43 protein-coding genes and 2 pseudogenes (1 of these 45 running past the window's edge) are annotated in these 57,671 nt (G+C 40.7%); 7 read left to right on the top strand and 38 right to left on the bottom strand.

Annotation, left to right across the window (positions count from 1 at the left end):
- The 3 genes from ABP870_RS03910 to ABP870_RS03900 form a co-directional block, all read right to left on the bottom strand.
- Positions 1-2,360, bottom strand: partial view of a MucBP domain-containing protein gene (locus tag ABP870_RS03910; protein ID WP_350014187.1) — the 5' end (the start) only. Its footprint begins 6,073 nt before the window's first position; only the first 2,360 of its 8,433 coding nucleotides appear in the window; it begins with the start codon at positions 2,358-2,360; its stop codon lies beyond the left edge, outside the window.
- A 467-nt stretch (positions 2,361-2,827) separates the two neighbouring features.
- Entirely contained in the window at positions 2,828-8,044 is a 5,217-nt protein-coding gene (locus tag ABP870_RS03905) for a MucBP domain-containing protein (protein ID WP_350014186.1), read from the bottom strand.
- 771 nt (positions 8,045-8,815) lie between these two features.
- Positions 8,816-10,105 carry a glycosyltransferase gene (locus ABP870_RS03900; protein ID WP_350014185.1) on the bottom strand — a complete coding sequence of 430 codons (1,290 nt, stop codon included), beginning with the start codon at positions 10,103-10,105 and terminating at the stop codon, positions 8,816-8,818.
- Between the two features lie 312 nt (positions 10,106-10,417).
- Here ABP870_RS03900 and ABP870_RS03895 point away from each other — a divergent pair, with 312 nt between their 5' ends.
- On the top strand, positions 10,418-11,614 hold the full coding sequence (locus ABP870_RS03895) for a peptidoglycan bridge formation glycyltransferase FemA/FemB family protein (RefSeq protein ID WP_350014184.1): 1,197 nt from the start codon (positions 10,418-10,420) through the stop codon (positions 11,612-11,614).
- 727 nt (positions 11,615-12,341) lie between these two features.
- Here the strand turns inward: ABP870_RS03895 and ABP870_RS10645 are convergent.
- From ABP870_RS10645 to tig, 8 genes and pseudogenes are all read right to left on the bottom strand, one after another.
- Positions 12,342-12,515: pseudogene (locus tag ABP870_RS10645) on the bottom strand (group II intron reverse transcriptase/maturase); the annotation flags it as partial.
- Positions 12,516-12,530: 15 nt separating this feature from the next.
- Positions 12,531-12,747: pseudogene (locus ABP870_RS03890) on the bottom strand (group II intron reverse transcriptase/maturase); the annotation flags it as partial.
- Between the two features lie 702 nt (positions 12,748-13,449).
- Entirely contained in the window at positions 13,450-14,496 is a 1,047-nt protein-coding gene (jag, locus tag ABP870_RS03885) for an RNA-binding cell elongation regulator Jag/EloR (RefSeq protein WP_350014183.1), read from the bottom strand.
- Between the two features lie 12 nt (positions 14,497-14,508).
- Positions 14,509-15,315, bottom strand: coding sequence for a YidC/Oxa1 family membrane protein insertase (locus tag ABP870_RS03880; protein ID WP_350014182.1), 807 nt, complete (start codon positions 15,313-15,315; stop codon positions 14,509-14,511).
- On the bottom strand, positions 15,299-15,658 hold the full coding sequence (rnpA, locus tag ABP870_RS03875; RefSeq protein WP_350014181.1) for a ribonuclease P protein component: 360 nt from the start codon (positions 15,656-15,658) through the stop codon (positions 15,299-15,301). Before rnpA ends, ABP870_RS03880 begins: the two co-directional genes overlap by 17 nt.
- Before the next feature lie 88 nt (positions 15,659-15,746).
- Positions 15,747-17,132, bottom strand: a complete 1,386-nt coding sequence (argH, locus tag ABP870_RS03870; protein WP_350014180.1) for an argininosuccinate lyase — start codon at positions 17,130-17,132, stop codon at positions 15,747-15,749.
- A 9-nt stretch (positions 17,133-17,141) separates the two neighbouring features.
- A complete protein-coding gene (locus ABP870_RS03865; RefSeq protein ID WP_350014179.1) occupies positions 17,142-18,332 on the bottom strand; it encodes an argininosuccinate synthase in 1,191 nt (396 codons plus the stop codon).
- Between the two features lie 858 nt (positions 18,333-19,190).
- The gene (tig, locus tag ABP870_RS03860) at positions 19,191-20,474 is read right to left on the bottom strand and encodes a trigger factor (protein WP_350014178.1); all 1,284 of its coding nucleotides are present in this window, start codon (positions 20,472-20,474) and stop codon (positions 19,191-19,193) included.
- A 174-nt stretch (positions 20,475-20,648) separates the two neighbouring features.
- On the opposite strand from tig, the gene ABP870_RS03855 reads away from it, so the two are divergent.
- Positions 20,649-21,485 carry a mechanosensitive ion channel family protein gene (locus ABP870_RS03855; protein ID WP_350014177.1) on the top strand — a complete coding sequence of 279 codons (837 nt, stop codon included), beginning with the start codon at positions 20,649-20,651 and terminating at the stop codon, positions 21,483-21,485.
- An 872-nt stretch (positions 21,486-22,357) separates the two neighbouring features.
- Here the strand turns inward: ABP870_RS03855 and ABP870_RS03850 are convergent.
- The 5 genes from ABP870_RS03850 to truA are packed head-to-tail and all read right to left on the bottom strand — an operon-like array spanning position 22,358 to position 25,147.
- On the bottom strand, positions 22,358-22,552 hold the full coding sequence (locus tag ABP870_RS03850) for a hypothetical protein (RefSeq protein ID WP_350014176.1): 195 nt from the start codon (positions 22,550-22,552) through the stop codon (positions 22,358-22,360).
- A 23-nt stretch (positions 22,553-22,575) separates the two neighbouring features.
- A complete protein-coding gene (locus ABP870_RS03845; RefSeq protein ID WP_350014175.1) occupies positions 22,576-23,139 on the bottom strand; it encodes a TIGR01440 family protein in 564 nt (187 codons plus the stop codon).
- Between the two features lie 50 nt (positions 23,140-23,189).
- Positions 23,190-23,654 carry an ECF transporter S component gene (locus ABP870_RS03840; RefSeq protein WP_350014174.1) on the bottom strand — a complete coding sequence of 155 codons (465 nt, stop codon included), beginning with the start codon at positions 23,652-23,654 and terminating at the stop codon, positions 23,190-23,192.
- The gene (locus tag ABP870_RS03835; RefSeq protein ID WP_350014173.1) at positions 23,641-24,408 is read right to left on the bottom strand and encodes a bifunctional hydroxymethylpyrimidine kinase/phosphomethylpyrimidine kinase; all 768 of its coding nucleotides are present in this window, start codon (positions 24,406-24,408) and stop codon (positions 23,641-23,643) included. The genes ABP870_RS03840 and ABP870_RS03835 overlap by 14 nt, the downstream gene beginning before the upstream one ends.
- Positions 24,374-25,147 carry a tRNA pseudouridine(38-40) synthase TruA gene (truA, locus tag ABP870_RS03830; protein WP_350014172.1) on the bottom strand — a complete coding sequence of 258 codons (774 nt, stop codon included), beginning with the start codon at positions 25,145-25,147 and terminating at the stop codon, positions 24,374-24,376. The genes ABP870_RS03835 and truA overlap by 35 nt, the downstream gene beginning before the upstream one ends.
- A gap of 125 nt (positions 25,148-25,272) precedes the next feature.
- Here truA and ABP870_RS03825 point away from each other — a divergent pair, with 125 nt between their 5' ends.
- On the top strand, positions 25,273-25,725 hold the full coding sequence (locus tag ABP870_RS03825) for a hypothetical protein (protein ID WP_350014171.1): 453 nt from the start codon (positions 25,273-25,275) through the stop codon (positions 25,723-25,725).
- 49 nt (positions 25,726-25,774) lie between these two features.
- Here the strand turns inward: ABP870_RS03825 and ABP870_RS03820 are convergent, their stop codons facing one another.
- The 14 genes from ABP870_RS03820 to ABP870_RS03755 all read right to left on the bottom strand — a co-directional run bounded on the left by ABP870_RS03820 (position 25,775) and on the right by ABP870_RS03755 (position 42,090).
- On the bottom strand, positions 25,775-26,545 hold the full coding sequence (locus ABP870_RS03820) for a nucleoside phosphorylase (protein WP_350014170.1): 771 nt from the start codon (positions 26,543-26,545) through the stop codon (positions 25,775-25,777).
- Between the two features lie 91 nt (positions 26,546-26,636).
- Complete coding sequence (gene dnaJ / locus ABP870_RS03815) at positions 26,637-27,779, bottom strand: molecular chaperone DnaJ (RefSeq protein WP_350014169.1); 1,143 nt, start codon at positions 27,777-27,779, stop codon at positions 26,637-26,639.
- Positions 27,780-28,601: 822 nt separating this feature from the next.
- Positions 28,602-30,425 (bottom strand): molecular chaperone DnaK, encoded by a 1,824-nt coding sequence (gene dnaK, locus ABP870_RS03810; protein ID WP_350014168.1) that lies wholly within the window; start codon positions 30,423-30,425, stop codon positions 28,602-28,604.
- Positions 30,426-30,779: 354 nt separating this feature from the next.
- Positions 30,780-31,325: a nucleotide exchange factor GrpE gene (gene grpE, locus ABP870_RS03805; RefSeq protein WP_350014167.1), complete on the bottom strand. Its 546-nt coding sequence runs from the start codon at positions 31,323-31,325 to the stop codon at positions 30,780-30,782.
- 26 nt (positions 31,326-31,351) lie between these two features.
- Positions 31,352-32,386 (bottom strand): heat-inducible transcriptional repressor HrcA, encoded by a 1,035-nt coding sequence (hrcA, locus tag ABP870_RS03800; RefSeq protein WP_350014166.1) that lies wholly within the window; start codon positions 32,384-32,386, stop codon positions 31,352-31,354.
- A 125-nt stretch (positions 32,387-32,511) separates the two neighbouring features.
- Entirely contained in the window at positions 32,512-33,108 is a 597-nt protein-coding gene (locus ABP870_RS03795) for a glucosaminidase domain-containing protein (RefSeq protein WP_350014165.1), read from the bottom strand.
- A gap of 1 nt (position 33,109) precedes the next feature.
- Positions 33,110-33,874, bottom strand: a complete 765-nt coding sequence (locus tag ABP870_RS03790; protein ID WP_350014164.1) for a M15 family metallopeptidase — start codon at positions 33,872-33,874, stop codon at positions 33,110-33,112.
- Positions 33,864-34,565 (bottom strand): histidine phosphatase family protein, encoded by a 702-nt coding sequence (locus ABP870_RS03785; RefSeq protein ID WP_350014163.1) that lies wholly within the window; start codon positions 34,563-34,565, stop codon positions 33,864-33,866. The genes ABP870_RS03790 and ABP870_RS03785 overlap by 11 nt, the downstream gene beginning before the upstream one ends.
- A gap of 413 nt (positions 34,566-34,978) precedes the next feature.
- Positions 34,979-35,743 (bottom strand): (S)-acetoin forming diacetyl reductase, encoded by a 765-nt coding sequence (locus ABP870_RS03780; RefSeq protein ID WP_350014162.1) that lies wholly within the window; start codon positions 35,741-35,743, stop codon positions 34,979-34,981.
- A 307-nt stretch (positions 35,744-36,050) separates the two neighbouring features.
- A complete protein-coding gene (locus ABP870_RS03775; protein ID WP_350014161.1) occupies positions 36,051-36,815 on the bottom strand; it encodes a response regulator transcription factor in 765 nt (254 codons plus the stop codon).
- Complete coding sequence (locus tag ABP870_RS03770; protein WP_350014160.1) at positions 36,812-38,140, bottom strand: sensor histidine kinase; 1,329 nt, start codon at positions 38,138-38,140, stop codon at positions 36,812-36,814. Before ABP870_RS03770 ends, ABP870_RS03775 begins: the two co-directional genes overlap by 4 nt.
- The gene (locus ABP870_RS03765) at positions 38,137-39,453 is read right to left on the bottom strand and encodes a hypothetical protein (protein ID WP_350014159.1); all 1,317 of its coding nucleotides are present in this window, start codon (positions 39,451-39,453) and stop codon (positions 38,137-38,139) included. Before ABP870_RS03765 ends, ABP870_RS03770 begins: the two co-directional genes overlap by 4 nt.
- Before the next feature lie 103 nt (positions 39,454-39,556).
- Positions 39,557-41,011: a glutamate--tRNA ligase gene (gene gltX, locus ABP870_RS03760; protein WP_350014158.1), complete on the bottom strand. Its 1,455-nt coding sequence runs from the start codon at positions 41,009-41,011 to the stop codon at positions 39,557-39,559.
- A gap of 326 nt (positions 41,012-41,337) precedes the next feature.
- Positions 41,338-42,090: a TIGR00266 family protein gene (locus ABP870_RS03755; protein WP_350014157.1), complete on the bottom strand. Its 753-nt coding sequence runs from the start codon at positions 42,088-42,090 to the stop codon at positions 41,338-41,340.
- A gap of 262 nt (positions 42,091-42,352) precedes the next feature.
- On the opposite strand from ABP870_RS03755, the gene ABP870_RS03750 reads away from it, so the two are divergent.
- From ABP870_RS03750 to ABP870_RS03740, 3 genes are read left to right on the top strand one after another with little or no spacing between them, the layout of a single operon-like run.
- The gene (locus ABP870_RS03750; RefSeq protein ID WP_350014156.1) at positions 42,353-42,820 is read left to right on the top strand and encodes a DUF2975 domain-containing protein; all 468 of its coding nucleotides are present in this window, start codon (positions 42,353-42,355) and stop codon (positions 42,818-42,820) included.
- A gap of 17 nt (positions 42,821-42,837) precedes the next feature.
- Entirely contained in the window at positions 42,838-43,053 is a 216-nt protein-coding gene (locus ABP870_RS03745) for a helix-turn-helix domain-containing protein (RefSeq protein WP_350014155.1), read from the top strand.
- 6 nt (positions 43,054-43,059) lie between these two features.
- Positions 43,060-44,403: a DUF4153 domain-containing protein gene (locus ABP870_RS03740; protein ID WP_350014154.1), complete on the top strand. Its 1,344-nt coding sequence runs from the start codon at positions 43,060-43,062 to the stop codon at positions 44,401-44,403.
- Between the two features lie 440 nt (positions 44,404-44,843).
- On the opposite strand, the gene ABP870_RS03735 is transcribed toward ABP870_RS03740, so the two are convergent.
- The 5 genes from ABP870_RS03735 to pnp form a co-directional block, all read right to left on the bottom strand.
- The gene (locus ABP870_RS03735; protein ID WP_350014153.1) at positions 44,844-45,251 is read right to left on the bottom strand and encodes a Mini-ribonuclease 3; all 408 of its coding nucleotides are present in this window, start codon (positions 45,249-45,251) and stop codon (positions 44,844-44,846) included.
- The gene (gene cysS, locus ABP870_RS03730) at positions 45,244-46,596 is read right to left on the bottom strand and encodes a cysteine--tRNA ligase (RefSeq protein WP_350014152.1); all 1,353 of its coding nucleotides are present in this window, start codon (positions 46,594-46,596) and stop codon (positions 45,244-45,246) included. Before cysS ends, ABP870_RS03735 begins: the two co-directional genes overlap by 8 nt.
- Positions 46,597-46,854: 258 nt before the next feature.
- A complete protein-coding gene (cysE, locus tag ABP870_RS03725) occupies positions 46,855-47,478 on the bottom strand; it encodes a serine O-acetyltransferase (RefSeq protein ID WP_062711366.1) in 624 nt (207 codons plus the stop codon).
- A gap of 68 nt (positions 47,479-47,546) precedes the next feature.
- Positions 47,547-48,293 carry an SseB family protein gene (locus ABP870_RS03720; protein WP_350014151.1) on the bottom strand — a complete coding sequence of 249 codons (747 nt, stop codon included), beginning with the start codon at positions 48,291-48,293 and terminating at the stop codon, positions 47,547-47,549.
- Positions 48,294-48,295: 2 nt separating this feature from the next.
- Entirely contained in the window at positions 48,296-50,443 is a 2,148-nt protein-coding gene (gene pnp, locus ABP870_RS03715; protein WP_350014150.1) for a polyribonucleotide nucleotidyltransferase, read from the bottom strand.
- A 733-nt stretch (positions 50,444-51,176) separates the two neighbouring features.
- Between pnp and ABP870_RS03710 the strand changes: the two genes are divergently transcribed.
- The gene (locus tag ABP870_RS03710; protein WP_350014149.1) at positions 51,177-52,259 is read left to right on the top strand and encodes a site-2 protease family protein; all 1,083 of its coding nucleotides are present in this window, start codon (positions 51,177-51,179) and stop codon (positions 52,257-52,259) included.
- A 236-nt stretch (positions 52,260-52,495) separates the two neighbouring features.
- On the opposite strand, the gene ABP870_RS03705 is transcribed toward ABP870_RS03710, so the two are convergent.
- The 3 genes from ABP870_RS03705 to ABP870_RS03695 all read right to left on the bottom strand — a co-directional run.
- Entirely contained in the window at positions 52,496-53,257 is a 762-nt protein-coding gene (locus ABP870_RS03705; RefSeq protein ID WP_350014148.1) for an ABC transporter permease, read from the bottom strand.
- Positions 53,235-53,891, bottom strand: coding sequence for an ABC transporter ATP-binding protein (locus ABP870_RS03700; RefSeq protein WP_350014147.1), 657 nt, complete (start codon positions 53,889-53,891; stop codon positions 53,235-53,237). The genes ABP870_RS03705 and ABP870_RS03700 overlap by 23 nt, the downstream gene beginning before the upstream one ends.
- A 492-nt stretch (positions 53,892-54,383) precedes the next feature.
- A partial coding sequence (locus ABP870_RS03695) for a GA-like domain-containing protein (RefSeq protein WP_350014146.1) occupies positions 54,384-57,671 on the bottom strand: 3,288 nt, incomplete at its 5' end.

Below are 57,671 nucleotides of genomic sequence, written 5' to 3'. Positions count from 1 at the left end.
CCTTTAATGAGTTCTAACTTACGGTCTACGTCTGTATTATAAGGCTCACCTGCATCTGCATTCTTTTCATCATCAACAGGGTCTTTGATTTCATTACCGTTTACATCAACGTATGTAACAATGACATTTCCTGTGATTTCTACAGGTTGGTATTCATACTTAACGGTTTGGTCTTCTTTTTTAACTGTTCCTGTTTCTGGGTCAGAACCTGCCTTTACACCAACGTAACGGTAGACTGTACCATCAGCTGCTCTAATTACTTCTGGACGGCCATTCGCTGCATTGTACTCGTGGTAAAGGGCTTGTTCTTTTTCAATGGTATCTGTACCAGTTGTTGTTTTAAGGGATGGAACGAACCTGAAATCTTCGATTGTACCAACTGTACCACTTAAAATAGTATCGGTACCTTTAATGTAGTACTCACGGTAAACATTACCTGTACCGACTGTACCACGAATACTTGCGGCATCACCCCACGTTTTAGTACTCGTAGGAGCTGTAACGTTTGTTAAGATTCCCCCATATTTTAAGTCAGGGCGGATGAGTCCTACCTTACCTTGACGGCTGTGGAAGAGAAGCGATCCATCAGCATCAATGGCAAGTCCACCAGTCGTTACCCCATTCTCTTTTTGAAGGCTCTCAGTATTAGTAGCATCGACATCTGTAATATCAGTTGCGATAGGAATAGCGCCTGATAATTGGCCCTCAATCTTAGAGTATTTATCATTTTTTGCAGTAGCCGCATCAAAATCCGCACTCTTAACAGAATAGACGTAGTAATTACCAGTACTGTACTGGTTCATGATTAATTTCATATTACCTTCGGTGTCAAAGGCAATATCGTTACCAACTACATAGCTTTCTTGCTGTTTAAAGTAAGTTTCATTTTTATCAAAACTACCCGACTTCACTAAATTGGTATCTAGGTAGCCGGCATTGGCAACTGTACCTGTCGCTGGATCAAAGGACCACATACGGAAGTAAAGGTCAAATGTATTATTAGCTTTCGCTTCTTGATAAGCTTTTTCTGTACCTGGCGCTACTTGTGAAAAGGCAGGGTCAGTTTTCAAAGTCAGTGTACCAAAGTAGTACTTACCATCTTTTGGATTTACCGCACCAGCTGTCCAAGCATTGGTTGTCATAACTCCCATACCGTCTGGCCACTTGCTAGCATCGCTTGCAATACTCCATTGCTTAGTTTGCATGTCGTAGCGATAGATGGCATTGATGGTTGTTCTATCGGTAACAGTGATGTCAGAAGTGAATCCGATAGCATAAGCGTAGCGTCCATCGTTAGAAAGACCTAGAGCATTGATAACTTTATACGGTTTTTCAGTGAAATTTTGCTCTTTTGAGAGTTTTTCAAGGTTTTCATAGAGTGTTCCGCCACCTTCGAAATCATCTTTAGAAACTTCTACAATTTTGCCAGTTTTGCTATCTACTTCATAGATGAGTGTTGATTTATCGGTAGAATCTCCACCATTGACTGTACCTGATTTTTGAACGTAGAAAATACCTGGTTTATTACTAAAGCGTTTAAGCACTTCCCAACCGGCAGTATCTGCTACTTCCTCAGCAGTTGGGGCAGTTGCTGCCATTGCTTGCGGAATCGCACGGAAACCGGTCATCGATGTAGCGGTTTGCCCTTGACTTGGGAATGTTTCGGCACGGCGTTGTGCTTTTTTAGCTTCTTGAGCTAAAAGCTCTAAAACTGCCAAGTCAGTTGTTTCTTTCAAGCGTGCAACATAGCTTGCTTTGACAGCGTCTGAAAGTAGGTTATAACCTGAGATAGCAGCTTCTGTCTTCACTTTAAGTGCTTCAAGTTCTGCCGCTAGCGTTTGGCTATCCTTTTCTGCCGGTGCTGCTTCAGTAGTCGTTGGGGCAGCCGCTGGCTCAGTTGCTGCTGGCACGGGTGCTACGGGTGCAACAACTGCTGGTGCAGATGGTGCTGTAGTAGTAGCACTTTCTACAGTTGCTGTTGATTCAGCAGGGCTTTGTTGCTCCGCTTTTGCGTCTTCAGAAGCCGCAGTTTCTGCCGGTGCTTCTGGTGCAGTAGCTTTTTCTTCAGCAGCAGTAGTATCAGTACTTGTTTCAGTAGCACTTTGCTCCACTGCTTGGTTGTCAGTAACAGGCTCTTCTGACGCTACTTCAGTTGTAGTAGTACCTGTTTCTGGTTGGTCCACAGGCTCTTGCTCTGGTGTCGGTGATGCGACAGCAGAAGCAGGCTGTTCATCCTTGGTTAGCGTATTAGCGGACGCATCTGGTCCTGCCAACCCTAAAAGGACGGTCCCTAAAAGGACGGACGCTGCTCCAAACGAATACTTACGAATAGAGAAGCGCTGTTTTTGTTTAAAAAACATAATAACCTCCTGGTCTCTTCTTAAAAAATTTTGACGACTTCTAAGAAAGTCTAAAAGCCAATTCTATCCTATAATTATTGGGGCTAAAAATCAAGCATTATAGCGCTTTATTTAAAGAATTTTATGATAAACTGCGATAAAATCTTTTTTTAATATTATTTTATAATCTTAGTCTTTTAAAATAGTTTAATTTAACATTTTATTATAGTGAAATAATAATAAAACTGATATTTTAAAAAAGAAATCTGCCGTGGCATTAGTCATTCGTTTAACATCAACTTATCACTCTAACTCTGAAAGAGATAGCAGGGAACTATCCAAATACTTAGTTATCAGCTACAGTTGACAACGAATAAAAACCCCCAAACGCTAGAGTTATTCTAACGCTTGAAGGCTTTTTCTTTTTTGACTCATCGACTCACTACTAACAATCATAGTGACTCAGTAGATATCTAGTAGTGCGAAAATCAGTTTTTGCCGTCTCTTTTACGCTTCTTAGAAGCAAGCAAGGCAGCTAGACCGATTGCCATACCACCATAAATGGCAGCTGGGTAGTTGTTTGTTTCACCTGTATTTGGTAAGTTTTCAACCCCTTTAGCCATGTACTTGTCAGAGCCATTGCGACGTGTTGATGCTATTGGAGTCACTGGAGATTCAGAAGTCTTAGGAACATTTGGTGTGTCAGGCATGTCAGGAGTATCTGGCATTTCTGGTGTCTCAGGAACTTCCGGAACCTCAGGCTCTTCTGGAGTGTTTGGTACTTCAGGAGTACCCGGCGTTTCTGGTGTTTCTGGCGTCTCAGGAACTTCCGGAACCTCAGGCTCTTCTGGAGTGTTTGGTACTTCAGGAGTATCCGGCGTTTCTGGTGTTTCTGGCGTCTCAGGAACTTCCGGAACCTCAGGCTCTTCTGGAGTGTTTGGTACTTCAGGAGTATCCGGCGTTTCTGGTGTCTCAGGAACTTCCGGAACCTCAGGCTCTTCTGGAGTGTTTGGTACTTCAGGAGTATCCGGCGTTTCTGGTGTCTCAGGAATTTCCGGCTCTTCTGGTACACCTGGTTTTTCTGGATCTTCCGGTGCCGTTAAGAGTCTATAAACGTAGGTCACATGGATAGTTCCTTCGCGTAATTCCCCTTCCACCGGCTCACTATTTGGATGAACTCTCACTAGTTCATATGATTTTCCATTAAAGACAATGATACTTGGTTTATCGGTTTCATTATCGACATTGTAAGGCTCATGTGTATCAGCCTCTTCAGCCAGTTGGCCATTGATGTAAGTTTTCGTTGTGACCACTTTCTTATCTTTGACATTGTCACTAGCGATAACATTTCCTTCTTCATCGACGTAGTGAACCACGACATTGCCTTCTACTTGTTTAGTAGTTAACTCAGCCGTTGGTTTGTCCACGGTTGGGTAGTCGTTTGGTACTTCACTTGTTTTAAGTTTGTAGACATAAACGACGTGGCGAGTGCCTTCGATGTAGTCTCCCTCAACAGGTTCACTTTCTTCATGAACTCGAATGAAGCGGTAATTGTCACCTTCAAAAGGAATTTCGTCTGGTTTTAATTCCGGTGTGGTTGCATCATATGTTTCACCAGTTGGTACGGATTCAGCCAGTTCACCATCAATGTAGGTTTCAGTTCTAACTTCTTTGGTTGGAAGCTCTTGGTTTGATTTGATCACTTTGCCATTTTCATCGACGTAGTGAACCACGACATTGCCTTCTACTTTTTTAGTGGTTAACTCAGCCGTTGGTTTGTCCACGGTTGGGTAGTCGTTTGGTACTTCACTTGTTTTAAGTTTGTAGACATAAACGACGTGGCGAGTGCCTTCGATGTAGTCTCCTTGCACAGGTTCACTTTCTTCGTGAACACGGATGAAGCGGTAATTGTCCCCCTCAAATGGAATTTCGTCTGGTTTCAGTTCTGGTGTGGTTGCATCATATGTTTCACCAGTTGGTACAGATTCAGCCAGTTCACCATCAATGTAGGTTTCGGTTCTAACTTCTTTGGTTGGAAGCTCTTGGTTTGATTTGATCACTTTGCCATTTTCATCGACGTAGTGAACGATGACATTTCCTTCTACTTGTTTAGTAGTTAACTCAGCCGTTGGTTTGTCCACGGTTGGGTAGTCGTTTGGTACTTCACTTGTTTTAAGTTTGTAGACATAAACAACGTGGCGAGTGCCTTCGATATATTCACCCTCAACAGGTTCGCTTTCTTCGTGAACACGGATGAAGCGGTAGTTGTCACCTTCAAATGGAATTTCATCTGGTTTTAATTCCGGTGTGGTTGTATCATACGTTTCCCCAGTTGGTACAGATTCAGCCAGTTCACCATCAATGTAGGTTTCGGTTCTAACTTCTTTGGTTGGAAGCTCTTGGTTCGATTTGATCACTTTGCCATTTTCATCGACGTAGTGAACCACGACATTGCCTTCTACTTGTTTAGTGGTTAACTCAGCCGTTGGTCTGTCAACGGTTGGGTAGTCGTTTGGTACTTCACTTGTTTTAAGTTTGTAGACATAAACGACGTGGCGAGTGCCTTCGATGTAGTCTCCTTGCACAGGTTCGCTTTCTTCGTGAACACGGATGAAACGGTAATTGTTCCCCTCAAATGGAATTTCGTCTGGTTTTAATTCCGGTGTGGTTGTATCATATGTTTCACCAGTTGGTACGGATTCAGCCAGTTCACCGTCAATGTAGGTTTCGGTTCTGACTTCTTTTGTTGGGAGCTCTTGGTTCGATTTGATCACTTTGCCATTTTCATCGACGTAGTGAACCACGACATTGCCTTCCACTTGTTTAGAGGTTAACTCAGCCGTTGGTCTGTCAACGGTTGGGTAGTCGTTTGGTACTTCACTTGTTTTAAGTTTGTAGACATAAACAACGTGGCGAGTGCCTTCGATGTAGTCTCCTTGCACAGGTTCGCTTTCTTCGTGAATACGGATGAAGCGGTAGTTGTCACCTTCAAAAGGAATTTCGTCTGGTTTTAATTCCGGTGTGGTTGCATCATATGTTTCACCAGTTGGTACGGATTCAGCCAGTTCACCATCAATGTAGGTTTCAGTTCTGACTTCTTTGGTTGGAAGCTCTTGGTTTGATTTGATCACTTTGCCATTTTCATCGACGTAGTGAACCACGACATTGCCTTCTACTTGTTTAGTGGTTAACTCAGCCGTTGGTCTGTCAACGGTTGGGTAGTCGTTTGGTACTTCATTCGTATGCGGTATTTCTTTATAGTACACATTAATCGTGCGAATATGACGTGCTTCTTCTGCTACGCAATATTCTGGATCTAGTCCGTCACGAACTTCTTGGGCACGTTCATGGCTTACCGCTTCTACAATCGCATAGTTATCATAAGTTAGGGCAAATCCCGCATTACGTCCATCAGTTGATGAGAAGAATGGCGGTGCAACCGTACCCATACTTTCATACCGAGATTGTGTCACTGATCCAAGGTTAAATCCTTCTGTATAATATTGAGGATTTTCTACCTTTTTATAAATATATTCTTGTTCATCAATATCAGAACGAACATAGGTATAATCTTTAAGAAACTCTGGTGAACCCTCTCTAAAATAAGGATCTAATGTATCTGTTGCCGCTTTGGTTTCTGTTTTTAACAAGGTTCCATCTTCTAAGTAATGATTCACTGTTACATTTGGGGTAATCGTAACATTACGATGGAATGGTGCCTTTTTATCAGCAACTTCAGCTAGAATTTCACGACGGACATCATTACGGTATGGACGATGGTTAATATTATACGTTGCCTTGCGATCATCCATCTCGGTTGCACGACGCGTCACACCCTCTTCGGTAAATAATGCATCATAACCGTCAGGGTTGTCTGCTAGTCTACGCGCATCATAAACACCGTAGTAATCTTGTAAAATAGACTGTTTATTGATGTTGTAGTTTTGATCATAAATAACTTTTAATAATGCTTTATTGGTCAAAACGACTTTGCCATCTTGTAATTTTGGTAATGTTAATGCAACACCTTCGGATACAAATGTTGTTTGCATTTGATCCGCTGGGACTTCGTCAACAGGAACTAGCGTTTCAGAAATGACAACTTTTTCACCTGTTTTTTGATTGAGGCCATACTCTGTGTATTTGTAGTGCTCTTTGCCATCAACTGTCACACGCTCGGTCGTTGGTTTGATATCAACGAGTACTGCACGGCGATACTCATTTCCAGCAATCATCGCATGGTCACTATCCGTTAAATTTCCTCCTATCCCTAGACGTAAATTTGTCACTTCAGGATAATACCCGACGTGTGGTTTTAACATAATGGACTTATTAAATGGTACCCAAGCTGTTTTAGGATATGTAACATTTTGACCGCTATAGTCAGGAAACGGACTTGCCATACGCGTGTCATTAGCCATTTTTGTTGCGGTTCGATAGGATACCGTATAGGTCACATCAGTTGTTGTGTTATGGTTGTACAGGTATGCTTTGTTATCGCCTTGGCGGTTTTCAACATTATGCGTATCATTAATGACGGTCAACAATGGCGTTCCAGCACGCAAACGTCTACCTTCTGGACTTGCCGAATTAACAACATTATACAATCCTCCTAATGTAGAGGGGCTTTTTGCTAATTGAGCATGCGTTAATTCTTGCCAGGCACGATCACCATTAGCATCCCGAATATGTGAATGGTTTGGAGGGACATCAGAGCCAGTAACTGTCACAGGCTCCTCTTGATAAATAACAGACGTTACAACTTCTTCTGACTTATTCGTAGACACCCAATTACGGCCATCCGAACCTTTAAACAACGCTAAATATGACTCATGACCATCTGAACCAGCAAATTTAAACTCTGTCATAACAGGTTCATTATTCTGTTTTGCCATCCAGTCCAAAACTTTATTTAAATCAATGACACCTTCTTCGCCAAATTGTTGAACTTGTAGTGTATCTTCGATGGTACGAATTTCTTTTGCTTCAACGGTTTCGTAGGCTTTGATTAAGTCAGTGTATTGACCTTTTGCGATTTTATTGAGCCCATCCAAGTTTTCTACTACATGATTTGGCGCAACGTTAGATTCACCTGTAGTGTATTTTTCATAGGCATTTTTATCATAGGATAAACTGCCTGCTTCGTAACGTGTGGTACGAATGGTGTTATCATCTTCAACTACTTTTGGCTTGACACCTAATGCGATGGTACCAGTCGTTGCACCTTCTTTAGTTGTATTTTCTGCATAGCCGAAATCTTTAGTAGGATCTTCCTTGATTTCATATTTTGTAACAGTTTCGCAACAAGTTGCTTGAGTTTTTGCCGCATCTTGTTCTTCAGAGCTCGCTTCTGTGATAACTGGTTGTTTCTCTGGCTCTGTTTCAGTAGCAGGGGTTGCATCTTGTGGTGCTGTGGGTTCAGAAGTAGGTGCAGGTGTGTTACCTGCTGCTGGTGTATTTGCTAAAGCAGCGTTGTCTGTTTCAACAGGAGTCTTCTGAGTTACTTGCTCTGTTTCTGCACTATCTTGAGTTGCTTGCGAGACTTGTGCTGTATCTGAGGTGGCTTCTTGTGCTAAGGCTGCATGACCACCAAAAAGGCTTACACCAATCAAAGCAGAAGCGACACCGAGTTTAAATTTTCGAATTGAAAATATCTCTCTACGTTCCATTTGATAAAATTCTCCTTTAGATCTATTTTTTTGCATTCTTTAACCTCCTTTACAATCTCTTTCGAGAACCTATATATTTACTACTGTTTTATTGATTAAGTTATGAGGCACCTTGAGCGATAGCTTCTAGTGTCATGGCAGGATGAACCCCAGGACAATTGGTTAATGGTGTCATTTGCCCTCACGATCCTACTCTAGGTCAACTCTTATCCAACACCTGAATAAATTAATATTTCAGAATTTTTGGATTGCCAAAGTTAGCAAGAAGTGATAGTTAAGTATAAAACAAGGGTCAGTTGCTGAATGTCGTGTAGATTAGAAAAATACTAGATTCGACTACTTTGACAGTCATTTAGCGTTTTTCTCACCTTTATCTATAGTAGTGATGTGATTTAACAAATGCCAAATTATAGGTATATCCTACTATTTTGGAGAGTTAAATTTTTTGTCAATATGGTTTTTATTGGAAAATAAACTACTATACAGCTAACATACCATACTAGCCGCATATAAGCAACCAGTAAGTAATCTATTTAAACGTATTCACGATTGGCTATTCTAATTTCATGTTGAGCAAGGCTATTTAGCTTATGGTATGGTGTCATTATTACGCTTGTGAATTAGTAGTGGCAGATAAAATTAAAAACATACTCTCCTATAACCTCTGTACCCCTTTGGTCCAAAGCAGAATAACTTGGTGACAGCATTTCGGAACTATCTTTTTAAATCAAGGTACAAGAAAAAGACCTCTGTTAACATCTAGTAAACTAGAAACAGAGGTTTTCTAAATCAAATGAAGAAGGTAGTTTAAAGTAATGTTAACCACCGTGATTGTACGACTGAAAAATGATAATCACAGGCTCGCTTTACACTGCCAGATTGAAAGCCTTGATTAGGAAATTGAACCAGTATATCTGCTAAGTCATCCAGATTGTCATATAGGATTCCTGAAAGACCTTGTTGAATGATTTCTGGAGCACCATAGGGTTTATTCCAAGCTATCGGAGGTGTCCCTTGCGACAACGCTTCAAGTAGTGTATTTCCCAATCCTTCCCCAAAGGACGTAGACACGTAAGCCTTGTACTGATAGTAGGGAATATCCTTTGATAATACATGTCCCATCAAACGAATATAAGGCTTGTCTTGAATCATTTTTTCGAGTTCTAAATGCTCTGCTCCTTCGCCGTAAATATCTAGGGTGATGGAATCATCTTTGTCATGGGCACGACTTACTTGGTCAATCAAAGCTGTTAGATTTTTTTCAGGAGCCAATCGACTTGCTGTTATAAAACCCTTTCGTTCGGTATGATAAGCCTTTGGATGACTGCTTGGGCTGCTACTCATTTGAGCGACGTATATACGATCCATCTCAATGTCGTTCTGCTTAAGCGAGAGAGACAAGGCTTCTTTTTGCGCATTTGTGTTAACCACAAAACCGGTTACCTTATTTGATAAATAAGGTAGTAGTTTGTACCCTGGGTTCCATATGCCGTCGACCATGTGTTCACTCATAATATTGATATAGCTTTTGACATTTTTTTGGCTTGCAACCGAAAAGAAAAAGCCAGGCGCAACATCCTCGACACGATCAAAAAAGACAACATCACCATCTTTAAAACCGATTAAATTATAAAAATGAACTAATAAATCTTGGTGCGTTTTATAGTAGTGACCCTGATAATCATAGGCTGTATTGTTGTATTGAAAGTACTGGATGAGGATTTCCTGACCAAAATCATCATAGAAAACCCGTTGCGTCAACTCACTAAAACCACCTATAACTTCATAAATCTCTTTATAAAACAGACTGTCTTCGTAAAAAAAGCGATGAGCTTCAATGTCATTAATGATTTTCCAGTCATCACGCGTCACCTTACGCGGAGGCCTGTTTGTTAAATAATGAAACAAATCAATATAGTCGCCACTGAGTCCTAGTTCTTCATAATAATCATGAATGGATTTATTTTGGGTAAGATCTGTAAAAATCATCATGGTTTTAAAACCAGCGTCTTGAAACATGGTTAAGCGATACTTCTCAGATATTTCGATACCAGATGGAATGGCTCCGAGTTTTTCATTGACAATATAGACAGTCATAAGGTCACCTTTAACTTTAGAATGTTAATATTTATTGTATCAAATTAAGTCAAAAGTGTTGAGCGGGGCGCATTAAAGTAGCTGATATACCAATCAACAGTCAAATACAGGCCGTTTTAAGGCTTTTGAGAACTTGTTTTATGCTATTTTGGTATCAAATGTACCATTTGCATAATGGTCGATAGGTTAACCATAAGACTTCATCTGTTGATTTAGGAAAAGTCATGACATTCATCCTCTTATAATGTTAAGGTGTGTGTTATAATTGGATGGCAATAGAAATTAAAAAGTGAGACAAAGGAGCAATTAACAGTGACTATATCTGTAGTAAAAGTGGGGAAAGACAAATCAGAATTTGATTGTTTTGTGGAAAACCATCCCCACGGTAATTTGTTGCAAACGAGTCTTTGGGGACAAGTGAAAAGTAATTGGGCGTCTGAACAGATCGCTTTTTATCGTGATCAAGAATTGGTGGCCTGTGCTTCTATACTTATCAAAACAGTTATGAAACATGTCAGGGTCGCCTATGTCCCTCGAGGTCCAGTCGTTGACTATGGTAATTCAGAGTTGGTCGTTTCTGTTTTTAAGGCTTTAAAAGCCTACGCACGAAGAGAGAAATTCTTATTACTGAAATGTGATCCTCATGTCCTTTTTGACAGAAGTGATGTCAAGGAAGTTAGCGATCGTCAAGATTTGATTGACCGTTTTGAAAAGGTGGGGTTTGTCTGGTCAGGCTTGACGACTGAACTGAAAGATATGGCTCAACCACGTTTTCAAGCCAATAAATATCTAAACGATGATACTATCAATGATTATCAAAAGCATGCGAAACGCTTGATTAAAAAGGCCAGTAAAAAAGGTGTTGAGATTGTTAGAGGTCAGGAGGATGAAGTTAAGATCTTTTCAGAGTTAGTCCTCTTAACAGAAAAGCGTAAGCAAATTCATTTAAGGAACTACGATTATTTTCAAAAGCTAAAAGATGTTTATGGGGATAAGGTAGTATTTTATTTTGCCAAGATTGATATTGAAAAGCAGCTAGCTAACCAAAAGGAACACTTGGCACAGCTAGAAAAAGCCATACACGATACACCAGAACATCAGAAAAATCGATTAAAAGACCTCAAACAACAAGAAGAATCCGTTCGCAAACAAATCAAAGAATTAGACGATTTGGCTAAAGATAATCCAAATCAGTTGATAATGGCGGGTGTCCTTGGTATACGTTTCGGGTCTGGCATTGAACTACTCTATGCTAGTATGGATGAACGTTTTAAACATTATTATCCCCAGTACCTTTTAGATGCTGAAATTTTCAAGCGAAGTTATCAGGAAGGATTGCAGTGGGCAAATATGGGTGGTGTTGAAGGCAATCTCGAGGGAGGATTAGCAACCTTTAAGGCATCCTTTAAGCCAACGATTGAGGAGTACATTGGCGAATTTAACTTAGCCCTTAATAAACCACTTTACCAATTGGCGAACCGTCTTTACAAAATGTATAAGAAAAAATAAATCAAACCATCGACAATTAGATACGCTCTTTGCTTTTAGACAAACTAAATGAGGAGTTGACCCCATCGAGATTGTTGCTAATTTAGTAAGCAAAGTAACAACAACATTTATAAACTAGCTGAAAAGCGGATAAAATAAAGTGAGAAAGGTGATGATCAATGTCATTAAATTAAAATGTTAGAACCTGGATTCACAATGGTGGTATACTAGAATTATGACAAGAAAAGCATATGATACCGATTTAACTGATCAAGAATGGGCTAGGCTTAAACCCTATTTCTCAAACCATCAAGGCTTTTTCAGCCGATGCAGGTTATCGAAAGAAATTTTGAAGAAGTGATGCTTAAGGAATTCCAATGTCCAATCGATTTTTCTGAAAAAATCAAAGGACGTTGGCAAATCATCCCTAAGCGTTGAGGGGGCGAGCGGACTTTCTCTTGGTGAACAACTCTCGAAGATTAACTAAAGATGTTGAAAAATCAGTATCATCAGAGGTTGCTTTTGTAAAATCATCACACATTAGTCGCATTTTAAAGGTGCTATGATGCTGTGAATACAGGTTCTAAGAAAATCGTAAAAATGCTAATTTTGATTTTTAATGAGTATGAGCTTTCATCTGGTCTAGCATGATTTTTCTCCTTTTATTTTAGTGTAGCATAGAATCGAGTAGAGGCTAATCTCTAGCCCCTCCCACACCACCGTGCATGCTAGTCTCGTACACGACGGCTCAACCAACGATTAACGCATATCGTTCTAGATAATAATCCAAACATGAAACAAGTCCTCGTTTGACGAGGGCTTGTTTTGATATAGCACGTTTTAGAACTGACTTTTGGGCTACTAATTGATAATGGTCGCCCCAGCCAGATACTTTATCTGCTATCCATTTCGATACGCCTAGTTAGCGAAACCCTCAGTTAGGTTTAGAGATTTCAACTCGTAGAATTTGGCTGAGGTTTATATTTCCTCTGCTTTACCAGCTCCTTAGTTGGCCACCAATATTGGCGAAGATAGTCATTCATTTGATCAATGGTAATGCCATCAATGCCAGCTGAGCCTTTGTTAGCTATCACTTGATTGTAGGCTTCAAGCGTGTTGGAACAAGATAAGATATTATCTAGTAATTCTGACATGTGCGTATTCCTTTCTTGTTTCGGCGCCTGAGGGACATCTTATATTGGTGAACTTTCCTCTAGTCAACAAGTGACCCCATCCAGTTCTATCAGACTGTTCGTTTTGTAGACACAGGTGGAGGTAGGCATACTTTGGTTAATTGTTCAGCCCTTCGATCCACTTCCATTACAGAAGATTCATCACTACTGTGGCCTTGGCTGAATTCTCATGATTCATTGTTACTACGCTTGTGACGCTCATAAGACCTCACGGGATAAGTAGTCGTATATCTTTCCTTGTTTGCACAAGATATCAGGACGTAAAAGGTCTAAGTGAGAATAGGAATTCTGACGAAGAGTCCAGAGACTCTAAGAAGAATTATCTTTTTCACACAAACCTTAGTCTGAATTCAATTCCTCTCGTGGTTTACGCATATGGGTTACGTCTACCTTTTGGACATTAGTCCTTTTTGCCACCTTATCCACTCTATACGCCTTGATATCACGTTTCTGTTCGTAGAGCCACGATTTCACTATCCCTTCCTCTCCCCCTACCTCGCGATAGTCAGGCTTGGGAATCGCTATTAGGTTCACCGGTAGCGGGTGCCCACGGAGGACTTACACCCCAGATGTACGACATGCGCGTCGTACCAAAAAGTAACCTACCACAAAATGTGATAGGTTACTTAACTTAATGACATTAGACTAGCTAACTCCTTGATACTAATGACCTGATAACGTAACCACAACATAGCGATTAGGATCATCACCTTCTGAGTAAGACGACACTCCTTCAATTTGCGAAATCGTTTTGTGCACTGTTTTGCGCTCGCTGTTACTCATCGGATCCATGTCAAATGACTCACCCGACTCCAACACACGATTAGCTATTTTGTGGGCAAAATCAATCAAAGTTTCTGTGCGATGCTCAACGTAGTCATGAACATTAATAGACACAGAATAATGACGCGAATAGCGATCATGTAAATAATTTTGCGCCAATAATTGCAGAGATTTCAAGACTTTCCCGTGATAACCAATCACACGACCAGGCTCTGTCGTTTCAATTTGCAAACTGATGCGACGGCGACTGGTCTGAGTGTCAATGCTTGCTTCAACATCCATCTCATCAATAATTTTCTGAACATAGGCTGTCACTTGCATAGCAGCTTCCTCTAATTCCGCTGCTAACTCTGGCAATGCTTCCTTGCTATCCGTTGAAAATTCTTTGGCAATGAATTGGTCAAACGTCTCTTCACTAGGTTCGACTTCTCTTACTTCAGAGGTTTCTTTATCAACACTGGGTTGTTCTTCGATAATCACGAGACCTTCAGATTCTTCCGTTACATGCACATCTTCTTCAGAAGAGGCTACTGAAGGTTGATGCTCAACCGGTTCGATCGACTCGTCCGCCACTTGTTCAGCCTCAGTTTCCTGAACAAATGCTTCTTGGTCTGATTCGCTTGAGACAGAAGTCTCAGAAAATCCCTGAGCATCCACTGACTCAGTCACTAAGGCTTTCTCATCCAGTTCAGTGGTTGATTTGGGACGCTCTTTGAAAATACTAGTCACACTACTTGCTTTTTTATCAGATGCTTGGGCATCGTCTAAGCTAGAAACATCTACTTGTGCAGGTTTTTTACCAAATCCTAAAAAACCTTTTTTCTCCTTCGAAATGACCTTGATACGTGCTTTTAAACGAGGGATTCCTAGCTGATTTAAACCAGTCTCAATCGCTTCTTCTACGTTTTTACCTGTAAATATAGCCATTTTCTATCTCCTTTATTTCTTTCTACGTGCTTTTTTCTTAGCTCGTCTCATTTTTGCCAAACGTTCTCTCTCTTCTTCTTCCAAACGTTTGCGTTCTGCAATGATTTTGAAAGGATTGTTCAACAGTAAGATTTGACCGACCTGAAAAGCATTCGATACTGCCCAATAAAGAGCAATACCACTCGCCAAGTTGGCCCCCATTACTAAAATCAAAATCGGCATGAGATAAGTCATCAAGGTTAGCGTAATGTTCGACTCTTTGGCTGCCTTATTGCTCAACCATGTCGATAAGAAGGTAAAGAGAGCGGCAAGAATCGGTAAGATAAAGTAAGGGTCTCGCTCAGCCAAATTAACCCAGAGAAACTGACCTTCTTTCAAGAATGAAACGCGGCTCAAAGCTTGATACAAAGCCATCAAAATCGGCATTTGAACCACTAATGGCAAGAAATTGGCATAAGGATTGACATCATACTTCTTATAGAGGGCTTGGCTTTCCTCAGCCAACTTGATACGGTTTTCCGCACCAGGATATTGGCGTTGTAACTCTCGTAATTCTGGCTGTAAGTCTTGCATTTTTTGACTTGATTTAAGCTGCATATGGTACAGTGGCATCAAAATCAAGCGAATTAACAAGGTAAAGAGCACAATACCTAGACCGATTGAACCACCAAAACCAAGGAAACGAATGATTTCCGCAAAGAGATAAATTAACTGGTTCCAAAAGCCATTAGACGATTTGGTTACTTCGCTAGTTCCACAAGCTGTCAACAAGAAAAGAGACAGCCCAACAATGACTGAGAGTTTAAGTTTCTTTTTCACTAATTTGTCCTTCTTCAAATAATTTTGCAATTTTTAGCACATGTACGAGATTTGATTTCATATCTTGGTAGGTCAGTTCTTCCACACCCTTACGAGCAATGATAACAAAATCATGATGCCGCAATCCTGAATCTAATTCCATCACAATATGTCTCAGCCGTCTTTTGATAAGGTTACGTGTTACAGCGTTACCAAGCTTTTTGCTCACCGATAATCCAAGCCGATAATGTGGCTGCTGTTTTTCCAAACGGTAGATAACAAACTTCCGATTGGCACAACTTTTCCCCTTGTTAAAGATGGCTTGAAAATCCTTCTCACTTTTAACACGATATGATTTTTTCAAGGTAATCTCCAAACATCTGTATTTGCCCTATTATATCAAAAAATCATAAAAAAAGCCAAAAGCCTTGCGACTATTGACTTTATAGCTCTTACGTCAAAAAATCTGATTTTGCTTTTTCGATCTGCCATAGAACTTGATCAAACCCTGTTCCTCCAAGGGATTGGCGTCTGGCAACTGACTCACGACTATCCAAGACTTCGTAAACATCAGCCTCAATCAATTCTGACTGACGTTTGTAATCTTCCAGAGGAACATCTTGCAAATAAATTCCTTTCTTTGTGCATTCCAAGACCATATGTCCAACAATAGCGTGAGCTTCGCGGAAAGGTAGCCCTTTCGCTGCTAGATAATCGGCTAGCTCGGTTGCATTTGAAAAGTCTTTGGTTGTTGCATTTTCCATAATTGTCTTATTGACAGTCATACTCTCCAACATATCCGCCATGATTTTTAGCGAAACAGTGATTGTATCAACGGTATCAAACATACCTTCCTTGTCTTCTTGCAAATCCTTATTATAAGCTAAGGGGAGGGATTTCATCACGGTTAGTAAACCCAGTAAATCGCCATAAACACGACCTGTTTTTCCTCTAATCAATTCTGCCATATCAGGATTTTTCTTCTGAGGCATGATGGAAGAGCCTGTTGAAAAAGTATCTGACAAAGTAACGAATTGGTACTCGTGTGAACACCAGTTAATGATTTCCTCGCAGAAACGGCTGAGATGCATCATTAAAATAGAACTGTTGCTTAAAAATTCTAAAATAAAATCACGATCTGAAACAGCATCCAAAGAATTAGCATATGGTTCTGAAAAACCAAGCAAGTCACTAGTCATGTAGCGATCGATAGGAAAGGTCGTACCAGCTAAGGCTGCTGCACCTAGAGGAGACATATCCGTATGTTTAAGATTAAAAGTGAAACGTTCACTATCTCTGGTAAACATTTGATAGTAAGCCATTAAATGATGTGCAAACGAGATAGGCTGGGCATGTTGCAAGTGAGTATAACCAGGCACAATCGTTTCGACATGTTCCTCAGCTAAAGCAACCAAAACCTTTCGCAAGTCTTCCAATAACGTTATAATATTTTGCAATTGCTCTTTCAGATAAAGGTGCATATCTGTTGCGACTTGGTCATTTCTTGAGCGTGCCGTATGCAGTTTTCCAGCAACTGGACCAATCTTTTTCGTTAGAAGACTCTCCATGTTCATGTGTATATCTTCATTAGAAATATCAAATGCCAAAGTACCCGCTTCAAACTCAGACAAGAGCTCTGTCAGCCCTGTTTTAATAGCGAGTGACTCCTCCTGACTGATAATCCCTGTTTTACCCAGCATGGTGACGTGGGCGATAGACCCTTGCAAGTCTTGTTTTGCCATCTTCTGGTCAAAACCGATAGAAGCTCCAAATGCTTCAACCCATTGGGCTACTTGTGCCTCAAAACGACCACCCCATAATTTTTGATTTCCAGCCATGGTAACTCCTTAATTTTTATTGACCTGTGCATTAACTTGCGTTGGTAAGCCCCAAAGCTTGATGAAACCTACTGCTGCTTCTTGATCAAAGCTATCTGCGCTTGTATAGGTTGCTAACTCTTCATCATATAGTGAATTATCTGATTTTCTCGCTACAACCTGTGCATGACCTTTGTATAATTTCACTTTTGCTGTCCCGTTAACCACTTTTTGTGTTTCTACGATATAAGCTTGCAAAGCTTTAGTTGCAGGACTAAACCAAAGAGCATTGTAGACAAGATTTGAAAATTCATTTTCTAAAATTGGTTTAAAATGTGAGACTTCACGTGTCAACGTCAAATCTTCAATCTCTTTATGAGCTGCTAGAAGTGTCACTGCTCCTGGACACTCATAGATTTCTCTTGATTTGATACCGACCAAACGGTTTTCAACGTGGTCAATCCGTCCCACCCCATGCTTTCCGGCAATCTCATTGAGTTTTTGAATCAAGTTTGCCAAGCTAAGTTCTTCACCATTAAGAGAAACTGGCTTACCTGCTACGAATGTAATGTCCACAAATTCCGCTTGGTCTGGTGCTTCTTCGGGAGAATTAGTGATGCCAAATGCCTCCTCGGGAGCTTGATTCCAAGGATTTTCCAAAACACCACACTCATTAGCACGTCCCCAAAGGTTTTGATCAACTGAGTAAGGATTGTCCAAGTCAGCAGGGACTGGCACATTGTTTTCTTTAGCATAAGCAATCTCTTCTTCACGTGACCATTGCCACTCCCTAACTGGTGCTATCACCTTCAATTCTGGGTCAAGAGCTGCAATAGCCACTTCAAAACGAACTTGGTCATTCCCCTTACCAGTACAACCATGTGCAACAGTGGTGGCGCCAGTTTGATGAGCTAACTCTACCAGTTTTTTAGAGATTAAAGGACGGCTGAGAGCTGATACTAATGGGTATTTCTGCTCGTAGAAAGCATGTGCTTGAAGGGCTAAAAGAGCATAATCATTAGCGAATTCCTCTTTAACATCGATAACGTAAGATTCTACTGCACCAACTTTAAGAGCCTTATCATGAATAAATTCCAAATCCTTTCCTTCACCAACATCCATACATACTGCAACGACATCATAGTCTTTCTTAAGCCAAGCAATAGCAACAGATGTATCTAGTCCTCCTGAGTATGCTAAAACCACTTTTTCTTTACTCATAATATACCTCCACTTTTGCATATTTATGTGTTCTTTATCATAATGCAACTGGAAAATATTGTCAAGAACTATTTGTATTTTTATTTGTATTATTCGCATTTTGTTGCATAAATAGTCTTTTGAAGGTAAAAAAATAATAAGACAAAAGTGCCCACTGGCAAAGTATGCTCGACAATTTAAATATAGTTTTTTGAATTAACTTTGTTACATCATCACTTTCGACTTGCCGTACGCGAGTACTGTCTGCGTCTTTTTCTGTTCCTTGTCTGACAGCTAATTCATTTGACTATAAAAAGAAAAAAGAGGAATCTAGCTCATACTTTACTAGATTCCTTTTATTTTTACTTTATTAGAGCCATATCCCCTTCATATTAACCACAATTAGGGTCTGTGGCTGCTGGTAATGCCATATTGAAAAGACCTGATGACTTAGAAACATCAAGACCATACCTGCGGTTTTCAGTTCCGTATTTTGAGCTTTCATCTTGTAGTGATGGTTGGTCTTTTCTTTAACATACGGCGTTACCTGAAATCTCTTCTGAAAGGGTGGGCATCACTTTTTGGGGTGATAGAATAGATTTTAGACTTTTACTCCTTCTTGATAATACTTTTGAAGGGCAGATTTGACAATGTTTCATATCAAAATAGTGGTTTTCTTGAGGATTTTATCTTCCGTCATTCTACTTGTTTTGCCTTATTTAGTGCCGTATGCCCTTCTGGACAAACAAAATGACCGATATCCTTGTTATCGAAAAGCTCATCATCCTTAACTTTAGCATAGTAAAAAAGCCATCAAACGATGACTTTTTCAGTGACCTTGTATATAACCTCAGTCTTCTTATCTCTTATGCTTAATAATTATTTCACTTTAGCTGAGCTTGTGATTACTTCGATAGCTTTTTTCATAGCAATGTCATGTTGTAGCATTTCTGGTGAAAGAAGCGAACGTACTTGATCGGCATCCATGTTGTACTCAGCGGCAAGATCAGTAATTTCTTTTTCGACTTCGTCTTCTGAAACTTCAAAACCTTCTGCTTTAGCGATAGCTTCAATCACAAGATTAGTTTTGACACGTTTGTCAGCATCAGCTTCGTATTGTTTGTGAAGGTCGTCTTGAGTTGTACCTGTCAATTGGAAGTACATATCAGGTGAGATACCTTGACGTTGCATATTGCCCATGAATTCATTCATAGCACGATGAACTTCGTCATGTACCATTTCTTCTGGCAATTCAATGATTTCTGCGTTCTCAACAGCAAGTTCAATCGCAGCACCTTCAACAGCATCATCATAAGCGATTTCTTTAGCTGCTTCAAGTTCTTTACGGTATTTAGCTTTCAACTCATCAAGTGTTTCAACTTCTTCATCGATGTCTTTGGCAAGTTCATCGTCAAGTTCTGGAACTTCTTTTGCTTTAACTTCATGTACAGTTGTTGCAAAGACCGCATCTTTACCAGCAAGCGTTTCTTCTTGATAGTCTTCTGGGAAAGTAACGTTCACTTCAACGTCATCACCAGCTTTTGAACCAACTAATTGATCTTCGAAGCCTGGGATGAATTGACCTGAACCAAGTTCAAGTGAGAAGTTATCACCTTTACCACCGTCAAACTCAACGCCGTCTACTGAACCAACGAAGTCAATGACAACAGTGTCACCGTTTTCAGCAGCTTCTTCCTTGATAACAAGTTCAGCAAGATTTTTACGTTCGCGTTCAAGTTTTTCAGTAACTTCGTCTTCTGAAACTTCTTTAGAAGCGTCAACTGATACTTCTAAATCTTTGTAATCACCAAGTTTAACTTCTGGTTTTGTAACAACTTCAGCAACGATTTCCCAATCTTGACCTTTTTCCATTGATTTCACATCAACTTTTGGTTGAGCCACAACGTCAAGTCCAAGTTCAGCAATAGCTGCTTCGTATGCTTCTGGCAAGATGGCATTTAAAGCATCTTCGTAAAGGGCTTCTTCGCCAAAACGTTGATTGAAAATAGTGCGAGGCATGTGTCCTTTACGGAAACCTGGTGCATTCAAATCTTTTTTAACTTTGTTGAAAGCTTGATCAAGGGCTGGTTTGATTTTATCTTGACCGATTGTGAATGTTACAACACCACGGTTAGTTGATTTGTTTTCAAATGATGTAGACATTAAGTCGTTTCTCCTTAAAAAATTTATAATACAGCTTAGTTTATCATATTTACACTATTTTTAAAAGTTTTTTGTCAATTTTCTCTTGAAAATCAAGGGATTAGAAGAATGGATGATCAGATATTTTTATCAACCTTAAATGATTTTTAGTCCTTTTTTTGGTAAACTACTCTTATGACATACATTGAAAATTATTGGAACAAACTTCATATTGAATCGATTGCAGAAAACATCATTTCTAAGACCGTCTCTTTGGTGCTATTACTAACGCTTTTTTTTCTAGCGAAAAAAGTTTTTGATGTCCTTTTTACAAAGGCTATTGAACGCTCCATCGCCTTTACTAAACAAAGCCCCATGAGACAGCGTACCATGACCAAACTCCTTCATAATGTCATGAATTACGCTCTGTATTTTTTGCTATTTTACTGGATTTTGAGTATTCTGGGGATCCCTGTTTCTAGCCTACTAGCTGGTGCTGGGATTGCTGGGGTTGCAGTTGGTCTAGGAGCTCAAGGTTTTCTATCCGATATGGTTAATGGCTTCTTTATTCTTTTTGAAAATCAATTAGAAGTTGATGAAGTTGTCGAAGTCGGAGAGATTGCAGGAACAGTCGCCAGTGTTGGCATTCGAACAACGCAGATTATTGGGTTTGATGGCACCTTGCATTTTGTACCAAATCGCAACATCAGCACGGTAAGTAATCAATCCCGTGGCAACATGCGTGCTCAAGTGGACCTGCCTATCTATGCCCATACTGAACTTGATAAAGTGATTGACGTTGTTAAATCAGTCAACGATACCAGAGTTCCTGAATATCCTGAAATTGTTACCAATCCAGATATTATTGGTGCTATTACTAATACTAATAATCAGCTGGTTTTTCGGGTCAATATTTTCGTTCAAAATGGACAACAATATACCATTGGCCCAAAATTCTTTAGGTTTTATCAAGAAGCCCTGTTAAAAGAGGACATCCAATTACCAACTGTAACACCTATTGGGCATCAATAAGTATGCCGATTTTGAAACCAACGACTTAACGAGGTCTTCCCAAGGGAAGGCTTTTTTTTATACTTATCAAAAATCAAAAACTAACTTTCTATAACCATTGTCTGTTGACGATGGTTTTTAAAATTGACCTACCTAAGCCCTTAATCACTTCTTGCAGCTTGTTCATCACGTTATCAAGTGTTTCAAACGTCTTTAATAGTAGGGTATTTAGAACATTAAATGAGGTCGTTGATAACCTTCAAGGAGTGATTCAAACTTTGTCACCTTGTCAATTAAAGTCGATTGTACATAGAGATCGGATATTCGCTATTTTTTGATTTCGAATGAGTATTTGCACTATTTTTAGTCTGATTTTCAAAAAATGATAAGTTATCTTTTCAGGGCGTCCCAGAGAGGTCTCTCTATCGTTTACTTGACCCTCCCTTTCTTTACCCTAACAAGAACAAGCTCCTTTGTCGTAAGAAGGACAGTGCTCACTGACCCTATTTTTCTGTGGTAGTTATCTAAACCTCACATAGATGACTTTTTCGTCTAACTTCGTAGGAACCACAACAGTAAGCCATTCAGCGGAGTGAATCATCTTGGTTGGTCTCTATGAGAATGAATGTTATTTCAGTGATACAAGTAGACACTTTCATCGTTCAAGATGTAACGACAGTCTTTTATGGTTCGTTTCCTTACCCTCTTGTCATATCCCATTTATCCAAATCTATCCATGACCTTGTTAACACGAGTTCTCAAAAATAAGCTTGAGCTTTTGAATTTTCTGAACGCTTACGCTTGTGTATACCAATACCGAGCGTTACCTAGTGCTTCCCTTCTGTATTAGGGGTAGCTATTTATAGCCTATCAATCTTGGGTCTTTTAGAAACCTATCCTAAATAAGTCAGTAAAAAGCTAACTTGGGCAAAACCACAAGTTAGCTTTTTAACATCAACTGAAACAAGATAGGGACAGAGGTATATCAAGAAAAGTATCGCCACATTAGACAATACTTTTTGATCTGTTTTACGACAATCTAGTGAATAATCCATATCAATATCATAGGATGATTGCCCTGGCTTCATGTCATGTCACCATATGTTTTAAGTTAGCATTTTCGAATCGGATCTTCTAAATACTGACCTCGGACACCACCGATGAGTTTTGGTCGACTTGCTAGTGCCGTCACATGAGCGCCACCAAGTTCTCTTTGGATTGGCCTGAGAGGAACTTGAACTCGTTTAACATGCATGCCAATTGAGGTGTCTCCGATGTCAATACCTGCATGAGCAACCACCTCTTCTACTTCAACAGGATCCTTCATAAACTTGAAAGCAGCTAACTGCCCACTACCCCCAGCATGAAGGGACGGTAACACGTTAACAATTTCTAAGTCTTTTTTTAAAGCGTATTCGCGCTCCACAACCAAGGCACGGTTGAGGTGTTCACAACCTTGAACGGCTAGCTCAATTCCTGACTTTCCTAGTTCATCAAGAAGTGTTTTTACAATAGCCTCACCGATTTCTTGACTGGAGTTTTGACCGATCACACCACCTAAAACTTCACTTGATGATAGACCAAGGACAAATAATTGCCCTTTTTGAATAGCTGAACGGTCAATAATGTCAGCTACTATTTTTTGCACGTCCTCTACTAGATTTTTGATGTCCATAACTTTACCTCTCTATATCTTGATCCCAACGAGTAGCCGTTTAGCCTATCTCAAAGGTTTAGCTTGACAATAGCTTTGTAAAGAAGATAGCCTAACCCCATACCAAATAGGTTTTGAAGGATGTTCCCAAAAATGCCTGCCCAAGCAGCGCCGATGCCGTAACCTAGTAAAATAGCGGCTAAAAAGTACCACCCAACCATGAAAAGACTAGCGAGAATCAAGCCAAAAATGCGCTTTTTACCTCGCCAACCTCCAAAGAAACCTTGTGTCCCGTGGGCAATTAGACTGTGAAGCATATACTGGGGATAGCCTAAAAGCATGTCAATCAAGAATCCCGATAAACCTCCCACAACAGCACCAGCCTTTGATCCTAAATAGAAGGCCGTAAAATATATGCCAGCATCTAGTAACGTCAGAAATCCCGTCGGGGAAGGGATATGAATGTAGGCTAGGACAACGCTAAGAGCGGTTAAAATCGCCCAAAGACTTAACTGACGAACGTTAGTGTGTTTCATACTGTGTAACTCCATAATCGTTAGAGTGAGCAATAGCCTGATAAACAAAATCTTTGGCTTTATGGACTGCCTGTGAAACAGTCTGGTTTTTAGCTAGACCACTAGCTATTGCTGAAGCAAAGGTGCATCCGGCCCCCTGATTATTGCGACTAAGAAGAGGCGAGTGTAAGAAAACTTCTTGTCCATCTTCTTCTAATAAGAGATCATAGGCTTGGTTTTGATCCAGTCGTGCCCCGCCTTTAATAACTACCGACTTAGCTCCCATTTGTTGCAAGATGCGAGCAGCTTTTGCCATCTCTTCTAAGTTTGAAATACTTTGTCCAGAAAGGAGTTCAGCTTCCTTGAGATTGGGTGTCACAAGGGTTGCACAAGAAAAAAGTTTTTGCAATTCTTGACCCATTTGGGCAACTTCTTGGTCAGCGTTTTCTTTGAAAACGAGAACAGGATCTAAAACAAGAGGGACTTTTGGCATGTCTTTAACAAAATCTTGCACAGCTCTTGCAATCTGAGGTGTTGGTAGGAGACCAATTTTAATAGCTGCGAAAGGAATGTCCTTTAAGCTATTTAGCTGTTTTTGAAAGAGTTCATCAGCTGTTGGGATGATTTCAAAGCCTTCTTTGGTCGCTGCTGTCATGCAAGTTTGAGCTAAAAAGCCAAAGAGTTTATGGGCTGAAAAAGTGGCTAAATCTGCTTGAAAACCACCACCACTCAGAATATCATTACCCGCTATGGTGAGAATGTAAGGTGTCTTCATAACTAATCTCCTTGAGGTAGAGGCCATTACCTGCTGCTGTAGGTCCGGCTAGGTCACGATTTTTAGACGCTAAAACGGTCTTTATCTGACTGACTGGCAGACGGCCATTGCCAATTTTCAACAAGGTCCCAACCATATTACGAACCTGTTTATACAAGAATCCATTGCCCGAAAAGGTAAAGACCAGAAAGCCTGTTTTAGCATCGACTTCCAAGCTTGCCTTGAAAATCGTTCTGACCTTATTTTCCACCGCTGTACCTGAAGCTGTAAATCCTGTAAAATCATGAGTCCCCACCAAATCCTTGATGGCTTCTTGCATGGAGGCTAAGTCCAAAGGATAAGGGTAGGCTGTCGCATAGTTTCGCATCATGGGATTCTTAGGACGTCCTGTATCAACGAGAAATTCATATGTTTTGCTATGCTTACAATAGCGAGCGTGAAAATCTTCTGAAACAATGCTGACATCAACAACATCAATGTCATCTGGACATTGCGTGTCTAAACCAAAACGTAATTTTTCCACATCACGCACCTGGGGCAAATCAAAGTGGATGACCTGTCCATAGGCATGTACACCAGCGTCAGTTCGTCCTGCCCCATGAATGGTAACAGCTTTGCCACTGTTTAATCGAGACAGAGTCTTTTCAATTTCTTCCTGAACGGTTCTCGCTCCAGGCTGTCTCTGAAAGCCTGAAAACAAGGTTCCGTCATAAGCAATAATCGCTTTATATCGTGTCATAACCTTGATTATAGCAAACTTTGACCATTTTTCAAAATCAGTGAAAGGAGTCAAGCATCAGGAAAGTAAGGTTTGAAGCACAGATGTGTTATCATATAAGAAAGCGATTACAAAGGAGTTGTGTTATGAAAAAGTCTGTTAATATTATCTTAATTATCGAAAGTTTATTATTTTACAGTTGCTTTGTTCTGGATTTTGATTTTTTATTTCCGAATCATTGGGCAACTGTTGTCACCCTCATCATTAACCCTATTCTCTCTTTAATTGGGGTAATACTAGCTATCTGGTACAAACGATGGCTATCGATGTTTGGCTTAATCATGTACTTCTTTTCCTTTCCTATTAGTATGGCAGCTGGCTATCTGCTAGAGGCCTTCAAAGTTGGCTGGGACATCAGTCCAACATCTCTTTATGTCATTACCGCCCTTTGGATCGTTTTTCTCATGATTGCCTTTTTTACTTATCGCAATCGTCATAAAATCACTAATAGGCTCGATAGAATCACCTTTTCTATCATCTACCTACCAGCGCTTCTTGTGCTTATCGCGATATCACTTTATGTTGCCAGCCATTTCTAAAAATCTCTTCGTCTGTTTTACGGCGTCTATTGCCATCGCTCTTATAACATCACACTGTAAATCGCTCTTTGGCAAATGCCAAGGCGATATATGCAACTCGATCCTTAGTCTCAAGATCAGCGTCGTTGCTTAGTGTTCTCACATCCCAAACTTCAGCATCTAGATTATCAGCTGAGTAGAAAAACTGGAAGTGATTGATGCTTCGGAAGTCGGCTAAAGCCGCAATAGCAGAGCATTCCATGTCAACACACACCGCCCCTTGGACTTTGCGCCTAGCCATCTTGTCAGGTGTTTCTCGATAAATACCATCTGTCGTCCAAACCTTACCTTCTGTGTAGGAAACATTTTGAGCATCCAAAAAGGTTTTAAAATCCTCGTGAAAATCCTGATTAACGGCAATCTCATCGCTAGGTGACGCGTAGTGAAAACTAGTTCCCTCATCACGAAGCGCTGCTGTCGGAATAATGATGGAGGTTTCTTGAATAGTGCTATCAAGAACCCCACAAGTACCAAATACCACAAGATTTTTCATGCCCATAACAATTAAGTCTTCAAGAATCGCTACACAGGCTGCAGCACCAACGTAGGCGTTAAAAAAACCAAGCTGTTGACCATTAAAATCAACTTCATAAATAGGAATAGCCAGATTAGCTACACTAGTTGATGCAATAAATCGATGTGGTAACTCGTCCAATATCCTCTCGAAAGTCCCACGAGCAAAGCAAGTCACCACCGTTTCAGGAAAACCGTCGATAGGCTCATTAATCATGTTTGGATTAATAATGGCTTCTTTGTTGGTATCGAATTCTTCAAGCAACATAGGCAGATCTCCTTGGGAAAGTTTAAGATAGTTTAACACCTTTTCCAGCTAGAATCAAGAAATCCCCAATCAAGCGATTGGGGATTCTTTTTTACAAATCATCAATAGCATCTTTGACTTTATCAAAGAAACCTTTTTTCTTTTGAGGATGGACTTTCTCACCACCAGCTTCAGCAAAAGCCTGCAGTGCTTCTTTTTGCGCATCGTTCAACTTCGTTGGCGTTACGATATTGATCGTCACATGCTGATCACCTTGACCATTACCACGAAGACGTGGCGCACCTTTACCTTTGAGACGGAAGGTTTTACCTGTTTGTGTACCAGCTGGGATGGTCAATTCAACGTCACCATGAACGGTTGGAATATCGACCACATCACCGAGTGCCGCTTGGACAAAGCTGACATTCATGTTGTAGTAGATGGTTGCGCCTTCTCGTTCGAACTTATCACTCTTCATAACATTGATAACAACGAAAAGGTCTCCGTAAGGGCCACCATTATGACCAGCTTCACCTTGACCCTGAAGACGGATTTGCTGACCAGTTTCAACACCAGCGGGGATTTTGACATCAACTTTGTGGTTTTCTTTTTCATGACCTGTACCATGGCAAGTTGTACATGGATCTTTGATTTCTTGACCGGTTCCATGACAGACATCACAGGTCACTTGGCGACGCATCATACCAAGTGGTGTTTGGGTATCGACATTGATAACCCCTTGTCCATGGCAACGACCACAAGTAACAGGATGGCTACCTGGCTTGGCACCATTACCACCACAGGTATGACAAGTCGCTTCGCGGCTATAAGTAACCTCTTTTTCTGCACCAAAAATAGCTTCTTCAAACTTGAGGTTGACACGGTATTGCAAATCATCCCCTTGGCGAGGAGCGTTTGGATTTCGGCTAGCGCCGCCTCCTCCAAAGAAACTTGAGAAGATGTCTTCAAAGCCACCAAAACCACCAGCTCCCTCAAAACCGCCAAAGCCGCCAGCTCCACCACCAAAGCCACCTTGGGCTCCAGCTGCACCGTACTGATCATAGGCAGCACGTTTTTGACTATCACTTAGGGTTTCATAAGCCTCCTGAACATCTTTGTACTTTTGTTCAGCTCCAGCCTCCTTATTGATGTCTGGATGATATTTTTTGGACATCTTACGATAAGCTTTTTTAATTTCGTCCTGCGAAGCATCCTTAGAAACCCCCAGACGTTCATAAAATTCAGTATTGTTCATAATTAAGATACTAAGAGCGATCAGAAAGCGATTGAAAAATAGGAAAACGCCGACGTGTCGTAGACACTAGAAGTTTTATCTTTTTTCCGAGCTTTCCGCTCGCGTTCAATTTAGTTCCTTTCTTGTAAAGTTAAAATGGAGACAAGTTTCCCGCATACATTAGACGGGTTCAATTCCTTTCTATGTAAAGGTACTATTAAATTCCTAAAAAATAGGTATCCCACAGACGACGAATGCGCCTAGGAAGTTGTTTTCACAGAGTCACAGACGCACTCATTTCAACTCTTTGGTGAATGAAATACTTCTAGCAGCCATATTCAGTTAAGAATACTTGTATTCCTTTCTATAAAGGTGTTGTTTTTGGACAAGTTCCTTAGGTGACGTGGGCGGAAGCTATCACTAAAGGCGTTCCATTCCTTTTGGGCAAGCCTAGGTTTTGCCACCCCTCATTACAACGGACTTGTCTGTCTCTGGCGGTCTTCGACCGCCTTGCTGTCGCTGTTTACCCAAAAACAGAGGCTGGGTTGCAACCTCTGTGATTGGATGTATTATTACAACGCTAGATACTGTATGCATTTCGCCTTTTTGTTTAAGCAACTTAACCGTTGGCTCTAGTTTCTAGACTCACGCCATAAAACTACCCACCAGGCATGTTACGACGAGAGAAAAGCGATTCGATAATAATTGCTTTTCGAGCTAGTAAGGCGTTTAAGCAAGTCGCCATAGCGGTAACCATTACCTGAAGAGCTACTTTAGTAGCCCTTCTTAACTCGCCTCGCTTTCGAATTTTCAAGCTCGGGATAAAAACGTCCCCAGACGTCTTTATTTCTCAGTAAACTCTCCGTCTACGACGTCGTCACCTGATGCGTCTGCGTTTTCTGCTCCTTCTGCTCCACCTGCTGCTTGTTGTGCAGCGGCAGCTTGTTCATACATTTTAACAGCAAGAGCTTGTGCTTTTTCGTTAAGAGCTTCTAATTTAGCTTTCATATCGTCAAGGTTGCCAGATTCTTGAGCTGCTTTCAATTCATCAAGAGCTGATTGAGCAGCATCACGTTCTGTGTCAAAGCCTTTGCCTTCAGTTTCTTTAATTGTTTTTTCAGTAGCAAAGATAGCTTGGTCAACTTCATTTTTAAGGTCAACTTCTTCTTTACGTTTAGCATCTGCTTCAGCATTGGCTTCAGCATCTTTCATCATGCGATCAATTTCTTCTTCAGAAAGTCCGTCGTTAGATTTGATAACGATGTGTTGCTCTTTTTGAGTTCCAAGATCTTTAGCTTTAACAGAAACGATACCGTTTTTATCGATGTCAAATGTTACTTCGATTTGAGGCACACCACGAGGAGCTGCAGGGATATCAGTCAATTGGAAACGTCCAAGAGTCTTGTTATCTGCTGCCATTGGGCGCTCTCCTTGAAGAACGTGAATGTCAACGGCTGGTTGGTTGTCTGCTGCTGTTGAGAAGACTTGTGATTTAGAAGTTGGGATTGTCGTGTTACGATCAATTAGTTTTGTAAAGACCGCACCCATTGTTTCAATACCAAGTGACAACGGTGTCACATCAAGAAGGACAACGTCTTTCACATCACCAGTAATCACACCACCTTGGATAGCAGCCCCCATTGCAACAACTTCATCAGGGTTAACTGACTTGTTTGGTTCTTTAGATGTTTCAGCTTTCACAGCTTCTACAACAGCTGGAATACGAGTTGATCCACCAACAAGGATTACTTCATCGATTTCAGATACTGACAAGCCTGCATCTGAAAGGGCTTGACGAACTGGAATTTTCGTACGTTCTACAAGATCACTTGTCAAATCATCAAATTTAGCACGTGACAATGAGACTTCTAAGTGAAGAGGACCAGCGTCGCCTGCTGTGATAAATGGCAAGCTAATTTGGGTTTGAGTGACACCTGAAAGGTCTTTTTTCGCTTTTTCAGCAGCGTCTTTCAAACGTTGAAGCGCCATTTTATCTGATGAAAGGTCAATACCGTTTTCTTTTTTGAATTCAGCGATTAAGAAATCAATGATTTTTTGGTCAAAGTCGTCACCACCAAGTTTGTTGTCACCTGCCGTAGCAAGTACGTCAAAGACACCATCACCCAACTCAAGAATAGAAACGTCAAATGTACCACCACCAAGGTCAAATACCAAGATTTTTTCATCTTTATCTGTTTTATCTAGACCGTAAGCAAGCGCTGCCGCTGTTGGTTCGTTAACAATACGTTCTACTTCAAGACCAGCAATTTTACCAGCATCTTTTGTTGCTTGGCGTTGTGCGTCATTAAAGTATGCTGGAACTGTGATAACAGCTTTTTCAACTTTTTCACCAAGGTAATCTTCAGCATAACCTTTAAGGTATTGTAGAATCATAGCTGAAATTTCTTGTGGTGTGTACTCTTTTCCATTAGCAGCTACTTTTTCAGAAGTTCCGATTTTTGATTTGATTGAGATAATCGTTTCTGGGTTTGTAACTGCTTGGCGTTTAGCAGCATCACCAACGATGATTTCACCATTTTTAAATGAAACAACTGAAGGTGTTGTACGGTTACCTTCTGGGTTAGCGATAATTTTGCTTTCTGTTCCTTCAAGAACTGCAACAGCTGAGTTAGTTGTACCTAAGTCAATACCAATAATTTTACTCATTTTTTTCCTCTTTTACTTTATTTTTGTGATAATTTCCTTCTGTACTTGGGACGTGTCGACAATTGAATGTCATCACATTGCCTACTTTGAAGCGTTGGATTCAAAGCCCTTTTCGTAACAGTAACTTGAGCTGCCATTACTTTCATCACAGTGGAAATTATCATACTAGCAAGCCTTGGACTTGCTTTCCTTTTGATTACTTTATAGTTTTACGACGTTGCGGTCAAGTCGTTTATTACGACGTGAGCGATTAAAGCCGCATTTATTTTAATCGCGAGCTAGTAAGCAGCTTAGGCAATTCGCCATAGCGTTTGCCGTTTTCTGATGAATTGCTTTAGCAACCATCAGAAATAGCTAGTTGTAAACCACCACCATGGCCGGTCTTAACAATCGGTCATGCAGTTGATAGCCTTTTTGGAAGACCTCTGCGATAGTATCTGCTGGATGGTCGTCATCCGCTGGTAGGGTTTGGACAGCCATATGGTAATTGGCATCAAATACATCCATCGGAACTTCTTCGACACCTTCTTCTTTAAAGGCTTGTAGTAGGCTCTCACGTGTCATTTCAAGTCCTTTTTTGACATCTTCTGTCAAGCCTTCAACGGCTAAGGCACGTTCCAAGTTATCCAAACTTGGCAAGATTTTTTTAGCTAAATCTTGTGAGCGATAGCGTTGTAAACTTTGACGCTCTTCACTAGCACGTCGTTGAATATTTTGCATTTCCGCGTGTGCACGCAGATACTTATTCTCGAATTCATCGGCACGTTCATTGGCCAATTCTAATTCTGATTTTTCAGTAGCTTCTTCTGATTCGACAGTTTCATCAACAATCTCTTCAGTGTCGGTTTCATTGTCAATCGTTTCATCAACGATTTCTTCGTTTTTAATATCTTCTGACACAGCGTCACCTCTTTTTATTCTATATCTTAATTAACTTCGTAATGATTACCACTTAAATAGCGATAATAATCAGCCAACTTCAAAGCTAGGACTCGACTAATCACATTAATCAGGCTAATCGCACGTCGATAGTCCATTTCGACAGGTCCGATCAAACTCAAGAGAGCAAAACCTCGATACGGTATCAGGAACTGATGTCGAATGACGGTTAGATTAGCAAGGGCGGGTTCACTACTATCTGCCACCTGGATAGTGGTCGGTTCTTCCTCCGTCAAATGATTACGCATTTCAATAGCCACCTTAGACTCATTGTCCAAGAACTGGTAAGTCGCTAAATCCGCATAGCTTAAAGCATTTACCTTGCCAGAAATAAGGATAGTCTCACGGAAAAGTCCTTGAAAAATGTAATCAAATAAGTCCAAGATGTTATCTGTAGTGCTAAAGTACTTGTGGATGACCTGCGGCACTTCTGTCAAGAGCTTGTAGTGAATATCAAGAACTGCTTTACCAAGAAAGCGCTCGTTAACCAAGGCATTCAAGGTTTCCAAATCTTTGGTCAAGAAATTCTTAGGAATAGCGAATTGAACTGTAACTGGTTTGGAGTCATCCAACATCATTACTGCTAGTGCATCATGATTGGATAATTGTACGACTTCAAAATTTGTCAATCGCTGATGTTTAGGCTCCACATCTAAAATCACAGAAGTATAGCCTGTCAAATCAGCTAGGAGATGACCTGCTGTAGCAAAAATATCTTCTAGACGAAAAGCTTCATAATCAAAAGCTTTAATCACCTGATAGACATCCTGCTCATCGATACTTTCCAATCTCAAAGAGTTTTGAACGAAATATTGAAAGCCTGCTCGACTCGGTAAGCGACCACTAGACGTATGGGCTTTCTCCAGAAAGCCAAGTTTTTCTAGCTTAGCCATGTCATTACGAATAGTTGCTGAGCTAGAATCAATCGAACCTTGTAATGCTTTAGAACCGACTGGTTCATGCGTTTGGGTGAACATTTCGATGATTAAGTTCAAAATATCATTTTGTCTTGGTGTAATCATGGAACCTCCCTTTACGCTTTAGCACTCCTTTTTGTAGAGTGCTAATTTATAATTCTAATTATACACCTCTAGTTGAAGAAGTCAAGAGAAAAACTCAAAAAATTAGCACTCCTTTTTATAGAGTGCTAATTTGTCTGTTTATCGTATTTTTCGAGGTTATATTCTTTAATGATCTGTTCCAATTGATTAGCATAATCATCATCGTGCGTGAAATCATAGCGGTAAAATGCTTGAGTAGCTACACTAATACTCGAAGCGGTTGCTAAGATTTTATACAAATTTTTATTGGCTAGACTACCATCCTTGAGTCCTGCTAAATAAATTTCCAAAGCATGATTCCACGAGGGGTAAATAGCATAATCTCTTTCAACTTCACTAACATTACCTTCGTTGCGTTCCATATTTTTCAGACGAATACTATCATCACCGGGTTGGGCAGGAATCGCAAATAAATTATGATACTTAGCAGCTAATAAATTTTGACCAAAATTGGAATCATAAGCCGCCTGAGCAATTAGGACAGATGGTCTGATTCCATAATAGGTTGACAACTCTTGAACTTCAGGAGCAATTTTTTCAATAAATCGTTCATTGTCCAATCCAGTTGCAACTTTTTTCTCTGCCGATAAACTTCGGTAATTCAAAACAAGTGGCAAGATGCCAATCAATACAAAAGCAATGGTAAGACTAATAAAAAATGAAAATTTAAAACGTCGTCTCACTCTATTTCTCCTCCAATTGCTTAATATAATTTTCCAAAGTCAAGCCGTGCTCAGTCATATAGCGCGCAGAATCTTTACCCACAAATCGAAAATGCCAATCTTCATAGCCAACACCGGTAGAGGCCGTCTCCCCTTCTAGAAAACGAAGGACGAACCCATAGTCAGGAGCCATTTGATGAATTTTTTCCATACTAGCCTTATCCGCTTGATTCAAAGCATCCACAGTACTCAAATCAATAGCGAGACCAGTTTGGTGTTCACTAGCTCCCGCTGGTTGGGAATAGGTTTTGACTAATTGTTCTGCTTCTTGATCACTCAAGCTAGGATCGTTAGCCTTTTCCTGATTTACATATGATTGGAACAATTCCTTTTGGTAGGCAACACTGCGGTAACCAGAAATCAAATGAAAAGCAGGGTCTACTTCCTGGGCTGCTTTTAGAAAGGCTCTAACATTTTCAGCAATTCGCTTATCCACAGTGATGTTGTCAACCGTCTCTAAATCAGGATTTAGCTCTGGTGTGATATGATCACGGTTCACCAAAATTAGCTCCCAATCAGAAGGCGAGACCTTGGGCAAGTCTGAAATTTGCGATGTTTTCTTTGGTGTTTTTTTCTTTTCAGAAACTTGCTCGGCTGGCTCGATTCTCCTACTTCCAGTGGATCTTTGGGAGTCTCCTTGACTTCTAAACCAGAATAGCCCACCGACTAAGACTAAAAAAGCGAGTCCCAAAATGACTAGAGACGATTTCCCTAACTTACTTCTCATTTGCGTTGATGATCTCTCTTCCTTTTTCACGGTAAGATAAGTCTGCTACAGCTTCAATACTAAATTGACCATCTTTATAGGTCACGACTGAGATACTTCCATTTTCAATACGCTGTTTTTCTTGATTGTTATCAATCAACCATATAAACGTACCGATAGTCATACCATGACTGACCACAATAGCATTGCCTCCCCCTTGGCTTTCTATTTCTTTAGCCATAGCTTCAAAACCGTCGTAGATACGTTTGCTTAAAACATCCCAAGGCTCCGCCCAGTTGGCTGTATCGACTTCCACGATACTTTGAGCAATATCGGGGTAAGGCATTTCATCTAATGAACGACCATCTGCAAAGGCAACCGTTCTTGGAAGAACACCCTGGAAAAGGTCACCATCATAACCGCCATCAAGACTACCAAAACACCATTCACGAATACGTTTATCGCGTTTATAGGGAAGACTTTCATTTTCTGTTTCACGAAGGATAATCTCCATGGTCTGCATGGTACGCCCAGAATCACTTGAAAATGCCGCTTTGAAAGGAATACCGGATGCTTTCAAACCTACACCGAGTTCTCGGATACCCTCTTCACCAAAGGCCGTCAGAGGAGTATCAGACCAACCCTGTGCGCGACCAATCGTATTAAACATCGTCTTTCCATGTCTTGCAATATACAATTTCGTTTCTGTCATGCTAACCTCCATTCTTCCCTACATTATACCATAAGATAGTAACAATGCGATAGACAGCAACTCTCTTAAGCACGCCCTAGGCATGAAGAAAATACAGGTAACAATTTTTTTGACACATACATTTTTTCAAATCACTGTTATGACAGCTGTCCAGCAGGACGACTCTTCCCTCTTTTTCAGGGACATTATCATGCATTTCTTACCTAAAAATGGCAGCTTAATCCAAAAACTGTTTTCCCAAACCAAAACTTTCCTCAGGCATTTGACAGCTTCCTTAAGCTTTTTACCTACCAGAAAAACCTGCCATAAGTGACAGGTTTTTAACTTTTTATTTAAATAACATCTTGACTGATCGTTTTAGTAAGCATAAAACGACCATCCAATTTGAACGACCTTTTCATCAAGAGATTTTCTTAGTGGAAGACCATACCACCATCAACAACAATCGTTTGACCTGTGATATAGTTAGAATCTTCTCCCGCAAGGAAACCAACAGCATTGGCAACATCCTCAGGTTCTGATAAGCGTCCCAAGGTAATATCTTTGGCAAAAGTGTTCATGCCCCATTCATCATCTTTTCCAGCATTTTTACCAACCTGATGCGCAATATCATACATCATAGGAGTTTTGACAATACCTGGTGCATAAGCATTTACAGTAATACCTTCTGCCGCCAAGTCTTTAGCCCAGGTCTGAGTGATACCACGAACCGCAAATTTAGAACCACCGTAGACCGTCAAGTTAGGATTTCCTTCACAGCCAGCTTGAGAAGTCGCATTGATGATCTTCCCACCGTGCCCTAGGGCTCTGAAGTGCTTGAGTGCTGCTTGACCACCCCAAATAGTTCCACCAACATTAATCGCAAAAGTGCGTTCAAACTGCTCAGGGGTAATGGTATCAAGAGGTGTTGTCGGTGCGATCCCAGCATTATTAACCACAACCGTTAAGTCTCCGAAGTGTTCAACAACTTTATCAAAGGCTGCAAACACCTCATCACGATTGGAAACATCTGCCACTACTGCCAAAGCATCCTTGGAAGATAGCGCCTCAACAGCTTTTTGGGCTGTTTCTTCATTATAGTCCAAGATCCCCACTTTGAACCCATCTGCATGGAGACGTTTCGCAATAGCAAAGCCAATGCCTTGCCCAGCACCAGTAACAATAGCAACTTTATTCATAGATCGTACCTCTTTTCTTATGTGCTATGACACCCATTATAAAACTATTGAAAAAAAAGGCAAGCGTTTTTATTGGTACCAACACTATTTTGACACTGACTTATTGATAAAATCAAAAAAATCCTGCCACGAATGACAGGTTTTTTACTTCTAGTTAAATTAGGAGATTAAAACTAGAAAGGAGATTAAATCGGAAGCGAGGTTGGAGATTATTGAAATGTATCGAACAGTCAATTTTTAAGAGAGAGAGTTCCTCGCCTCTACACGTATTAGTTTATCACATCACCTAAATTTAACCAGTCAAAAATCATGAAATGTCATTTTTTCGTCCTGAAATGTTATTTTCCCATTTCGCGATTAAGGTTTTGACTTTCAAACGTGAGACTAGGCAGGACTCCCCATTTTCAAAATAAACTAATTGTTCAATCTTATCAACACCACTCACATTGTCTAAATTGACTAAAAATGATCGATGACTTTGGTAGAATTTATCACTCATTTTTTCAATATCTGAAAGTCTAGCATAAAATTCTAGACGTTCTGTTTTCGTCCTTAAAATGACTTTATGTGCCGTTTGCGAGGTTTCAAAATACAAGATGTCATGAAGGGGCACTTTAACTTGTGCTTTAGCAGATTTATAATCAAAATACTCTATTTCCGTCTGCACCCCTTTGGATAGACTAGCAGTGTACAAAATACTGTCGCGAACCTGATCTTTGAAATCATCCGGATCCAGCATCTTATCAATGAAATCATAAGCAGCAACCTTATATTTAAAACTGATGGGGGCGAATTCTGAGTGTGTTGTTACAAAGACAATCACTGCGTTAGGGTCCATCTGACGCAACTCTGAGGCAACTTCCAAGCCTTTACGAGCCTCATCTTTGATCGTAATATCAAAGAAAAAGAGCTGATGACTGCCTCTTTCTTTGACGTTCTCGAGTAGCTTTGAGGCTTTGCTATAAGCTGCTAAATGACGTGTAGATAAGTTTTCTTCTTTTAATATCTCTTTGATCGTTCCCAATAATCGTTCTTGTTGACAGACATTGTCTTCTAAGATAAAAATATTCATGGCTCTGGTCTCATTTCTAGAATTTGGGTGAAGCTATGATGTCCCATCTTGGTAGATAGGACGGTTTCCGGATAGTTCTCTAAAATCTGTCGAACATTGGCTAAACCTATCCCTCTATTTGGTCCCTTGGTCGAGTACCCTTTTTGAAATACTTTAGATATATCAACACTATCCTTGCTTATGCTGTTTTCAACAACGAGTAATTGACTGCCTTCTCTCTTAAAGAAAGCAACGCTGATGTGCGGTCTGCGAGATTCTTTGGCGGCTTCAATGGCATTGTCTAAAAAGACAGACAAGACAATAACCATATCCAAAACATCCAGATAAATCTCATCTATCACATCTGGAATCTCTAAAAAAGCTTCAACATTTTGGCTTTGAGCCTCAATCATCTTAGTTGATAAAATACTTTTAATGGGAGAGACTTTTAGATTAGCTAAACGTCCTAATTCGTATTGCGAACGGTCAACTTTCATTTCTCGTCCTTCAATCAGCTTCCCGTAAGCTGCTTGAATGGCTTCCAAATCGCCCTTATTAATGAACGTACGCAAAGTGTTAAAAGATCGTTCATAATGCTCCTTAAAACTTTGAATATCGCCATGTAACTTTTCAATATGCTGGTTATAATCCTCTAGCGCTTTGATTTTTTCAGCCTTGGCCGCTGCCAGTTTGCGATCCATTTCTAGTTTTGCTTCATGATTAATTTCGGACAATAACCAGAAATATAGGAACATGTAAATAAGCAGAATCTGCTGACGGTAATCCCAAAAATTAAACGAGTTTGGAAATAAACGCCTTGCTAAAACACTATAGGTAAAAATACCATAATAACTCAGTAAAAGGCAACTAAACCTATTCGACAAAAAATTCTTTTTAGCCGTCGACCCTTTTTGGATATATTTGAAATTAAGGTTTAAGGTTTTATTCAAAAAGTAATAGGTAGGAAAGACAGCACCGTAACTAATGTATAATAGAGCATATTCTTTACTAAGCACTTCAGGGCTGATGTCTAGCAGCGGCGACAGCAGGTATAAAGCCATTGCTCTAGCAAAAATATCCACAGTCACAACCGGAAATAAACTATAAAAGATATATTTGTAAAAACTTTCCTTTGGATTTCGATAGTAATAAATGGCCAAAAACACACTAAAAATAAAAGGAGAGGTCTCTAATCGATAACAGTAGTTAAGGATAATAAGCAAAAAAGCAAATGGGAATAAATACCGTTTTTTGATAGTGATATCGCTAATGTGGAGAAATATCAACCAGTACATCATCCACATGATCACAAATGCTAAAAAGTCCTTAATTAACTCTGAGCTCATGCTTCCTCCTGTTCATTTGAATGGATGATCAAGGTATCCTTAGCCATGTAAGAGCCACTTGCAAAAGCCTTTGAAAGGTTAGGGTTATCTTGAAAAATCTTTTGGATATGGTGTGATCCTTTGTCCATGTTATCTAAAAAAGGACTTTGACGATCGAATGACAGGCAGCCAGAGACTAATGTTTCTACAGACGTGCTATAAGAAACACTTATTTCATAGTCATTCTTAATTGTTTTAATCACTAGCCTTAAACTTGGCTTTTTACTGAGTTTAGCATGATGGGTCCCCAGTTGCAGCATATGATGAAGCAAAGTAATAACATCCTTTTGATTTAGCATAGGAATATCTTCTGAATCAGGTAGCAACACCGAAACCTGAGCACCTAACCGTTTCGCTTCCAACAAATCCTTGGTAACAACCATTTTAATATGATTATTGGCTATCGGAATCAACTGGTAGAATAAATAATCGTCATCTTCCATTCTATCTTGGGATTTTTTCAATACTTCTTCAAATGAATCTCTGATCTCATCAATATCCCCATAATAGATACTATCCTTCAAACTAATCAAGATATTGTCATAGTCATGCTTAAAAGATCGGATATTTTGATAAATGCCCTCCAAATGGTGGCTGTATTGTTCCAAATTAACCAAATATTGCTGTTCTTCTCTCTCAACATCTGACACATAACGTTCCCTAGCTTTTCGATTTAAAAGCGTTAACATATAAACCATAACCATAACAGAAACAAAAAGCGTTACACGGTCATAATTGGCCATCACTGATGGATGATCAAAGAATACCACATAATGAACAATATAATAAAGAAAAAAGAAACCATTCATGCCATAAATATAACGTTGAACCTGTTTATCCGGAATTTTCAAAATGGTTGGGTAATCTAGCCGAAAGAGACGTCTCAAAGCTCTAATTATCGGTATTAAGAGCAAGAAAATGATGATTGTCACCCAAGGGGTTAAATAGGCTGGAAAATGAATTCCCCTTAATAAGGTTGGAGCAACAAAAATATAAAAATACCTTAAGAGTAAGTCTACAAGGACTACTGATAGTCCAGTATAAAATAAATGCCTACAAATGGTTCTTTTCTCTTGGTCCAACAAAGACAGCAGTAAAAAAGTAAGCCATAGAGGTAGAAAGACATTTTCTCGGATGATAATTGCCAGGACTATTGATAATACTAAATAGAAAGGGAAGTGATATTTGTTTAGTTTTCTCTGTCTCAAATCTTGGTAAATAAACCAAATCGCTGTGAATTCTAGTAGGTACTGTTCCATTCCAAAAAATTCCATCTATCCCTCCCTTCTGAATGATTCGGTGAGCATCATATATTCTTTCTTAATGTCGATAACATTAGAAAAGAAGAGTCAGGTAAGTCCCGCTCTTCTTCTGCTATTAAAGACTTTGCAACATGTTGTCAATGTGTTCAATAGATTTATCGCGACCCAACAGATAGATAGTGTTTGGCAATTCTGGTCCATGCATTTCACCTGAAACGGCAATACGAATTGGCATAAAGAGGTTTTTCCCTTTGATTCCTGTTTCTTTTTGAACAGCTTTGATTTGTGGGAAGATATTGTCTGGCTGGAAGTCTTCATCTGACATAGCTTCCAGCTTAGCTTTAAAGGCTTCAAGAACTGTTGGAACAGTCTCTCCTGCCATCACTTCTTTTTCAGCATCAGTTAAAAGAGGGAAGTCGGAGAAGAATAGGTCCGTCAATGGGACAATCTCATCGGCAGCTGTTAGCTGAGGCTTATAGAGTTCCACCAATTTTTCAGCCTTATCAGTCAAACGACCAGCTTCTTCAAGGAAGGGTTTGCAAAGCTCAAATACCTTGTCAAAGTCTGCATTCTTGAGGTAGTCATTACTCATCCAATCCAATTTCTTTTGATCAAAAGCAGCTGGAGACTTGCTAAGGCGATGTTCATCAAAGAGATTAATTAATTCTTCACGAGAGAAAATCTCATCTTCACCACCAGGATTCCAACCAAGAAGAGCGATAAAGTTAAAGACTGCTTCTGGTAAATACCCTTTGCGACGGTAATCCTCAATAAACTGAAGAGTATTCGTATCACGTTTTGAGAGTTTTTTACCTGTTTCAGAATTGATGATCAAGGTCATGTGACCAAATTCAGGCGCCTCCCAACCAAGGGCTTCATAGATCATGAGTTGCTTTGGCGTATTGGCAATATGGTCATCTCCACGGATAACGTGAGAGATTTTCATATCATGATCATCCACAACAACAGCAAAGTTGTAGGTTGGAAAGCCGTCTTTTTTCTGAATAACCCAGTCACCACCGATATTGCCACCTTCAAACTCGATATCGCCTTTTACCATATCCGTCCATTTGTAGATGGCTGTCTCATTAACCGCCAAGCGCACCGTTGGAATAACGCCTGCGGCTTCACGTTCTGCGATGTAGGCTTCCTTTTCATCTTCCGACATGCCAAGGAATTCGTTGATATAACGTGGGGTCTCACCCGCATCTTCTTGGCGTTTGCGTTCAGCCTGTAATTCCTCTTCGGTAACGTATGATTTATAGGCTTTCCCTTCATCCAGTAATTGTTGGATGTATTTTTGATAAAGCTCTAGACGTTCAGACTGACGATAGTTTTCATGTGTCTCAGGGCTTTCATCCCAATCCATCCCCAACCAACGAAGGTTTTCGAGTTGACTGCGCTCACCATCTTCAACGTGACGTTTACGATCTGTATCTTCGATACGGATAATAAATTTACCATCATGATGGCGTGCATAGAGGTAGTTGAATAATGCTGTACGGGCGTTACCGATATGTAAAAGACCCGTTGGGCTTGGTGCATAACGCACACGAATATCGTTTGACATGTCTGTCTCCTATAATATTTTTTTATCAATAGCTTTGGGCAAATACACATTCTTTTGTCCTTGCCAATCCATACCATTATAGCACAAGTCAGCTTGGTCAGCTAAGAAAATGACAGAAGATTTCTGATAAAAATTCTTACCTTGAATTGATCTCTCTCTAAGCGATTAACACTCCAGATGCGCTTTATACTCAATGAAAATAGATGTTAACTTGGTCTGATGCATTCCCATTCTACCTGTACTAGCGTCGCTTAGACTACTTTTGATTGTCATTGAGTATTAGTTACAAAAAGAGTCCAGTTATTTACTCAACTCATCAGATAGCCTTAAAACAAATCCAGAAAACTATCTACCTTACCCCTATTAGGGTTACCAGCAACAGTAAAGTGTCCTCCTACCACTTTAGAGAAGGTTTCAATGTTAAGACTTTGCACATAAATCTCACCGTAGCCTCTAAAACTATTGACAATACCCTCACCAGTACCAATGGATTGTAAAAACCCATTTTCTAAGTGAATATCATAATCTAAGGTATCACTCCATGCCACAACATGGGCATTATCAATCGTCATACTCTCTCCATAGAGTTCCAACTTTTTCACCGAGCCAAACGTATTTGCTAGAAGCGTTCCTTGTCCTTCAGTCGTCATGACAAAAAGACCACCTTGACCTCCGAAGAAAGCTTTACCAACTGCTTGTCTCTTCATCCGATACTGAGCCGATCCGTCCAATGCTAAGAAGGCACCATCATTGAGACGGTATTGCTTTTCCCCCAATTCAAGCGCTATGACTTGACCCGGCATAGAAGGTGCTAAAGCCAATCGACCATTATCTTCTGTCGAAATGGCTTGGGTAATAAAGATAGATTCTCCCGACGTCATCGATCGCCCAAGCGCACCCAGCATTTTTCCAAGACCTTCCCCACGTCCATTTAGCCGAGTATTTAGCTGAACACCTGGGGTATGATAAACCATGCTCCCTTTTTGCAAATAAACAGACTCTCCAGCCTCCAAAGCAATCTCCACCAAAGGAAATTGCATGTTACTATCAATATGATAGGTCATTCGTTGATCTGCCATAATAACATCCTCCATTCACCCTATTATGACAGATAACAAAAGCGATAACATCAGCCTTGAGAATGATAATCAAGGACTTTACAATAACGCCCACAACACCGTCTTGATAAGTTGATCATTTGACAAGCTAATCAGATCGTAAGGCTAATCGTTCATCTTTTTATCGTTATTCAATTATTAATTATTAAAAAACGATATTTTTTTATTGATATTCGATAAAATTGTGATATACTAAATTCAAAATTACTCAGGAGATGTCATCATGAATCATAACAGCTATGAAGATTTCAGTATTATCTTAACCAAAATTTGCTTAATCGTTCTTTTTATAGGGGCTATTATTCTCCTTTCAACGGGAACTTGGGTCGTTGATTTAGCTATTATTTATCCTTCGCCGCTTCTGCAAGGCACGCAACGCTACATAACTATGCTATGTTTAGGATATAGTATTGGCTTGCTTTCCTTAATTTTCCTATATCATCTATTTCAACTGGTCAATAGAATTGGAAAAGACCTTATTTTTATTGAGCTCAATGTTCGCAGTCTTCAAATCTTAGGATGGGAGGCTGCCGCCATTACTGCCATTTCTTTTCTGATGGGGGTAACTTGCTACATTCCCATGCTCTTAATCACAGCAGCTGGCATCGCCCTGACTTTGGTTATCCGGGTTATCCGAAACGCTTTCGGCAAAGCTGTTGAGCTACAAAATGATGTTGATTATACTATCTAAGAGAGGAAAAGCCATTTATGATTCGTATCAACTTAGACCTAGTCATGGCACAAAAACACATCAGTGCAGGGCGTTTAGCCGAACTGATCGACCTAACCCCAGCCAATCTATCGATTTTAAAAAATAACAAGGCTAAAGCCATTCGCTTTTCAACTTTGAATGCTCTTTGTCGCGAATTGGGCTGTCAACCTGGTGACATCATCGAGTATGTCCCTGATACAGAAAGTGAGTAACAAAACGTGACAAAATCTTCTTCTTTCAAGAAACCTCTTATCTCTCTGTACCTTAAAAAACTCTCTGATTCAGACTTTTACCATTATAAAATCGGAGCACAGCTTACTTATCTTCCAGCCTATTTTTACATTGTCAATCTCTTTAATAACAACCCTATTTACCTGATTTTAGCGGCGATTTTGATGATTATTATCACCGAGTGGAGCCAGCCAAATCAAGTGTATCTGGATAGCATCAAAGAAAAATCACCAGAAGATAGGCTGCTGTTTAGCTCCCTACTTCTCCAATTGCTAGGATACGCTATCTGGGGGACTCAGGCTCACTTTGACTTCTTTCGTCTACTTGGACTTCATCTAACCTTCATCTACTATGTCCTAGCTCGCAACAAGCAATTTAGTCAAGGGAGATTTGGTATCTTCTTTTTTAGAGATGCCTGGCGAGGCTTTTGGACTATTCCTATCAAAAACATTCGCCTTCGCTCTCAAATACTTAGTTACCCTCGTGTTCAACAGCCTAACAAGTCCAAAATAAATCCCCAATTTACCTTGACTCTCTTAGGCTCGATTGGTGTCGCAGTTCTACTAGTTGCCTTTGCTATCAACCAGCTTCAAGCCGTCTCTCAGCATTTTAAACTAGTCACTGATCACTGGTTTGACCAGTTGAACGCTGCCTACTTCCAGTTCAGCTGGTACGACCATTTCATCGAATTTCTTTGCTACGCTATTTTATCTCTGCCTGTAGGTGCCTATCTCTACGGACTGCTTTTTGGTCCACTGATTAGAGGAAGAAAAAACGATGAAAGCTATCAAGCACTCCAAGAAAAACTTGATCACAACAGGATTCTTCCCACCTTCAGCAGTTATATTATCATTGGTAGCTTATGCCTTATTTATGCTCTCTTTCTAATACTTGCTTTTGCTGATCTACAAACACTGTTTCAAGCGCAGACAATTAGCCCACAAGCAGCTTCTAACACTGCTGTCTCTGGTTTTTGGCAATTGGTCCGCGTAGCCCTCTTGAATTTCACAACACTTGCTGCAAGCTACTTTTTCCTATCTTCTCCCATCTGGGATCAAAAGATAGGTAAATACCTTCTAACTATCTTTTTCACTTTCTCTCTCATCTTCGCCCTTCTTGCTGCTTGGAAACTCTTTGGTATTTACATCTACCTTTTTGGACTGACGCCACGGCGTCTCATCTCTGGCTGGTTCGTTACAGTCCTGATCGTTTGGACATTATTGACACTGATTCGACTTCATAAGCCATTTCAGAGCATTCGCATCGGTCTGTTTTATCTTATTTTTAGTTTTAGCTGTCTTTCCTACCTTTATGCCTTATGGATACCGTAAAATGAAATAAGACCAGCAACACTATAATATCAAATTGACATGGCACATTCACTGGATTTCGTCAAACAGCTCAGACAGGTACTTCCTGATTGCGATACTTTCCTTGAGGTATTTGCGTCCTATTCCTAGCTTATTTCACGATATATAAAAAACTGGAGGATACTCTTAACGAGTACTCCAGCTTTTTATGAGTCGGTTACGGTTATAAAGGAACTTTGCTTCAATCTAAGTTACCTCCAGCCGTTCTCCATGACAGCAATAATGAAACCTAAAAAACCATCAATAACTGTAAAAGAGAGCAGGCAACTGTTTGCTATTACATATGTACTTAGAAACCAAAACTGAGCCAATCATAGACTCCAATTCAGTAAACCACTACTACTTAAAACCGCTGTAATAACAATAAAGGAACCCGGGTACTTCTAACCCAACCTCCTTTTTTACACTTGTTGATCGACCCAATTAATACACCAAGCAATCAATTCTTCCAGGCGCTCAGTTTGATCGGTCATATCCAAATATCCCATCACAGCTTCAAACCCCGTCGACATTCGGTAAGTCACGACATCCGCATTCTTAGCCTTGGTGTGACTGTTAGTATTGCGCCCGCGACGGTAAATGTCTTCTTCTTTTTCAGTTAAAAGCTGGGCTTCTAACATAGCCGTGATAAGGCTGGCTTGTGCTTTGGCTGATACATAGCGCGTTGCTAAACGGTGAAGTTGGTTAGGCTTAGTCTGTCCAGTAAAAATCAGGTGACGACGAATATAATAAGAATAAACGGCATCACCTTCAAAAGCAAGGGCAATCCCATTAATCAAATGGACATCCACTTGGCTGTCTTTAGTCACGCGTCCACCTCACACCATCCTTAGTATCTAACAGTTTAATCCCTTGCTCAGCCAACTGATCACGAATCGCATCCGCACGCGCAAAATCTTTATTGGCACGTGCCTCTTGTCGCTCTGCAATCAAGGCTTCAATATCAGCATCCAGAACTACTTCTGGCTCTTCCTGAAAGACAATACCAAAAACGGCTAGCATAGCTGCGAATTCTTCTTTTATAGTCATAGTGTAATGACCAGAATTAATCCACTTGGCTAAATCAAAGAGCACCGTGATGCCATTGGCACTGTTGAAATCATCATCCATAGCTGCCACAAACTGTGATTTAAAGGTTTCAAAGCTACCCTTATCCACAGACTCTTGGACAGGCTGTTGATAAGCATTCTTCAAATATTTAAGATTAACTTCTGCATCATGGATAGCTTTTTCAGTGAAGTTAACCGGCTTGCGGTACTGCTGTGTTGCCAAAAAGAAACGAAGCACCTGCCCATCCACTGTTTTCAACATGTCGTGAACCGTTACAAAGTTGCCTAGTGACTTGGACATTTTTTCATTATCCACATTGACAAAGCCATTGTGCATCCAGTAATTAGCAAAGGTGTGACCTGTTTTAGCTTCAGACTGAGCAATTTCATTAGTGTGGTGGGGGAATTCTAAGTCAGCACCGCCGCCGTGAATATCAATGGTATCGCCAAGGATTTCTGTTGCCATCACCGAACACTCGATATGCCAGCCTGGACGACCTGCTCCCCAAGGACTGTCCCAAGAAACTTCACCATCTTTAGCGGATTTCCAAAGAGCAAAGTCGACAGGATTTTCCTTACGGGATGTCTCCTCATCCGTACGACCTGAGGCTCCAATTTCCAAATCAGCCAACGTTTTATTAGCTAACTTAGCGTAATTCTCAGACTTTTCCACACGGAAGTAAACATCGCCTTGCGACTCATAGGCAAAACCTTTTTCCACAAGGGTTTCCACAAAGGCGATAATCTGATCCATATAATTGATAACACGAGGGTTTTTGGTAGCTGGCTTAACACCCAACTTAGCGGTATCTTCCATAAAAGCAGCAATAAAGCGATCAGAAAGCTCCTTAGTAGAAATCCCAGCATCTTTAGCTGCTTTGATGATTTTGTCATCCACATCGGTGAAATTAGAAATATAGTCAACATGATAACCACGGTATTCAAAATAGCGACGAATCGTATCAAAGGCCACAGTTGAACGAGCATTTCCAATGTGGATATAGTTGTAAACGGTTGGCCCGCAGACATACATCTTAACTCTGCCCTCTTCTAAAGGCACAAAGTCACGGAGACTGCGAGTCATGGTATCGTAAATTTTAATCACTTAGTTCTCCTTGTTAATCTTTCGCATGGATTTTCTACGGTATATGGTCCAAACACCTGATATAAGCCCTAATAAACAGATGACAGTTAAAAACAAATTGCCCTTTTCAACTGATGGTTTCGTCAATAACCGTAACAGTGAGATGGTGAGATATGTACAAGAAAGTAAAAACAACCAATTGTGCTTCAAAAAACTTTTCATCTTTGATACTCCTTTTTTCATTACCTTCTATTGACTTGGTTCGATGGATTAGACCGCTTAGAGGTGGGACGACTGATGACTCTTGTCCGCCGCTTCTTCCATTTTGGATGCATAGTAATGGCTCTTGCGATCCTCTTCAACTGCATGGTTGACTAGTTCATCTTTTTTCCCATGCACGCGAACCACCTTAGCGGGAACACCTACCACCGTCACATCTGCAGGCACATCTGATACCACAACGGCACCAGCACCGACCTTAGCATTTTCGCCAATCTCAACTGGGCCAATAACCTGAGAGTGTGCAGAGACCAGCGCACCACGACGTACGGTTGGATGCCTTTTACCAGTATCTTTTCCAGTCCCACCAAGCGTCACCCCATGATAGAGCATAACACCTTCCTCAACCAGCGCCGTTTCACCAATCACCAAACCTGCTCCGTGATCAATGAAAACCCCAGGAGCGATCTCAGCCCCTGGATGGATTTCAATATTGGTCCAAAATCGCCAAAATTGGCTGTGCATCCGCGCAATCAATTTAAACCCATGTCGCCACAAATAATGGGAAAGACGATGTGCCGCAAGAGCCTTGATACCAGGATAAGTAAGGACCACTTCTAAAGACGTACGAGCCGCAGGGTCTAACTCTTTAACAATATCGATTGATTTTCGCCACCAGCCCATACCAGTCCTCCTTTTCCTTTTTTATCTCATCCTAAACCCTTGTCAGTCTAGCCATTTTTATTTCGCTCTTACTTATTGATACCAGCCCACTCAACAATCGCTTGCTGTTCTGCTAAAGGATTGACCACAACCCCTAACGTATCACCAGCTTCTTGACGATCTTTTTGAAGAATCTCTTCTAATCTCCAAACGAAGACTGAACCACCCATTTCTCTAAATGGCAAGCCGAACTCTTCATTGTTATACCAATCCGCAAAATGAGGCAGGCTTGAAAAGACGGGTACAAAACTTTGCTCTAATTCATTTGCCATGGTCGGAAAACGTCGCTCGTGTGTTCCATCAGCTTTGGGATAAATAAAGACTGGCACCAAATAGACTTTTTCTAACAAATCAGCAGCTTGATTGTCATCACTCATGATGTCATTAATTAGTTCTGTAAAAGTATTGACGAACTGAATCATTTCACTAGATTGGAAAATCGTTGAGTTGCTGAAATCGCCTGTTTTCTTAACATTGAAAATCAAACCCGCCAACTGATGTAAAATTACTTCTTCAAGCACATCTAAGGCTGAACGTTCAATCCAATCCTGTTTTGAAGCTGATGGATGTTCATGACAAAATGTCTCAAGGTCCTCTTTACTCGTAAAGACAGGGGTTAACTTTTGCCCATCGATAGCTATGGCATAAGGTTCCGAACTAGCCAGAACAGGATACAAATGCATACTATTGACTAGGGCAATGCTACGCAGAAAATTATCTGGCTCTTCAATGAATTGACGAAGGGCCAAGCCCAACTCAATGTTAAATCTTTCCATGATTAGTTTTCCTTTTTGTCTGAAGATTTTTTCTCTGGTTTTTCAACCGGCTTTGGACGTGGTACGAGAACTTTCATAGAGGCATCAATGCGACCTTTTTCGTCAACTTTGATGATCTTGACATCCACTTCTTCACCAACTTCAAGCACATCTTCTACACGATTGGTACGTGTCCAAGCAATCTCTGAAATGTGAACAAGAGCATCTGTCTTGTCAAAGAGATTAACAAAAGCACCAAATTTTTCGATACGAACCACTTTGGCGTGATAGAGTTCGCCAACTTTGGCTTCACGAACTAAACCAGCAATGATTTCTTTAGCTTTATCAATAGCATCTTGGTCTGAAGAGTAGATAGAAACGTTTCCTTCTTCGTCGATGTCAATCTTAACACCTGTTTCAGCGATGATTTTATCAATCGTTTCACCACCTTTACCGATAACAATCTTAATTTTATCCACATCAATCTTGATGGTATCAATCTTAGGTGCTGTCGGTGCTAAATGTGGACGTGGTGCGGCAATGGCTCCTTCGATAACATCAAGGATTTCAAAACGCGCTTTTTTGGCTTGCGCCAAGGCTTCTTCAAGGATTTGCGGTGTAATACCTTCAATTTTAATATCCATTTGAAGGGCTGTAATACCTTCACGAGTTCCAGCCACTTTAAAGTCCATGTCACCAAAATGGTCTTCCAAACCTTGAATATCAGTTAGGACAGTATAGTTAGTACCATCTGAGATAAGCCCCATGGCAATCCCTGCAACCGGAGCTTTAATGGGAACACCGCCAGCCATGAGTGCTAAGGTACCAGCTGTAATGGAGGCTTGTGATGATGACCCATTAGATTCCAATACTTCTGCTACCAAGCGAATCGCGTATGGAAAGTCCTCAAGACTTGGCAAGACCTGCTCCAGTGCACGCTCACCAAGAGCACCATGACCAATCTCACGACGCCCTGCGGCACCGTAACGCCCAGTTTCTCCAACGGAATATTGAGGGAAATTGTAGTGGTGTAGAAAGCGTTTTTTATACTCAGGATCTAAACCATCGACAATCTGAGTTTCCCCCATCGGTGCAAGTGTCAACACTGACAGTGCTTGAGTTTGTCCACGTGTAAAGAGACCAGAGCCATGAACTTTTGGTAAGAAGTCAACTTCTGCTTCCAAAGGACGGATTTCATCAACACGACGGCCATCTGGACGAATCTTGTCTTCAGTAATGAGACGGCGCACTTCCGCATGCTCCATTTGCTCCAAAGTTTCAGCCACATCTCGATAAATACGTTCAAATTCTGGATCTTCAGCGTAACGAGCCGTGTATTCTCCAAAAACTTGCTCTTTGACATCATGAGTCGCCTCTTGACGTGCTAATTTTTCTTCCACTTGGACGGCACGCGCCAAATCATCATAGTATTTGTCGTTAATTTCCTTGAAGATTTCTGGGTCAACTTGAAGTAATTCTACATCAGCTTTTTCTTTACCGATTGCGGCGACAATTTCTTCTTGGAAGGCGATTAACTCTTGAATAGCTTGGTGACCTTTCAAAAGAGCCTCAAGCATGATGTCTTCTGATAATTCCTTGGCACCTGATTCTACCATATTGATGGCTTCTTTAGTACCAGCTACCGTTAATTCTAGAGCAGAGGCTTCTTTTTGCGCTTGATCTGGATTGATGATGAATTCTTCATCAATATAAGCCACTTGCACACCTGCGATGGGACGCTTGAAAGGAATATCTGAAATGGCGAGTGCCAATGAAGACCCAAACATAGCAGCCATCGGTGCGCTAGCATTTTCATCATAAGAAAGGACAGTGTTGATCACTTGAACTTCGTTACGGAATCCTTCTGCAAACATAGGGCGAATAGGACGGTCAATGAGACGTGCCGTTAAGGTTGCATCTGTTGACGGGCGTCCCTCACGCTTATTGAAACCACCTGGAAATTTCCCAGCAGCATACATCTTTTCCTCGTAGTTGACTTGAAGGGGGAAGAAATCACCTGTTGCCATTTTTTTAGACATGACTGCCGCTGTCAAAACAGTAGATTCCCCATAACGAACAACTGTAGCGCCATTCGCTTGCTTAGCCACTTGACCAATTTCAACGACTAAAGGTTTGCCAGCAAAAGTCGTTTCAAAAACCTGTTTACTCATTTATTTACCTCATCTCATGAATCTTTAGATACCTTGTTTTTTACAAAGCTCAACCTAACTGAAACGCCGTCAAACTCAGCTTTGCAACAAACCATGGTATCTGTACCATTTTACCATAAAAAAATCAGAAATGGAGAGTAGAAAAAATGATATTCTCTAGGAAGGACAAAGAGAAATAAAACGACACTATTGTTCCAACATTCATAGGATTATTCTTTTTTTACAATACAGCATGTATAATCAAATGAATTAACTTTCAGAACAAGGAGCAGAAAATGACACGGGCAGTACTTGATTTTCAAAAAGGATGAATAGGGCAAGTCGAAAATGACAAGGTCTCAAAATTACTTCAAAAGACTATACTTATCAAATTCCCCTTGCTCTTAAAGTACATCTATCTTTTTTAATTAGGCTTGTCACATCATAAAGCTGAAAGAGTTTCCAATAACAAAAACCATTTGATTACTGTATCTGGGGATGGCAAGACACTCTATCAGAAACATAGTCATCAAACAATAAAAATAAAAACTAGGCAGGGCAAGCAAGAAGGAAAATGACAATTGGCGTGTTCATCCTAAACTCTCAAAAATAGCTTTAGTCACAGTGTGACTAAGATAACTGCTTAGATGACACAGCATAATCTCGACTCTCTTGAGAGTGCTTTCGCTATTCTTTAAATTATGATAAAATCATTATGATAAAATCAAGAAATAATAATAAAAGGATGTTGAATATGTCTAAAACAAAGCTGAAGTGGTTTAGTCGGATTATGACAAGTCTTGGGCTACTTTCCTCTATCTATTCCTTTTTCATTTTAGGTACCATTATGGCAAAAGTAGAACGTACAATTACAGACGAAACTTGGCTTTTGGTAGCACTGGGTACCTTTATCTTCTATTTCTTTTCCATCTACTTTATTTTACTCCTTCATGAACTAGGTCATGCTTTTTTTGGAAAACTCTCTGGCTACCAAATGGTAGCTCTGGGAATTGGCAATTGGCACCTGATTCGCCAGAAAACTGGTTGGAAATTTGAGAAGAAGGCGGTAGTACTGGGAGCGGCTGCCCAATACATCGGAATTAAGAAGGATAGGGATGACATGCGAGGAATTCTCATGTTTTCAGGTGGGCTGCTTACTCACCTTCTGCTCTTACTAGTGGCTGTCCTTGTAGGATGGATTTGGAATATCTGGGACTGGGCAAGCCTTTATATCTTCTTGAATTTGGGGCTTATCTTGATAAATGCTTCTCCTGATGGCATTACAGACGGGGCAAGACTTTTGGAGCTGTACCTTTTCCCTGAAAACGGTCGCTACCTTCAGTCAACTCTAAAACATGCAGCAAGCCTCTATACCGCACCCGACGCGGTGACAATGTCAGACTTCTATAGCGAGGAAGTCCCCTTGCAGATGGGTAGCACCCCACAAATTTTCTACCTAAATCATACTTGGATTGATATTTTTGAAGGACGTTTTGAAAAAGCTGATGCTGATTTGCAGACCTTGGCTAACTTTACGGAAAACTCTTTTATCAAGATGTGCGCCAGCTACTCCCGCTTCGAAACCCAACTCCTATCTGGTAATGATAATGAAGCTAGAGAACTAGCTAAAACCAAAGCAGTCAAAAAAATGCTGGCTCACCCCCAAGCAAGTATACAAACCATAAAAGCGAAATATGAACTTGAAGTTCTCGGTAACAAGAAAAAAGCCCAAAAGAGTCTTAAAATCGCTAAAAAATCCTTCAAACTCAACCAACTCTTAAAAGATGAAAAAGCCTTTTATAGTAAGATTTATGAAGAAATAAAAGAAAAAGTCTAAAAACTACTGGAGAGGTAGACAAAGAGTAGCTCGAAAAACCACTAATGACCATTTTCTTCAATATTTTTTAATCTCTTTGAAAAAAACTCTTAGGAACAGCATCAAATCAGCAATCCTAAGAGTTTTCTTTATTGGACATTAAATGTCAAATCCTCTATCTATTAAAAATAGAGATAGCTATTGTAACAATTGTTACCCGTGTTCGAATCTGACAAACTTCTGACAGCACAGAATTCTTAAAACTCAACCTGCATACGTTCATTAAAATAGGTTTTGTAAGCAAAATAAGAGGCAATCACAGAACCCAAACTTGTAGCTGATAACAGCATAAACATAACCATGATTTGGTATTTGATGGCATAAACTGGGTCCACTCCTGCAAACATCAAACCAGACATCATCCCTGGTAGGCTAACCAAACCAACCGTTTTAGCAGAGTCTATGGTCGGCTGTACTCCTGTTTTGATAGCCTGTCGCAAAATAGAGAGCGACGCCATTTTTATAGGTGCACCAAGAGCCAATTTTTCCAAAACTTGCTGACGTTGATCAGTAAAAAGACTGTACATAGCGCGGTAACTTAGGCCGATAGCAACCATGGAGTTACTGGCAATCATCCCCGAAATAGGGACAATCTGGGAAGGCACAAGCTTAATGGCTCCTGAAGCTATCAGAATTCCTAAAGTGATGGTGGTCGATAGTAAAATCGCCAGCCAGGATTGCCATAAGTGTTTATTACCATTGGGATTGCGCGAGTGGGCTTGACGGCTGGCATTGAAAATGATGACCATGACCATGGCAAAGGTTAAAAAGATGTTGTTAACTCGAAAAATGTATTGCAAGATAAAGCCAACCACAACCAGTTGGATAACGGTGCGCACAACAGCGATAGCAATGTCTTTACCTAAACCTAACTTCTCCTTAACGCTGATACCAACCGCTAGAAGCACCAAGCCAAAAGCTAGAACGAGTGATAGATTACTGACTGATACGTTTGTCATCGACTAATCCTCCTTTCTCGATGGTAATGATACGACTGGCTGATTGAATTTCCCCCTCATCATGAGTAACTTCTATAATCGTATGACCCTCAGCGTGATAATCCGCAATAATCTTGTTAACTAAATGCTTGGTAGCACTGTCTAAACCAGCAGTCACCTCATCGAGTAACAAGACCTTCGGTTCAAAAAGCAGATTGCGCAATAGGGCAACACGCTGCTTCTCACCACCTGATAAGTCCTTGGTGTCTTGTTCTAGATGGTCAGGCGTCAAATTGAACCGAGTAAGCATCTTCAAGACCTTTTTTTCATCAAACGGAAGCTGACGAATATCAAAAGGAAAAATCATGTTATCCCGAATCGTCTTGCCAAACAAGACAGGCTGCTGAAAGCAATAGGAAACCTGACGACGGTAATTAATAGGGTTGAGTGTAGACACAGACTGACCTTCAAACCACACATCACCAAAAGTCGGTGAAATCAGAGTTGATAACAGTTTCAATAAACTGCTCTTACCGCTCCCAGAAGGACCTACTAAAGTTACCCGCTCACCCTCTTGAACGGAAAACGAAATATCTTTCAGAATCAACTTATCACCGACTTGATAAGCTAATTGTTTCACATTAAAAATAGCCATAAATTAATTATAGCATAACACATTTTCCATTCGTCAAAGCAATCGTTTCAAACTGCCAATAAAAGAGAGCGATCAAAGAATGGGGAACTTGAAACATTCGATATGCGATACTCATTGACACTTAACATCAGATGAGACAACACCGATGTAGATAAAATGGAACCCTCTATCTTTTTCTTCTCAAAGTGGTGAGACCGTGGAACTTCTAAAGGAACAACAGGTTGTGACATGATAGTATCTACCAATACCACCGTCGGCCAACAGCATATTGGTAAAAAGAGGACAAGTGAGGCATATTACTAGGCGTTTACGCTATAAATCGCCCGGTACAGTTGTCAATGAGCCTCAAAAGGTCAGTATAACGAAAACACCTCAACAGCTAGGGATACCTAACGTTGAGGTGCATTTCAGCTTTAACGAAACTTTCCTATATTTTCATTTTGATTAACTCAATTCGTCAAAACCTAGAACTTAGTTCGTAAGATAGTAAGATCACTCTCCACGATCTCTTTTACGTTTTTTAGAGGCAAACAAGGCTGCTAAGGCAATGGTCATACCACCATACATGGTAGCTAATGGGTTATTTCTTTCGCCCGTTCTTGGCAGACTCTCGTCACTCTTCGCTTGAGTTGGCGTTGATGTCTTAACTGATTGAGGTGACATCGTTCGTCCAGCAGGTTTTGTTACCATTGGAGCTACTTTGTTACCTGTCTTATCGGAGTTGCCTTTTTCTGAATCATCAACTTTTGGATTCATTTCAGGCTTCTTGACATCTGGTGTGGTGTCTGTCTTTGGAGCTACTTTAGACTTATCGGTTTCGGGGGCCTTAGGTGTGTCTGGTACCTTAGGTTGATCTGGGGTTTCGGGTAATTCTGGAGCTTCTGGCACTTTTGGGGTGTCCGGGGTCTTTGGTTGCTCCGGTGCCTTTGGTGCTTCAGGGGTGTCCGGTAATTCAGGTACCTCTGGTACTTTCGGTAATTCTGGGGCTTCTGGCACTTTTGGTGTTTCTGGAACTGCCGGTACCTTTGGGGTTTCCGGGGTCTTTGGTTCCTCCGGTGCTTCTGGAATTTCCGGTCTTTCTGGGGCTTCAGATACTTCCGGTACCTTAGGTTGCTCCGGTGACTTTGGTGCTTCCGGGGTGTCTGGTAATTCAGGTACCTCTGGCGCTTCAGGTACTGCCGGCACCTTAGGTTGACCTGAGGTTTCGGGTACTTCAGGAGCTTCTGGGGTTTCTGGAACTGCGGGGACCTTTGGGGTTTCCGGGGTCTTTGGTCCCTCCGGTGCTTCTGGAATTTCCGGTCTTTCTGGGGCTTCAGATACTTCTGGTACCTTAGGTTGCTCCGGTGCCTTTGGTGCTTCCGGGGTGTCCGGTAATTCAGGTACCTCTGGCGCTTCAGGTACTGCCGGCACCTTAGGTTGATCTGAGGTTTCGGGAATTTCTGGGGCTTTCGGTGTTGCAGGTGCTTCTGGAACTTTTGGTGTTTCTGGAACTGCCGGTACCTTAGGGGGTTCTGGGGTCTTCGGTTGCTCCGGTGTTTCTGGTGCTTTCGGTGTTTCGGGTGTTTCAGGAGCTTCTGGGGTCTTCGGGTGTTCCGGTACCTCTGGTGTTTCTGGAACTGCCGGGACCTTAGGGGTTTCAGGGTGTTTCTCTGGGGTTTTCGACTGCTCTGTTTTTTCCTGTACATCGTTATTGTCTTCTTTAGTGACTTCAACAGTGACAGGTTTTACGGCATCTAGACGTTTTACCAACGCTGCTTTTGTATCACCTTCTGATAATGTTTCTACCAATGGTGTTGCAGCTTCTTTTTTAACCATTGTGTCAGCATTTAATTGATCAACTTCGTCTTTCTCTTGTTGAGTGACTTTGTTGTCTTTTAATGCATTAAGCTTCGTAGCTTCGGCTAATCTTGCAGCTGTTTCGGCAGCTTGAACGGCATTTTCTGCTGCGGCTTCTTCAGCGGCCTTGTCTTCATCGTCTGGCTTGCCATTATTATTGTAGTCATTAACTTCAACTTTAGCTTCTTCCACTGCAGCTAGACGTTTTTCAAGTTCTGTTTTCTTCGCACTTGTAGGTAAATCTTCAACCATTAGCATCGCTTTATCTTTCTTACCTTTGGTGTCAGCATTTAACTTATCAAGAGCAGCTTTTTCTCCTTGAGAAACTGCTTTATCTGCTAAGACTTTTGATTGTTCAGCTTGACCAACCTTGGCTGCAGATTCTGCAGCTGCTACCGCTACTTCAGCGGCAGCAAGATCATCAGCTTCTTTTCGGTCTTGACTATCCGCTTTGCCATTACTATTTTCGTCATTAACGACAACTTCTGAAGTTTTGACTTTATTAAGGCGAGATTTGAGATCTGCTTTTTTAGTCTCGTCCACTACTTTATCAACAAGGTCAGTTGCGGCAGTTTTTTTGTCGGTTGTGACTTTGTTCAGGGCATCTAAAGCGGCTTTTTCAGCTGGATTGACCAGTTTATCTAGCTCAACTTCCATTTTTTTGTCTTCGCCTTGTTTTGCTGCTTCTTCCGCAGCTTTTACTGCGGCTTCTGCGGCTTTGACAGCAGCTTCTGCGACGTCTAGTCTGTCTTGGCTATCTGCCTTACCGTTACTATCGGCGTCGTTAACAACGACTTCTGAAGGTGTCACTTTAGCAAGGCGTGCTTTGAATTCATCTTTTTCTTTACCTTCTGGTAGAGTATCAACGAATTTTTCTGCAGATTGTTTGCTCTTAGTTACCTCTGCATTTAATGAATCGACTGCTTGTTTTTCAGCTGGAGTGACAAGACCATCTTTCTCGACTTCGGCTTTCTTTGCCTTGGCAGCTTGAGCAGATCTTTCAGTTGATGTCGTAAAGAAGTCAGCTCTAGCAATTATGCTATCTAGACTATCTGCCTTACCGTTGCTGTTGGCATCGTTAACAGTAACTTTTGATGTTGTGACTTTAGAAAGGCGCTCTTTGAGGGCTGTTTTAGCAGCATTGTCTGACAAACCATCAACGAGATCGCTTGCAACATCTTTCTTATCAACAGTTGTCTTGTTCAAATCATCAACAGCTGTCTTTTCTGCTGGGGTAACAAGACCGTCTTTCTCAACTTCGGCTTTCTTGTCTTGACCTGCTTTTGCAGCGGCTTCTGCGGCTTTGACAGCAACTTCGGCAGCGGCAAGCGCAGCTTCTTGCTTGTCTTGGCTATCTGCTTTACCGTTACTGTCAGCATCGTTGACGGTAACTTTTGATGTTGTGACTTTTGAAAGGCGTTCTTTGAGGGCAGCAGTGTCAGGAGTATCTGGTAAGCCAGAAACGAGTTGTGTTGCAGAGGATTTGGCTTGTGTTACTTTCGCATTTAAGGCATCGACTGCTTGTTTTTCTTCTGAAGTGACAATACCATCTGACTCAACTTGTGTTTTCTTGTCAGCGGCTTCTTTTGCAGCTTCTTCAGCTGATTGAGTAAAGGCTTTGGCAGCATCAAGAGTGATTTTTTGGCTATCTGATAGCTCTTTATTAGTAGCGTCTTCTACGGGTTTTACAACTTTCACAGCAGCATCATCTGCGGCAACAGGGGCATCTGCTTGTTCATCTTTGCTATCTGCTTTGACCTTACTTTCAACAGCGCCGACAGTGACTTCTGAAGTGGTGACTTTTGAAAGGCGGTCTCTGATGGTAGCCGTTTCAGTACTGGCTGATAAATTGTCAAGCAGGGTGCTTAGCTGTTTCTTACTATCCGTTATTCGGGAATTTAACTTATCTACTTCTGCTTTTTCTGCTTCCGTTACTACACCATC

This window comes from Streptococcus jiangjianxini, from assembly GCF_040225085.1.
GTDB lineage: Bacteria > Bacillota > Bacilli > Lactobacillales > Streptococcaceae > Streptococcus > Streptococcus jiangjianxini.
The sequence above is the reverse complement of the archived record's forward strand: the minus strand, read 5'-3'. Positions and strand labels throughout refer to the sequence as shown.

Bases quoted from the DNA above. Each gene is read 5' to 3' on its own strand.
- ABP870_RS03905 (WP_350014186.1), bottom strand. From the start codon at position 8,044: ATGCAAAAAAATAGATCTAAAGGAGAATTTTATCAAATGGAACGTAGA.
- ABP870_RS03900 (WP_350014185.1), bottom strand. From the start codon at position 10,105: ATGACTGTCTATATTGTCAATGAAAAACTCGGAGCCATTCCATCTGGT.
- jag (WP_350014183.1), bottom strand. From the start codon at position 14,496: ATGGCTATATTTACAGGTAAAAACGTAGAAGAAGCGATTGAGACTGGT.
- argH (WP_350014180.1), bottom strand. From the start codon at position 17,132: ATGGCTGGAAATCAAAAATTATGGGGTGGTCGTTTTGAGGCACAAGTA.
- ABP870_RS03865 (WP_350014179.1), bottom strand. From the start codon at position 18,332: ATGAGTAAAGAAAAAGTGGTTTTAGCATACTCAGGAGGACTAGATACA.
- tig (WP_350014178.1), bottom strand. From the start codon at position 20,474: ATGTCTACATCATTTGAAAACAAATCAACTAACCGTGGTGTTGTAACA.
- ABP870_RS03855 (WP_350014177.1), top strand. From the start codon at position 20,649: ATGACATACATTGAAAATTATTGGAACAAACTTCATATTGAATCGATT.
- ABP870_RS03850 (WP_350014176.1), bottom strand. From the start codon at position 22,552: ATGAAGCCAGGGCAATCATCCTATGATATTGATATGGATTATTCACTA.
- ABP870_RS03845 (WP_350014175.1), bottom strand. From the start codon at position 23,139: ATGGACATCAAAAATCTAGTAGAGGACGTGCAAAAAATAGTAGCTGAC.
- ABP870_RS03840 (WP_350014174.1), bottom strand. From the start codon at position 23,654: ATGAAACACACTAACGTTCGTCAGTTAAGTCTTTGGGCGATTTTAACC.
- ABP870_RS03835 (WP_350014173.1), bottom strand. From the start codon at position 24,408: ATGAAGACACCTTACATTCTCACCATAGCGGGTAATGATATTCTGAGT.
- truA (WP_350014172.1), bottom strand. From the start codon at position 25,147: ATGACACGATATAAAGCGATTATTGCTTATGACGGAACCTTGTTTTCA.
- ABP870_RS03825 (WP_350014171.1), top strand. From the start codon at position 25,273: ATGAAAAAGTCTGTTAATATTATCTTAATTATCGAAAGTTTATTATTT.
- ABP870_RS03820 (WP_350014170.1), bottom strand. From the start codon at position 26,545: ATGTTGCTTGAAGAATTCGATACCAACAAAGAAGCCATTATTAATCCA.
- dnaJ (WP_350014169.1), bottom strand. From the start codon at position 27,779: ATGAACAATACTGAATTTTATGAACGTCTGGGGGTTTCTAAGGATGCT.
- dnaK (WP_350014168.1), bottom strand. From the start codon at position 30,425: ATGAGTAAAATTATTGGTATTGACTTAGGTACAACTAACTCAGCTGTT.
- hrcA (WP_350014166.1), bottom strand. From the start codon at position 32,386: ATGATTACACCAAGACAAAATGATATTTTGAACTTAATCATCGAAATG.
- ABP870_RS03790 (WP_350014164.1), bottom strand. From the start codon at position 33,874: ATGAGAAGTAAGTTAGGGAAATCGTCTCTAGTCATTTTGGGACTCGCT.
- ABP870_RS03785 (WP_350014163.1), bottom strand. From the start codon at position 34,565: ATGACAGAAACGAAATTGTATATTGCAAGACATGGAAAGACGATGTTT.
- ABP870_RS03780 (WP_350014162.1), bottom strand. From the start codon at position 35,743: ATGAATAAAGTTGCTATTGTTACTGGTGCTGGGCAAGGCATTGGCTTT.
- ABP870_RS03775 (WP_350014161.1), bottom strand. From the start codon at position 36,815: ATGAATATTTTTATCTTAGAAGACAATGTCTGTCAACAAGAACGATTA.
- ABP870_RS03770 (WP_350014160.1), bottom strand. From the start codon at position 38,140: ATGAGCTCAGAGTTAATTAAGGACTTTTTAGCATTTGTGATCATGTGG.
- ABP870_RS03765 (WP_350014159.1), bottom strand. From the start codon at position 39,453: ATGGAATTTTTTGGAATGGAACAGTACCTACTAGAATTCACAGCGATT.
- gltX (WP_350014158.1), bottom strand. From the start codon at position 41,011: ATGTCAAACGATATTCGTGTGCGTTATGCACCAAGCCCAACGGGTCTT.
- ABP870_RS03755 (WP_350014157.1), bottom strand. From the start codon at position 42,090: ATGGCAGATCAACGAATGACCTATCATATTGATAGTAACATGCAATTT.
- ABP870_RS03750 (WP_350014156.1), top strand. From the start codon at position 42,353: ATGAATCATAACAGCTATGAAGATTTCAGTATTATCTTAACCAAAATT.
- ABP870_RS03745 (WP_350014155.1), top strand. From the start codon at position 42,838: ATGATTCGTATCAACTTAGACCTAGTCATGGCACAAAAACACATCAGT.
- cysE (WP_062711366.1), bottom strand. From the start codon at position 47,478: ATGGGCTGGTGGCGAAAATCAATCGATATTGTTAAAGAGTTAGACCCT.
- ABP870_RS03720 (WP_350014151.1), bottom strand. From the start codon at position 48,293: ATGGAAAGATTTAACATTGAGTTGGGCTTGGCCCTTCGTCAATTCATT.
- pnp (WP_350014150.1), bottom strand. From the start codon at position 50,443: ATGAGTAAACAGGTTTTTGAAACGACTTTTGCTGGCAAACCTTTAGTC.
- ABP870_RS03710 (WP_350014149.1), top strand. From the start codon at position 51,177: ATGTCTAAAACAAAGCTGAAGTGGTTTAGTCGGATTATGACAAGTCTT.
- ABP870_RS03705 (WP_350014148.1), bottom strand. From the start codon at position 53,257: ATGACAAACGTATCAGTCAGTAATCTATCACTCGTTCTAGCTTTTGGC.
- ABP870_RS03700 (WP_350014147.1), bottom strand. From the start codon at position 53,891: ATGGCTATTTTTAATGTGAAACAATTAGCTTATCAAGTCGGTGATAAG.